At 50.0% G+C, this 57,671-nt stretch carries 44 protein-coding genes (1 of these 44 running past the window's edge); 27 read left to right on the top strand and 17 right to left on the bottom strand.

The genetic code is table 11. From position 1 onward, the window contains the following. The 17 genes from ACYVFD_RS18980 to ACYVFD_RS18900 all read left to right on the top strand — a co-directional run. Positions 1 to 363, top strand: the end of a protein-coding gene (locus ACYVFD_RS18980) for a FecR family protein (RefSeq protein WP_461091995.1). It extends 645 nt beyond the left edge of the window; the window shows 363 of its 1,008 coding nt (coding positions 646–1,008); its start codon lies off the left edge, out of view; its stop codon occupies positions 361 to 363. A 384-nt stretch (positions 364 to 747) separates the two neighbouring features. Then, positions 748 to 4,242 (top strand): SusC/RagA family TonB-linked outer membrane protein, encoded by a 3,495-nt coding sequence (locus ACYVFD_RS18975; RefSeq protein WP_461091994.1) that lies wholly within the window; start codon positions 748 to 750, stop codon positions 4,240 to 4,242. A gap of 27 nt (positions 4,243 to 4,269) precedes the next feature. After that, a complete protein-coding gene (locus ACYVFD_RS18970; RefSeq protein WP_461091993.1) occupies positions 4,270 to 5,868 on the top strand; it encodes a RagB/SusD family nutrient uptake outer membrane protein in 1,599 nt (532 codons plus the stop codon). A gap of 129 nt (positions 5,869 to 5,997) precedes the next feature. Beyond that, the gene (locus tag ACYVFD_RS18965; RefSeq protein WP_461091992.1) at positions 5,998 to 7,503 is read left to right on the top strand and encodes an arylsulfatase; all 1,506 of its coding nucleotides are present in this window, start codon (positions 5,998 to 6,000) and stop codon (positions 7,501 to 7,503) included. A 151-nt stretch (positions 7,504 to 7,654) separates the two neighbouring features. Further along, the gene (locus ACYVFD_RS18960) at positions 7,655 to 9,112 is read left to right on the top strand and encodes a sulfatase family protein (RefSeq protein ID WP_461091991.1); all 1,458 of its coding nucleotides are present in this window, start codon (positions 7,655 to 7,657) and stop codon (positions 9,110 to 9,112) included. A 214-nt stretch (positions 9,113 to 9,326) separates the two neighbouring features. Next, a complete protein-coding gene (locus ACYVFD_RS18955; RefSeq protein ID WP_461091989.1) occupies positions 9,327 to 9,965 on the top strand; it encodes an RNA polymerase sigma factor in 639 nt (212 codons plus the stop codon). Between the two features lie 70 nt (positions 9,966 to 10,035). Further along, positions 10,036 to 11,154, top strand: a complete 1,119-nt coding sequence (locus ACYVFD_RS18950; protein ID WP_461091988.1) for a FecR family protein — start codon at positions 10,036 to 10,038, stop codon at positions 11,152 to 11,154. Positions 11,155 to 11,388: 234 nt separating this feature from the next. After that, complete coding sequence (locus tag ACYVFD_RS18945) at positions 11,389 to 13,785, top strand: SusC/RagA family TonB-linked outer membrane protein (protein WP_461091987.1); 2,397 nt, start codon at positions 11,389 to 11,391, stop codon at positions 13,783 to 13,785. After that, on the top strand, positions 13,703 to 14,821 hold the full coding sequence (locus ACYVFD_RS18940; RefSeq protein WP_461091986.1) for a TonB-dependent receptor domain-containing protein: 1,119 nt from the start codon (positions 13,703 to 13,705) through the stop codon (positions 14,819 to 14,821). The genes ACYVFD_RS18945 and ACYVFD_RS18940 overlap by 83 nt, the downstream gene beginning before the upstream one ends. A 20-nt stretch (positions 14,822 to 14,841) precedes the next feature. Continuing rightward, positions 14,842 to 16,305, top strand: a complete 1,464-nt coding sequence (locus tag ACYVFD_RS18935) for a RagB/SusD family nutrient uptake outer membrane protein (RefSeq protein ID WP_461091985.1) — start codon at positions 14,842 to 14,844, stop codon at positions 16,303 to 16,305. 350 nt (positions 16,306 to 16,655) lie between these two features. After that, positions 16,656 to 18,287 carry an FAD-dependent oxidoreductase gene (locus ACYVFD_RS18930; protein ID WP_461091984.1) on the top strand — a complete coding sequence of 544 codons (1,632 nt, stop codon included), beginning with the start codon at positions 16,656 to 16,658 and terminating at the stop codon, positions 18,285 to 18,287. A gap of 285 nt (positions 18,288 to 18,572) precedes the next feature. Then, on the top strand, positions 18,573 to 19,223 hold the full coding sequence (locus ACYVFD_RS18925; protein WP_461091983.1) for an RNA polymerase sigma-70 factor: 651 nt from the start codon (positions 18,573 to 18,575) through the stop codon (positions 19,221 to 19,223). 43 nt (positions 19,224 to 19,266) lie between these two features. Continuing rightward, positions 19,267 to 20,295 (top strand): FecR family protein, encoded by a 1,029-nt coding sequence (locus ACYVFD_RS18920; RefSeq protein WP_461091982.1) that lies wholly within the window; start codon positions 19,267 to 19,269, stop codon positions 20,293 to 20,295. A 23-nt stretch (positions 20,296 to 20,318) separates the two neighbouring features. Then, on the top strand, positions 20,319 to 23,726 hold the full coding sequence (locus ACYVFD_RS18915) for a SusC/RagA family TonB-linked outer membrane protein (RefSeq protein ID WP_461091981.1): 3,408 nt from the start codon (positions 20,319 to 20,321) through the stop codon (positions 23,724 to 23,726). A gap of 103 nt (positions 23,727 to 23,829) precedes the next feature. Next, the gene (locus ACYVFD_RS18910; protein ID WP_461091980.1) at positions 23,830 to 25,275 is read left to right on the top strand and encodes a RagB/SusD family nutrient uptake outer membrane protein; all 1,446 of its coding nucleotides are present in this window, start codon (positions 23,830 to 23,832) and stop codon (positions 25,273 to 25,275) included. Between the two features lie 104 nt (positions 25,276 to 25,379). Next, positions 25,380 to 26,840 carry an FAD-dependent oxidoreductase gene (locus tag ACYVFD_RS18905; RefSeq protein WP_461091979.1) on the top strand — a complete coding sequence of 487 codons (1,461 nt, stop codon included), beginning with the start codon at positions 25,380 to 25,382 and terminating at the stop codon, positions 26,838 to 26,840. 258 nt (positions 26,841 to 27,098) lie between these two features. Beyond that, on the top strand, positions 27,099 to 28,490 hold the full coding sequence (locus ACYVFD_RS18900) for a sialate O-acetylesterase (RefSeq protein WP_461091978.1): 1,392 nt from the start codon (positions 27,099 to 27,101) through the stop codon (positions 28,488 to 28,490). Positions 28,491 to 28,670: 180 nt separating this feature from the next. Here ACYVFD_RS18900 and ACYVFD_RS18895 read toward each other — a convergent pair whose 3' ends face one another. The 3 genes from ACYVFD_RS18895 to ACYVFD_RS18885 all read right to left on the bottom strand — a co-directional run bounded on the left by ACYVFD_RS18895 (position 28,671) and on the right by ACYVFD_RS18885 (position 33,830). Further along, a complete protein-coding gene (locus ACYVFD_RS18895) occupies positions 28,671 to 30,227 on the bottom strand; it encodes a sodium:solute symporter family protein (protein ID WP_461091977.1) in 1,557 nt (518 codons plus the stop codon). A gap of 207 nt (positions 30,228 to 30,434) precedes the next feature. Beyond that, on the bottom strand, positions 30,435 to 31,910 hold the full coding sequence (locus ACYVFD_RS18890) for an acyl-CoA synthetase (RefSeq protein ID WP_461091976.1): 1,476 nt from the start codon (positions 31,908 to 31,910) through the stop codon (positions 30,435 to 30,437). Between the two features lie 108 nt (positions 31,911 to 32,018). Further along, entirely contained in the window at positions 32,019 to 33,830 is a 1,812-nt protein-coding gene (locus ACYVFD_RS18885; RefSeq protein ID WP_461091974.1) for an SGNH/GDSL hydrolase family protein, read from the bottom strand. A gap of 140 nt (positions 33,831 to 33,970) precedes the next feature. Here ACYVFD_RS18885 and ACYVFD_RS18880 point away from each other — a divergent pair, with 140 nt between their 5' ends. Next, positions 33,971 to 34,645 carry an EboA domain-containing protein gene (locus ACYVFD_RS18880; RefSeq protein ID WP_461091973.1) on the top strand — a complete coding sequence of 225 codons (675 nt, stop codon included), beginning with the start codon at positions 33,971 to 33,973 and terminating at the stop codon, positions 34,643 to 34,645. 38 nt (positions 34,646 to 34,683) lie between these two features. Here the strand turns inward: ACYVFD_RS18880 and ACYVFD_RS18875 are convergent, their stop codons facing one another. Together ACYVFD_RS18875 and ACYVFD_RS18870 are read right to left on the bottom strand one after the other, a co-directional pair. After that, a complete protein-coding gene (locus tag ACYVFD_RS18875; RefSeq protein WP_461091972.1) occupies positions 34,684 to 35,334 on the bottom strand; it encodes a porin family protein in 651 nt (216 codons plus the stop codon). 8 nt (positions 35,335 to 35,342) lie between these two features. Further along, positions 35,343 to 36,005: a DUF4136 domain-containing protein gene (locus ACYVFD_RS18870; RefSeq protein WP_461091971.1), complete on the bottom strand. Its 663-nt coding sequence runs from the start codon at positions 36,003 to 36,005 to the stop codon at positions 35,343 to 35,345. A 234-nt stretch (positions 36,006 to 36,239) separates the two neighbouring features. Between ACYVFD_RS18870 and ACYVFD_RS18865 the strand changes: the two genes are divergently transcribed. After that, positions 36,240 to 37,172 (top strand): TatD family hydrolase, encoded by a 933-nt coding sequence (locus ACYVFD_RS18865; RefSeq protein WP_461091970.1) that lies wholly within the window; start codon positions 36,240 to 36,242, stop codon positions 37,170 to 37,172. Between the two features lie 85 nt (positions 37,173 to 37,257). After that, positions 37,258 to 38,133, top strand: a complete 876-nt coding sequence (gene eboC / locus ACYVFD_RS18860; RefSeq protein ID WP_461091969.1) for a UbiA-like protein EboC — start codon at positions 37,258 to 37,260, stop codon at positions 38,131 to 38,133. Between the two features lie 126 nt (positions 38,134 to 38,259). On the opposite strand, the gene ACYVFD_RS18855 is transcribed toward eboC, so the two are convergent. The 6 genes from ACYVFD_RS18855 to ACYVFD_RS18830 form a co-directional block, all read right to left on the bottom strand. After that, positions 38,260 to 38,691, bottom strand: coding sequence for a BrxA/BrxB family bacilliredoxin (locus ACYVFD_RS18855; RefSeq protein WP_461091968.1), 432 nt, complete (start codon positions 38,689 to 38,691; stop codon positions 38,260 to 38,262). A 128-nt stretch (positions 38,692 to 38,819) separates the two neighbouring features. Then, positions 38,820 to 39,131: a DUF59 domain-containing protein gene (locus ACYVFD_RS18850; protein WP_020599942.1), complete on the bottom strand. Its 312-nt coding sequence runs from the start codon at positions 39,129 to 39,131 to the stop codon at positions 38,820 to 38,822. A gap of 106 nt (positions 39,132 to 39,237) precedes the next feature. Continuing rightward, positions 39,238 to 39,669, bottom strand: a complete 432-nt coding sequence (locus ACYVFD_RS18845; protein ID WP_461091967.1) for a SufE family protein — start codon at positions 39,667 to 39,669, stop codon at positions 39,238 to 39,240. Between the two features lie 3 nt (positions 39,670 to 39,672). Continuing rightward, positions 39,673 to 39,954, bottom strand: a complete 282-nt coding sequence (locus tag ACYVFD_RS18840; protein ID WP_461091966.1) for a type II toxin-antitoxin system RelE/ParE family toxin — start codon at positions 39,952 to 39,954, stop codon at positions 39,673 to 39,675. Then, positions 39,951 to 40,166 (bottom strand): hypothetical protein, encoded by a 216-nt coding sequence (locus tag ACYVFD_RS18835; protein WP_461091965.1) that lies wholly within the window; start codon positions 40,164 to 40,166, stop codon positions 39,951 to 39,953. The genes ACYVFD_RS18840 and ACYVFD_RS18835 overlap by 4 nt, the downstream gene beginning before the upstream one ends. Before the next feature lie 26 nt (positions 40,167 to 40,192). After that, positions 40,193 to 41,431, bottom strand: coding sequence for a SufS family cysteine desulfurase (locus tag ACYVFD_RS18830; protein WP_461091964.1), 1,239 nt, complete (start codon positions 41,429 to 41,431; stop codon positions 40,193 to 40,195). A 152-nt stretch (positions 41,432 to 41,583) separates the two neighbouring features. Between ACYVFD_RS18830 and ACYVFD_RS18825 the strand changes: the two genes are divergently transcribed. Next, entirely contained in the window at positions 41,584 to 43,011 is a 1,428-nt protein-coding gene (locus ACYVFD_RS18825; protein WP_461091963.1) for an ArnT family glycosyltransferase, read from the top strand. 136 nt (positions 43,012 to 43,147) lie between these two features. Here the strand turns inward: ACYVFD_RS18825 and ACYVFD_RS18820 are convergent, their stop codons facing one another. Together ACYVFD_RS18820 and ACYVFD_RS18815 are read right to left on the bottom strand one after the other, a co-directional pair. Then, positions 43,148 to 44,065 carry an esterase-like activity of phytase family protein gene (locus tag ACYVFD_RS18820; RefSeq protein ID WP_461091962.1) on the bottom strand — a complete coding sequence of 306 codons (918 nt, stop codon included), beginning with the start codon at positions 44,063 to 44,065 and terminating at the stop codon, positions 43,148 to 43,150. 9 nt (positions 44,066 to 44,074) lie between these two features. Continuing rightward, positions 44,075 to 45,382: a M20 family metallo-hydrolase gene (locus tag ACYVFD_RS18815; RefSeq protein ID WP_461091961.1), complete on the bottom strand. Its 1,308-nt coding sequence runs from the start codon at positions 45,380 to 45,382 to the stop codon at positions 44,075 to 44,077. A gap of 200 nt (positions 45,383 to 45,582) precedes the next feature. Between ACYVFD_RS18815 and ACYVFD_RS18810 the strand changes: the two genes are divergently transcribed. The 5 genes from ACYVFD_RS18810 to ACYVFD_RS18790 all read left to right on the top strand — a co-directional run bounded on the left by ACYVFD_RS18810 (position 45,583) and on the right by ACYVFD_RS18790 (position 50,829). Beyond that, positions 45,583 to 46,287 (top strand): orotidine 5'-phosphate decarboxylase / HUMPS family protein, encoded by a 705-nt coding sequence (locus tag ACYVFD_RS18810; RefSeq protein ID WP_461091960.1) that lies wholly within the window; start codon positions 45,583 to 45,585, stop codon positions 46,285 to 46,287. Positions 46,288 to 46,390: 103 nt separating this feature from the next. Next, positions 46,391 to 47,416, top strand: coding sequence for a zinc-binding dehydrogenase (locus tag ACYVFD_RS18805; RefSeq protein ID WP_461091959.1), 1,026 nt, complete (start codon positions 46,391 to 46,393; stop codon positions 47,414 to 47,416). A 3-nt stretch (positions 47,417 to 47,419) separates the two neighbouring features. Next, positions 47,420 to 48,196, top strand: coding sequence for an SDR family NAD(P)-dependent oxidoreductase (locus ACYVFD_RS18800; protein WP_461091958.1), 777 nt, complete (start codon positions 47,420 to 47,422; stop codon positions 48,194 to 48,196). A 107-nt stretch (positions 48,197 to 48,303) separates the two neighbouring features. After that, positions 48,304 to 49,191 (top strand): sugar phosphate isomerase/epimerase family protein, encoded by an 888-nt coding sequence (locus ACYVFD_RS18795; protein WP_461091957.1) that lies wholly within the window; start codon positions 48,304 to 48,306, stop codon positions 49,189 to 49,191. Positions 49,192 to 49,380: 189 nt separating this feature from the next. Beyond that, positions 49,381 to 50,829 carry a Gfo/Idh/MocA family protein gene (locus ACYVFD_RS18790; protein ID WP_461091956.1) on the top strand — a complete coding sequence of 483 codons (1,449 nt, stop codon included), beginning with the start codon at positions 49,381 to 49,383 and terminating at the stop codon, positions 50,827 to 50,829. Positions 50,830 to 50,899: 70 nt separating this feature from the next. On the opposite strand, the gene ACYVFD_RS18785 is transcribed toward ACYVFD_RS18790, so the two are convergent. The 3 genes from ACYVFD_RS18785 to ACYVFD_RS18775 form a co-directional block, all read right to left on the bottom strand. Beyond that, entirely contained in the window at positions 50,900 to 52,090 is a 1,191-nt protein-coding gene (locus ACYVFD_RS18785) for a sialidase family protein (protein ID WP_461091954.1), read from the bottom strand. A gap of 264 nt (positions 52,091 to 52,354) precedes the next feature. After that, positions 52,355 to 53,212: an alpha/beta fold hydrolase gene (locus ACYVFD_RS18780; RefSeq protein WP_461091953.1), complete on the bottom strand. Its 858-nt coding sequence runs from the start codon at positions 53,210 to 53,212 to the stop codon at positions 52,355 to 52,357. Between the two features lie 133 nt (positions 53,213 to 53,345). After that, positions 53,346 to 55,781, bottom strand: coding sequence for a C1 family peptidase (locus tag ACYVFD_RS18775; protein WP_461091952.1), 2,436 nt, complete (start codon positions 55,779 to 55,781; stop codon positions 53,346 to 53,348). 360 nt (positions 55,782 to 56,141) lie between these two features. Here ACYVFD_RS18775 and ACYVFD_RS18770 point away from each other — a divergent pair, with 360 nt between their 5' ends. Next, entirely contained in the window at positions 56,142 to 56,324 is a 183-nt protein-coding gene (locus tag ACYVFD_RS18770) for a hypothetical protein (RefSeq protein WP_461091951.1), read from the top strand. Here ACYVFD_RS18770 and ACYVFD_RS18765 read toward each other — a convergent pair whose 3' ends face one another. Further along, positions 56,325 to 57,566, bottom strand: a complete 1,242-nt coding sequence (locus ACYVFD_RS18765) for a C1 family peptidase (protein ID WP_461091950.1) — start codon at positions 57,564 to 57,566, stop codon at positions 56,325 to 56,327. Positions 57,567 to 57,671 lie beyond the last annotated feature (105 nt).

The raw sequence follows: 57,671 nt of genomic DNA, 5'->3' as shown, positions 1-57,671 counted from the left end.
AAAGTACGACTGCATTATCAGGAAGGGCAAACGGCAAAACAGGTCATTATGAAGCCGGGCGATCTGGTTACGCTCGATCCGCAGAATCATATGGCTTTAAAGACCATTCGGCAGCCTCAGCAACAGCTAGCCTGGCAGGAAAAGCGATTTGTGTTCGATGAAACTACCTTGCAGGAAGTGGCCTATTTGCTCGAAGAAAATTATGGACTGAAAGTCTCCATCAAAGACCGGGCGTTGGCTGAGCGAGTTCTGATGGGATCATTCCGGGCCGATAATGTCGATCAGCTATTGCAATCCATTTCGGAGTTGTTAGACATCAACGTGGTTCGGCAGGGTAATCAGGTGCAGATTATGGATCAATAACTCAGGTATAGTTGATGTCATAAGTCACTTGTTGATGGTAAAAAAGGCAACGGGCTGTTGCTCAGAAGATTTACAGTTAGTCGTCATAAGTGGAGGATAACAACTAAAGCGAATAACTGTATTTCTCGATAGACTATTAGGTAAATAGCTGATTGTCAATTTTTTACTTTTTTCTTGGAAAAGGTTTTAGTCTTACTAATCTTTGCCCATCAATTAACTCTAGTATATGATTCTGTCTCGTTCACTGCGCTCGCTCATGCATCTTCCCGGCCCGAATACCAGCGTTTGGGTGGCTCGTTTCTAGGGTTCGGGTAAGCCTGGAACTACTTATTACTCACGCATATCATCCGTTTTGGATAACCCACTTATTAACCCCTCGTTTTTATGATAAATCCGTTACGAAAAACCGTACCCATAGGTTTACTTTCTCTTCTCCTGCTGGTTGGGCTTCGGCCCGGCTGGTCGCAGTCGGTTGTATTCGCCAGCAATGTTCAGCAGAAGCAGGTCGCTACGACCAACATACTTAGCCGTCAGCTCAAGGATGTGCTGAACGATCTAAAAACACAGTATGGCGCTGAAATTATGTTTGAGTTGCGCACAGTCGATGGCATTTCGGTATCGTCCGATAAGTTCAACACGAAAGCGACCCTCGAAAAAAACCTGGAGACATTACTGCGTCCGCTGGGATTGCGCTACAAAAAAGTAAACAGCAACTCTTACCTGATTCTGGCTGAGAAAAAGGCTAAAAAAGTGGTGCTGATGAATAGCCAACCCGTGGAACCAGGCTCCACGCAGGAGTTGAGTATCGCCGGTGAAGCAATCATAAAAACGCCAGCCGGGTTGACGTCGATGGGTATTCGGACGGAGGTGTCGGCAGGTCCGATTACGGGTACGGTTAAAGGCCAGTCGGGTGAGACGTTGCCGGGTATTAACGTGGTTATCAAGAACACCACCAAAGGCACCAGCACCGATGCCGATGGAAAATACACCATCGATGCCCCCGCCACTGCCGTTCTGGTATTTTCAGGAATTGGTTTTGCCACGCAGGAAATTCCGGTGAATAACCGCAGCCGTCTGGATGTTACGCTAGCGACGGATAACAAGCAGCTTGATGAAGTTGTGGTGGTCGGTTACGGTACGCAAAAGCGTGAAAGCCTGACCAACTCAGTCGCGGTTATTGGTGGTGAGGAAGTTGCCCGGCGACCAGTTTCTAATATTCAGCAGGCGCTGCAAGGGCAGTTGCCTGGCGTAACGGTACTCGATCAGGGAGGATCGCCGGGCCGTTCCACAACGGCTATTCGCGTCCGGGGAATCACCACTTTCAACATCAATGGTATTGGCAACACATCGGGGTCCAACAACGGCTCAGGCGGTTACGACATGACCAAAAATGATGCACTGGTGATTGTCGACGGTATTGAGCAGCGACTGCAGGATATTAACCCGGATGATATTGAATCGATTTCGATCCTGAAAGATGCGGCTTCGACGGCTATCTACGGGTCGCGAGCCACGAATGGGGTAGTGCTGGTAACCACCAAACGGGCCAAGGGCAGCAAGGTTCAGGTAGATTACAACGGCTACTACGCCATCCAGAAGTCTATTAATACGCCCCATATGATGGGCATCGAAGACTATATGCGGATGCAGGTAGCTGCGTATACGAATGCGGGTTCGGCCTTGCCCGCCCGCTTTACCGAACAGTCGATTCAGGCATACGTAACGGCTACCGACCGCGAGAAATATCCGTTGCCCAATACCTGGTTTCAGACGGTACTCCATTCGGCCCCCCAGCAAAACCACACGTTATCGGTAGCGGGTGGCGGTGAGGTTTTGCGTACCCGGCTGAGCCTGCGCTACCAGGATCAGGGCGGGATTATTACGAATTATAACAGTAAAATCGGGGAAATCCGGCTGAACACCGATTATACCATTACCCCCCGGCTGCGCGTGAGTGGCGATATTAACTACCGGTACAATTACTCCCAAACGCCTAATATCGACCCGATCAATTTCCTGTTACACGGTTCGCTCTGGGCCGTTCCCAAATATGCCGATGGTACGTATGGTCTGAGTACGCAGGGGAATAACCCGATCATGTATGCCGAAATCAGTGGGCTCAACAAGCGATTTGCAGATTATATGGTCGGCTCGATCAAGGGCGAATGGGATATAGTGGATGGGCTTACCTTCTCGACCCAACTGGCCGGACGGGCCTATTATACTCAGGAAAAGAACTTCGCCAATTCATACGTGAATACGGATAAGACTACCGGCATTGTGAAAACGGTGGCCAATAACACCCTGAATGAGGTCAGGAATACCCTGCGGGAATATACCCTGATCAGTTTATTGAGTTATACCAAGAACATGGGTGATCACAATTTTAAGGGCTTGCTGGGCTATTCGCAGATTGGCAACACCCAAACATTTCTGAACGCCTATCGCGAACGGTTCTACAACAACGACATTCAGTCGATTGGGCAAGGGGCAAACGATGGCACCAAGAGCAACTCAGGAAATGACGCTGTGTATGGCCTTCGGTCGTATTTCGGGCGGATCAATTATGATTATAACGGCAAATACCTGGTTGAAGTGAATGGCCGCTACGATGGGTCGTCCAAGTTTACGGGCGATAAGCAGTATAGTTTCTTCCCATCGTTCTCGGCAGGCTGGCGAATTTCGAAGGAAGCATTTTGGGCAGACCTGCAAAAAAGTGTGAACGATCTGAAACTGCGCGGTTCATGGGGCATAACGGGAAACCAGTCCGTCGATCTATACAGCTATTATGCCTCCCTGAAAGCCAGTGGGTATGATCTTAATGGCGCGGCCGTACAGGGCTATCGGCAAACGAGTCTGGCCAACACCAACCTGGGCTGGGAATCTACTACGCAACTGGACTTAGGTCTGGACGCGTCGTTCCTGCGCGGTCGGGTAAACCTGACGGTCGATTACTACCGGAAGCTGACCAACGACATTCTGCTGAATCTGGATATTCCGGCAACGGTTGGCCTGACGGCTCCTCCGCAGAATGCGGGTTCGGTCGAAAACAAGGGCTGGGAGTTTAGCCTGAACTATCGGGGGGCCAAAAGCTCGTCGGGTTTCCACTACAATCTGGGCGGTAACTTCAGCATCAACGAAAACAAAGTTGTCGATCTGAAAGGGACCGGGCCGTACATTATCGGTTCCGATATTGACCCACGCTACATCATTGCCGTAGGCCTACCCATCAATGCCTTATGGGGGTATAGAACGGCGGGATTGTTTCAGTCACAGGCCGAAATCGATGCCTATAAAGCGACCTATGCGGCTAACACCAAACCGGGCGACGTAAAGTACATCGATGCCAACGGTGACGGGAAGATCGACGCCAACGACATGACCAATATTGGTAACAATTTCCCCAAATTCACTTTCGGCCTTAACTCGAATTTTTCGTATCGAAATTTTGAGCTGAGTCTGTTATTCCAGGGGGCTGCCAAGGTAGACACTCGTTTGGCTGGAGCCCTGGCTGAAATGGGTAATCAGGAAGGGTTTACGCACTCAATCTATACCAACAACTACTGGACGCCCGAGCATACCGACGCCCGTTTTCCCCGGCCGCTGAAGTTCGATCTGCGGAACGTAGCTACCTCAGATCGATTGATTATCGACGGCTCGTACGTTCGCCTGAAGAACATTCAACTGGCGTACTCGCTGCCTACCCCGATTGCCAATAAAGTACGGCTGAACCGGATTCGGGCGTATGTGTCGGCTACCAACATATTTACCATTTCGAAATTGAACGAGTGGAATCTGGACCCCGAAGTTGGCTCTGGCCGGGCAGTGTATTACCCGCAAACATCGCTGTATACGCTTGGCCTTAACCTGAACTTCTAACCCAACCACTTTTCAGACGATACTCTTATGAAACCAATACGTTATTCTCTATATCTGGCCGTTCTGGCACTCGCAGCCGGACTGTCGCTTACCGCCTGCGACCGTGAACTGCTGGACACCGTTCCGAACGACCGTCTGTCCGAAAGCTTATTCTGGAAAACGGAGAACGATGCCCGACTGGCGGCTAATTCGCTCTATACCGACCTCGACAGTACCAATATTTTTAGCTGGGATGCTCTGACCGATATTGGCCACGTCAATCAACCATTCGATTTACACGCCTATATCGAGCAGGGACAATACGATGCCACGAGTTCGCGCGTATATGGTGAGTGGGCCAAAGCCTACAAAGGCATTCGGGCCTGCAATTATCTGCTGGAAAACGTTGATAAAGTTCCGTCGACCAATACGACGCTTATCAACCAGTTCAAAGGAGAAGCGCGGGCACTCCGGGCCTACCAATACCTGAAGCTGGCTAGTTTGTTTGGCGATGTACCACTCGTGACGACCGCTATTTCGCTGGACGAAAGCCGGGCGCTGGCCCGTACGCCCGTCGCGCAGATCTGGGATTTTGTAGACAAAGAACTGAGCGATGCTTCGGGTTTGTTGCCAGCAACCTACGCGGCTGCCGACAAAGGCCGGATTACCAAAGGGGCTGCTCTTGGCCTTCGGGCGCGGGCCAATTTGCTGGCTGGTCGTTATCAACAAGCCGCCGATGCCGCCGATCAGGTTATAAAACTGGGCATCTATGGCTTGAATGACTCGTACGAAAAGCTGTTTACTTACGCGGCTGAGAACAACAAAGAAGTGCTGCTGGACCGGCAATTTATCAAGGATACATACCCGGTTGCCGTGTTCTCTTACATGGCACCGTATAGCCAGAAAAGTGCCAACAGTAACTTTGTGCCTACCAAGGCGCTGGTCGATATGTACGAAACGACAGCCGGTAAGCTCATCACCGATCCAACCAGCGGCTACGATCCGGCAAATCCATACGCCAATCGGGACCCCCGGCTCAAATTTTCGATCTTCCTGACGGGCGATATATTGCCAAGTGGTGTTACGTTCCGACCCGAACCGAACAGCGGCACACCCGACGCTATTGGGAACACCTACATTGCTTCCACGACGGGCTTCAACCTTAAGAAATACATCAATGCGGACGATTACGCCAATCCGGGCAACAACGGTATCAACATCATCCTGCTCCGCTATGCCGAAATTCTGCTGACCTATGCCGAAGCGAAGATCGAGTTGAATCAGATCGACGCTAGTGTGCTCAATGCCATCAACACCGTACGTAACGGACGTTCCGATGTGAAGCAACCGGCGATTACAGGTACACCAGCTCAGGCTGAATTACGGGCCATCGTTCGTCGGGAGCGGACGGTTGAACTGGCGTTCGAAGGGCAGCATCTGTTCGATATCCGTCGCTGGAAAACGGCTGAAACGGTTATTCCCGGCCCTGTTTACGGCATCACGTATAAAGGCACGGATGGCAAACTGACAACGATTCAGGTGACGGGTGTAAATCGGGTATTTGACAAGTCGCGTCATTACCTGTGGCCCATCCCGCAAAAAGAGCGGAACCTGACGCCAACGCTGTCGCAAAATCCAGGTTGGTAAGGAATTAAGTTGGTAGAGTTATTACACAGAGACTCACAGAGAGCAACTGAGGTACACGGAGTTCTTTGTGAATTTCGTATTTCTCTGTGAATCTTTGTGTAATAGCCGATCTCGTGAGAGACAATTTTTATGAAGCAGATACGGTCTTTACTCAACGTTTGTGGTATACTCCTGCTGGCAGGTGTCTTGTTGATGGCGTATCGGCCTCAACAAGCTACTCCTGTCCGCCCACCCAACATCATCTACCTCTACGCCGATGATCTGGGCTATGCCGAACTGGGGTGTTATGGACAGCAGAAAATCCGAACACCGAATCTGGATCAGCTAGCCCGCGAAGGCATGCGATTTACGCAGCATTACACCAGTATGCCCGTCTGTGCGCCCGCCCGCTGTATGCTCCTGACGGGCAAACACGGTGGTCATTCCTACATTCGGGGAAATTACGAAATGGGTGGTTTTGCCGATTCGCTGGAGGGTGGGCAGATGCCGTTGTATCCGGGGGCATTTACCATCGGTCGGATGTTGCAACAGTCGGGATACAAAACGGCCTGCATTGGTAAATGGGGACTAGGAATGGCCAACACGACCGGCAATCCGAATGAACAGGGCTTCGACTATTTCTACGGCTATCTGGATCAGAAACAGGCCCATAATTATTACCCGACGCATCTCTGGGAAAACGGAAAACCTGATCGCCTGAACAACCCCGTCATTGACGTACACCGGAAATTAACCCCCGAAACGGCCACCCCCGAAGCGTTCGCGTATTATCGGGGCAATGAGTACGCCATTGATAAACTGGCTCAGAAAGCGCAAAACTTTATCCGGCAAAATAAGAACGGTCCGTTTTTCCTGTATCTGCCATTCACGGTACCTCACGCGTCGTTGCAGGCACCCGAAGCGGCTGTGAATGAATACGTTGGTAAGTTTGAGGATAAGCCGTATCTGGGTCAGCAGAGTTACGCGTCAACACCCTATCCACGCGCGACCTATGCCGCCATGATTACCTACATGGATACGAAAATAGGACAGATCATGCAGTTGTTGAAAGACCTAAAGCTGGACGACAATACGCTGGTCATGTTTTCGAGTGATAACGGTACAACATTCAACGGTGGGGTAGAGGCTGCTTATTTCAACAGTGTCGGGAATTTGCGGGGACTGAAAATGGACGTGTATGAAGGTGGCATTCGCGAACCCATGCTGGCCCGATGGCCCGGAAAAATAAAGGCGAGCCAGGTGACAGCCCATGTTTCGGTCCAATACGATTTGCTGGCAACGCTGGCCGATCTGGTTGGCTACAAACAGCCGTTCGCTACCGATGGCATTTCGTTTCTACCAACCTTGCTTGGTCAATCGGCTCGTCAGAAACAACATCCATTTTTGTATTGGGAATACCCTGAGAAGGGCGGACAACTAGCGATTCGGATAGGCAACTGGAAAGCTGTAAAGACTAATTTGCGAAAAAACCGGACGGCCCCCTGGGAATTATACGATCTGTCCCGCGATGGTAGTGAAACAACCAATATAGCTGCCCAGCATCCCGATCTGTTGCGTCAGTTTGATGCTATTGTTGCCAGAGAACACAGACCAACGCACGTTAACGAGTGGGAAATTATCAACCCGAAATTGTGAGGTATCAGCCCACTGCTTTAGCTGTGGGAAGAATCGAAAATAATGTATTGTATTAATAACCGTTGAAACGGTTAGAGCTAAATTTGAATAACCCCTAACCTCAAACCCACAGCTAAAGCAGTGGGCTGCATTCTAACTAAAATTACCCTCTATGAATTTACTTCCCCGACGTTTGTCTCACTTCCTACTTAGCACCTTCGCGTTGATTGGCGTAGGTTTATTGATCAGTGCCTGGGTCGAAAAACCAGCCCCGGCTCCGCCTAATGTCGTTCTGTTTTTTATGGACGATATGGGTTATGGCGACTTATCCGTAACCGGGGCGCTGGACTATACCACGCCAAATTTGGATCGCATGGCCGCCGAAGGGTCACGATTCTCCAACTTTCTGGTGGCTCAGGCGGTTTGTAGCGCATCGCGGGCGGCCTTGTTGACGGGTTGCTATCCAAACCGGCTGGGCATTTCCGGCGCCTTAGGGCCCAATTCACCGATTGGTCTGAACCCGAATGAAGAAACCCTGGCCGATCTGCTTAAAGAGCGGGGATATGCTACGGGTATTTTTGGAAAATGGCACCTGGGCGACCGGAAGCAGTTTTTGCCGCTTCAACAGGGCTTCGATGAGTATTATGGCGTACCCTATTCGCACGATATGTGGCCGCTTCATCCCGCACAGGCGCAGGCACACTATCCTCCCCTGAACTGGATCGAAGGCAACGAGCCTAAAGAAGAGATCAAAGACCTGAACGACGCCAGCAAAATCACCTCAACGGTGACCGAAAAGGCGCTTTCCTTCATCCGGCGACATAAAAATGCGCCCTTCTTTCTGTACGTGCCGCATCCGCTGCCGCACGTACCACTGGCGGCTTCGGACAAGTTCAAAGGGAAAACGGCTCGTGGGATTTTTGGCGATGTACTGACCGAGCTGGACTGGTCGGTCGGGCAGATTCTGGGCGAATTGAAAAAGCAGAACCTGGATAAAAACACGCTGGTTATTTTCATCAGCGACAACGGCCCCTGGCTCAACTATGGCGATCATGCGGGTTCGTCGGGTGGCTTCCGCGAAGGGAAAGGAACGTCGTTTGAAGGTGGCCACCGGGTCCCTTGTCTGGTTCGCTGGCCGGGTGTGGTACCGGCAGGCCGGGTATGCAATAAACTCCTAACTACCCTGGATATTCTGCCGACCGTAACCAAGCTCTGCGGTGCCCGATTGCCCAAAAATCGCATTGATGGTGTCGATTGGATTGCCCTGCTCAAAGGTGATGAGTCCGTCACTCCTCGCGATAAGTTTTATTACTATTACCGTAAAAACAGCCTGGAAGCCGTTCGGGAAGGCGATTGGAAACTGGTGTTAGCGCATCCGGGCCGTACCTACGAAGGGTTCTTGCCAGGGCAGAACGGCAAACCGGGCCCTAGTACCGAAACCCACGAATTCCCGGCTGGTTTGTACGATCTTCGTCGTGATCCGGGTGAGCGATACGACGTTCGGGAGCAACATCCCGAGATTGTCGCCAAACTGGAAAAAATCGCCGAAGAAGCTCGCGCCGATCTGGGCGACGACATTCAGAAGCGGGCCGGTACCAACGTCCGTGAACCCGGCCGGATCGCGCAATAACTGCCTCGACATCGTATTATTTATAAATCTTGCCTAACTGCTTTGGAGTACTGAGGCTTATGCTCAGAGTCCGTAAGTGGTTAGGCAATTTTATTTTTCAATAATTTTTGCACAATCCTGAGTATTATTTGAATTATCGCCCCTATTAACCAGCGTATCCACCCGGAATCATCCATCAGACTACTCAATAAATTACGGATAACGAGGAACGATTATGCTGAAGCCCGACCTGAGTCATATCGCACAGCGGACCTGGGAGCGAACCGACGAAACCGTACTCTGGCAACAGTTCCGGGAGGGGCAGGAAGCGGCTTTTCAAGGGTTGGTTCAGCATTTTTATCGAGAACTGCACTTCTATGGCGGCCGCTTTACCCGCGATTCCGATCTGCTCAAAGACTGCCTGCAAGACCTGTTTCTGGACTTGTGGACCTACCGACACAAGATTGTACAGACGCCCTACATCCGCCCCTATCTCTACAAATCGCTCCGGCGTAAGATCCACCGGGAAGTGATGCGCCATTCGGCGGTCGTGAGTGAAGAGACGATGCCGTTTGATGACGTAAGTTCGGAGGAAATAACGGCCGAACAGGCACTGATCCATACCGAATTGTCGGAGTACCAGACCGCTCGGCTCAATACACTATTAGCACAGCTATCGGATCGGCAACGGGAGGCCATTCACCTGAAATTCTATGCAGAGTTGTCGAACGAGGAGATTGCCGATATACTGGCCGTCAATAAGCAGTCGGTCGCAAATTTGTTGCATCGGGGACTGACTCGCCTGCGGGAAAGCTGGCCGTCGCTGCTCTCGATGCTGGTGGGCTGGCTGCTGCACGAATCGTTCACAAAATAAAGACGATGTGCTGAGTATCATCCCGAAAAATGTCCCTATTAACAACCGAAACGGCTGACTCCCACACAATATGAAAGCTTATCAACAGTATACCGTCGAAGACTTTCTGACTGATAGCTGGTTTCTGGCCTGGGTAAAACACAATCAGCCTGAAGCCCGTCAGTTCTGGGAGCAGTGGCAGCAGCAGCATCCCGACCGGCGCGATACCTTGCTTTTGGCTAAAGACATGGCCGAAGCCCTCAAACATCGTCCGCATAATCTTTCGGCTGAGCAGGAGCAACTGGAGGTAGAACAGATCGTGAAACTGACCCGGCATGTACCTATACAGGCTAACCGGACGGTTCAGCGAAGTCTCTGGAACCGATACCAATGGCTGGCTGCCGCTATGGTGTTGCTCATACTGAGCGCTGGCGGGTGGTTTCTGGTCAATCGCGGTGAAACCAACTCGACAACCTTGTCCTCTAATCCATACAAGGTCGATGAGCCTACCACGGATAAGTGGGTAAATCAGGTCAATGGCACCTCGCAACCCGTACAGCTTTCCTTGCCCGATGGGAGCCAGTTGACCCTGATGGCCCATAGTCAGGCTTCTTATCCACACACCTTTGATGCGGATAAACGGGAGGTCTACCTGAAAGGCGATGCTTTGTTTTCGGTCGTTCACGAAGGGAAACGCCCGTTTCTGGTCTATAGCGGAACACTGGTAACACGCGTGCTAGGTACCCGGTTCCGGGTGCAGGCCCGGCCGGGCGAGACCCGTATGATGGTGTCCGTTCTGTCGGGCAAAGTGTCGGTGATGAATCAGAAAGACTGGGCTTCGGCCCGATCGTCTCCAAATGTGCCGAAGGCAGGCGTTGTCCTGACGGCTAATCAGCAGGTGACGTACGATGCCAGCCAGGGGAGTTACCAGAAAGAGTTGGTAGCGAAACCGACCCTGCTTCCCACGACATCCGAAACACCGGAAACGTTTACGTTCGACGATACCCCAGCGACAGCAGTTTTTGAGCGGTTAAAGAAAGCGTATGGCGTTGAGATTATTTACGATGAGTCGGCGCTGCGGCATTGCACCCTAACGGCATCCCTGGCGGGCGTTTCGCTCTACGACCAACTCCAGTTGTTGTGTGCCTCCATCGGTGCGTCGTACGAAGTGGTGGATGCCCGCATCATTATTACCAGCAAAGGCTGTTGAAAAGGAAATGTATAATGGACAATGCATAATGGACAATGGACAATGCATAATGCTCAATGAGTGAGTCTCTGGTGGTAACACATTATACATTATTCATTGCCCATTATGCATTAAAAAAAGCCCGCTATGCTGCAACATAACGGGCGCACTTGACCGATCTGGCGGCTATTTCGGGCCACCGCCGACCGGTATAGCTACTCCTTTGCCCGGAATAACTAGACCTACCCCCAAGTTATGTACAAGTTTACAAATCACGAAACGATTCGGATGCTTATGCGAATCTCGCTACTCCAATTGTTGCTTACGGTATGGCTGGTCAACGGCGTTCTGGCAGCGAATGCCCAGGAACTCCTCGATCAGCGAGTCAGTATCCGGCTGGATAACAACACGTTCCGACAGGCTCTGCAAACGCTGGAAAAAACCGCGCATATCAAGTTCGTCTACAGTCGGCAGATTGTCCAGATCGACCGGAAAGTATCGCTGGCGGCTACGGACGAAAAACTGGCCGACATTCTGGAACGGCTGTTAAAACCCCTGCAACTGCGGTACGTGGTGACGGGCAGTCAGATTGCCATTGTGCCCGGCCCGTCGGCCGATGATGTGGGCGATACGGGTCCATCGCAGGCGCATCTGGAAGCTGCCGACAGAACCATCACGGGCACTGTGAAAACTGAAACGGGAGAAGGTCTACCGGGTGTCAGCGTGGTGATTAAGAATACGACACGCGGAACCACTACGGACGCGGAAGGGCGCTACCGACTTTCTATTCCTGACAATGAATCCGGTGCTGTGCTGGTGTTCTCCTTTGTGGGTTACCAGAATCAGGAAATAACCATTGGCAATCAGACCAACATCAATCTTCAACTGAAACCTGATGATAAATCGCTGAATGAGGTGGTCGTGGTCGGTTATGGTACGGTCAAGAAAAGTGATTTGACGGGTTCGGTGGCCAGAATTGACGAAGGGGTCATCAAAGCAACGCCCATCGTTGCGCTTGACCGAGCCATGCAGGGCCGGATAGCAGGTGTACAGGTGACCTCTAATTCGGCTGCACCGGGTGGCTCGACAACCATCCGAATTAGGGGTACAGGGTCCGTTAATGCGGGAAATGACCCGTTGTACGTGATCGACGGATTTCCTACAGGCGACCTTAACTCAATCAACCCTAATGATATTGAGTCGATTGAAATCCTGAAAGATGCTTCGGCCACCGCTATTTATGGGTCGAGAGGGTCGAATGGCGTGGTACTGGTAACAACCAAGCGGGGTAAGGCTGGTCAGTCGACTATTAATTTTGAAACGTATTATGGCGTTCAATCCGTCCGCCGTAAAATCCCGTTGCTGAATGCGCGGGAGTATGCTTCGTTCATTAACGAAGCCCGAATCAATGGGGGAGCAACCGCTTATTTCGATGGGTCTACGGCGGCCCGCCCGCTACCCGAATCGCTGGGCGAAGGGACTGACTGGCAGGATGAGATTTTTCGGACGGCTCCTATTCAAAATTACCAGTTATCCTTTACGGGAGGTGAGTCCAAAACCCGGTACGCTATCTCCGGGAACTATTACAATCAGCAGGGGATCATACAGAATTCGTACTTCAAACGGTTTTCCTTACGCGCTAACCTGGACCGGGAAGTAAAGCCTTGGCTAACCATTGGCCTGTCGATGCAGGGAGCACATACCCGCTCGAACAGTAGCCGAACCGATAGCTATGACGGCGGGGCCGCCGGTGGCGTTACCAATGCTGCCCTGAACTATGCGCCGGTTTTCCCTATTTATACGTCGCCGGGGATTTATTACCGCGATCAAAGTACGCTGAACGGGAGTCTAGTCGACAACCCCGTGGGACTGGCTAAAGAAGTGACGAACCTATATTATACACTTCGGCTGTTGACTAATTTTTATGCCGATTTCAAAATAGGGCAGCATCTTACCTTTCGTACTACCTGGGGGGCTGATTTACTGGCCGGTAAACGAAATGCCTACGCTACCCGCCTTATTCAACTGGGAGCCACCACCAACGGATCGGCTTCGGTGGAGAGTTCATTGAATATCAATTATCTGAACGAGAATACACTGACCTATGCCCGGACCTTTGCCACAAAACACAATCTGACGGCATTACTGGGCTATACGTCTCAAGCGTACAACTTCGAAAGAGTAACGGCCAACGCCATTAATTTTAACGACGATTTTGCACTGTACAACAATCTGGGAGCCGGAGCTACGTTGCAAAATCCAGCGTCGGCCGCTGCCGACTGGGCACTGGTTTCATATCTGGCCCGGATCAATTACGGCTTCGATAGCCGGTTTTTAGTCACCCTGACTGCTCGTCGGGATGGATCGTCGCGGTTTGGTCCCAATAATAAGTATGGCTTCTTTCCGTCGGGTGCTTTGGCCTGGCGAGTGATTAACGAGAAGTTTTTACAAAGCCAGAAGTCAATAACCGATCTGAAATTGCGCCTGAGCTATGGCGTAGCGGGTAACCAAAGCATCCCAGATTATTCGTACCTGTCGAATATTTCCATTACCCAGGGCATATTGGGCGGTGCTACACCAACTATTCAGTCGGGTGGTGTGCCCGCTACGATCAGTAATTCAGTCGGGTGGTGTGCCCGCTACGATCAGTAATTATGATTTACGATGGGAGAAAAATACGCAGTTCGATGCAGGTCTGGATATCAGTGTGCTCAACAACCGAATCCGATTGACGGCTGACTATTACCAGAAAATAACCTCCGATTTATTGTTCTCGGTCAACGTCCCGCAAACCACGGGTTACAGCTCCATTCTACAGAACATTGGCAAGGTATCCAATGAGGGGTGGGAATTTGCGCTCTCGACCGTGAATGTCGACACGAAGGATTTTAAATGGAACAGCGATTTTAATATCTCCTTCAACCAGAATAAAATACGGACGCTGGACGGTCGGCCAGAGTTTACAGGGGGAACTGGAAGTGGCCACCTGCAAGTGTTTAATACCGCTTTACTGAAAGTGGGTGAGCCGCTGGGGAATTTCTACGGACGCGTCACCGAAGGCCTTTTTCAGACGCAGGAAGAAGTAAACGCATCCGCTCAGAAAACCGCAAAACCCGGCGATTTGAAATACAAAGACCTGAATGGCGATGGTGTGATCAATGATCTGGACCGCACCATCATTGGGAATGGCTATCCTAAATTCTTTGGCGGATTCAACAATACGTTTTCATACAAAGGCGTCGACCTGAGCATCTTTTTGCAGGGCAGTTCAGGCAATAGTATTCTGAATTTCGGGCGCTTCGGTTTGTATAACCTGAATGGTAACAACAACCAGTCGAAAGATGTGCTGAACCGCTGGACGCCCACCAATACGGCCACCGATATTCCCAGAGCTAATTCGGCAGGTGGGCAGCGTATTTTGTCCACCTTTCACGTCGAAGATGGGTCCTATCTGCGTCTGAAAACTGTTACGCTGGGCTACACGCTACCGCAGACCGTGTCGAAAAAACTGGCGCTTCAGCAGGTGAAAATCTACGTAACGGCCCAAAACTGGCTGACGTTCACCAGTTACAAAGGCTACGATCCCGAGGTTAATTTTTCGCCTGAAGCGCCCATTAGTCAGGGTATCGACTATGGAAGTTACCCGACAGCGAAGACCTTTCTGGCTGGCCTAAACGTGAAATTCTAACCGCTAACCTCCGACATTCCGTGAAAAAATATAATATCATTTCCGTATTCCTGATCCTGATCGGCTGTGTCCCTGATCTCGATCTAGCGTCTAAAAGCAATGTTTCGGTTGGAACCTATTACCAGACTCCTTCCGACGCCAAAGCCGCTGTGGTGTCCATGTACAGCATGCTTCGCTCGATGTACCGGGACGAGGTGCTGATGACACCCAACGTGGTGGCCGCCGACGATGGTATCCCGTTTCTGACGGGCAATGCCGACCGGGTGGCTTTGTGGAATTATAACCTGGTGCCGACCAATACGTTTTCGGGGGCTATCTGGCAACAGGCCTACCAGGCTATTCAACGCTCGAACATCATCATCAGCCGGATTCCGCCAATTGCCATGGATGAGACGATCAAACAAGGGTACGTTGGCGAAGCTAAATTCCTGCGGGCCATGCACTACTTTACGCTGGTCCAATGCTTTGGCGGAGTGCCCCTTGTGCTGAAGGAAACAACCGGTCTGGCGGATGCAACGATCGCTCGTGCTTCCAAAGATGAGGTGTACAAACAGATTGAAACAGATTTGAAAGAAGCTGAAGCCGCATTGCCTAAAATCTATACTGGTGCTGATGTAGGCAAAGCAACTCAGGGAGCCGCTAAAGGACTTCTGGCCAAAGTATACCTGACCTGGGCAGGAACCGATGCCGCTTCGCCCTATTGGGCGCTATCGGCTGCTAAGGCAAAAGAGGTTATGGATTTGGGCCTGTATAACCTGTGGGATACTTATTCGGATGCGTTCAGCCTGTCCAGCCGGGGCGGAAAGGAGTCGTTGTTCGAGGTGCTTTATATTACCGATCTGGCCGGAAATAACTTTACAACAGGCTATGCTCCTCGGGGAGCACCCATCGTTCCGGGAAATGGAAGTGGTATTTTCCGGGTTAGCCCCAGTCTGTTCAATAGCTACACGGCAGATGATAAACGGAAGCCGGTCACGTTTCTGACGTCTTTTGTGCATCCGACTACCAAAGTTGCTACCCCTTTATCGGTGACGGACCCTGATCCGGCCAAAGGTGTTTCGTTCTGGAAGCTGGCGGACCTGACGTCTACCGTTGCGGGCAATGGGGGGAAAAGTGCCCCGATCCTTCGGTTTTCGGAGGTGTTGTTGATCTATGCCGAAGCCCTCAATGAAGCAGGCAAAGGGCCTAACGCGCCAGCGTATGAAGCCGTCAATAAAGTGCGCGCCCGCGCCGGACTTGCCCCCCTTTCGGGATTGACCTATCAGGCGTTTAAAGAAGCGGTATGGCTGGAGCGCAGGCTCGAACTCTGTTTTGAAGGGCAGCGCTGGTTCGATCTGGTTCGTACGGGCAGGCTGCTGAGTGCGGTGAAGGCCGAAACCAGCTTTGGCCGGGCTACGACCATACAGCCCTATCATGTGTTGATGCCGATTCCGCAACGTGAAATTGACGCCAATCCTGCCTTAAAACAGAACGAAGGTTATTAAGTACATTGTCATTTCTAGTCAGGCATTGTCAAAAATTGTCATTGATTGTACGTGCTTAATTGTCAATAGGTTAACAATAAATATCCGTCAATGTCTATACCTGACAACTAATGACTACCTACTTAAATGCGGTCTAAACTCCTAAATCCTTAAGCAATCACGCAGAATTAGCTTCAATCATTTTTATCTGGTGTGACCCCGATGGGGTCAGATGTTTATAGAAAGACTATGGTGGCTATAAACCTTCGACCCCATCGGGGTCGCACAAAACATACCTCACTTTAATTCTGCGTGATTACTTAGGGATTTAAGCCTTCTGTTACACATTTTTTAGTTTTACTCCCAACGTAATGATTATCAGAAAACAACTCATATTTCTTTTTTTACTTCTTTCCTGGAAGGGGCTAGCCCAGCAAAAAACCTACGACGTGCTTGTGTACGGCGGTACTCCGGCTGGCGTTATGGCGGCTATTCAGGTTGCCCGGCTGGGGCAAACCGTGGCCTTACTGGAGCCGGGTCGGCATCTGGGCGGCATGATGGTGGAAGGACTCGGGGGAACCGATATCGACAATCATCAGGAGTTTCAGAATAGCCCGGCGGTAGGTGGACTCGCGCTTGAGTTTTACCGACGAATTGCCAAAGCCTACGGACGAGCCGATGAATTTGAGCAAGTTCTCCAGAAGGGTATTAAAAAACCTGACATCTGGCGATTTGAGCCACATGTAGCCGAACGGGTCATTCTCGATTGGGTCGCTTCGTATCCAATTAAGGTTTTCTATGGAAGTCGGTTGCTGGAACGAAATGATGCGGTTCTCAAAAAGGGAACGGCAATTCAGCAGATCAAACTAGAGAATGGGCAAACGTACCGGGCAAAAATGTTTATCGATGCCACCATTGAAGGCGATTTGCTGCATGCTGCCGGAGTCAGTACCGTTATTGGCCGAGAATCGAATGCTCAGTATGGGGAGGCCAAAAATGGCATTCAGGCTGTTACGGAACATGCTCAGTTTTTGGTTAAGGTCGATCCATATCGGGTTGTGGGTGATCCGGCTAGTGGCCTGATTCCGACCATACAGGATGAACCGCTCGGAACGCCCGGTGCCGGTGATCAGCACCTACAGGCGTATTGTTTTCGCATGTGCCTGACCAAGAACCCGACGAACCGAATCCCATTTGCAAAACCAGATGCCTATCAGCTTGACCAGTACGAAATCTACCTGCGTTATCTGAAAGCAGGTGGTAAACTCTACAGGCCAAGAGTCGACATTCCGAACGGCAAAACGGATTTGGGAGCCTGGCACGATCTGTCGCATAATCTGTATGGCCTGAACATGGCCTATCCGGGCGGAAATTATGCAACCCGACAAGCTGTGCTTACCCAGCATAAGCAGTTCACCCAGGGGTTATTTTATTTTCTGGCGAATGATGAGGAAGTGGGAAGGCTGGCCCCTGATTTGCAAAACGAATGGGCCTCATGGGGGCTTAGCAAAGACGAGTTTACCGATAACGATGGCTGGCCCCGTCAATTCTACGTGCGTGATGCCCGGCGAATGGTTTCCGACTATGTGATTACGGAGCACCATGTCCGAAAAGGCAACCCACCGGCCGTTCCTGACCCGGTTGCCGTTGCGTATTGGCCACCCGATATACATAGCGTTCGCCGAATCGTGAAAGATGGGTATGCGTATAACGAGGGATCTGTATTTAGAGACAACACCTGGCAACCGTTTGGTATTTCGTATCGGGCACTGGTGCCGAAAGTATCGGAGTGTACGAATTTGTTAACGGCTTCGTGCCCATCGTCGAGCCACATTGCCTACGGAGCCATACGGATCGAATTTACCTTCATGGCAATGGGTCAAGCTTGTGGTGATGCTGCTGTGCTGGCGAATCAGAAACGAACGACGGTTCAGCAGGTTGATTATGCTGAATTGAAAAAGAAACTTCAGGAACAACAGCAGGTTTTAACGCTTAAATTCTGAAAACAGGATGCATAAACGGATGGAACACGGATCATTATGATTTACACAAACCTTAATAAATCATAACCGAGACGTCGGCCCGGCATCATAATGATCCGTGTTCCATTGATAGGTTGGTTTGGTAAATTCCCGGTGGATGTCTGCCGGGAAATTTATTTTATAGAGGTTACTCGACTATTTGGCTGGTTTTTGTGAAAATCAGAGAAAAATTTTCACAAAAAAGTTATTTTCGACTAAGGGTAAACGCCAGCATTCGTGTCATTCGCGTACTTGACCGGCAACCTTATGACCGAACCAGAAGGATATCAGCGCTTCGATTCAGGTGATGTACCCCGCCCCCTGCGTGCGGGCAGTCACGCAACGGCCGTTGTGGATAACGAGTATTTTATCAGAGCGGCCTTCGCCGAATCGTCGGAAAAAGGGTTTGAAGCCCTATTTCGGCTTTATTACAATCCGCTTTGCAGCCACGCCTTACGGTTTGTATATACCCGTGAGGTGGCCGAAGATATTGTCAGTGAGGTATTTTACCAGCTCTGGAAAACCGATGCCCATAGTTCCGTACAGTTTACGTATCGCACGTATCTCTATGCCGCTGTGCGCCATCGGGCCTATAACTACCTGCGCGACGAACTGACGGGCAACCGTACGCCCGCATCGATTGACGAGATGGAGTATGCTGGAGCAGAGGAGTCGCCCCAGGCGCTGATCGAATATGATGAAACCTTTCAGCGGCTGGAGAAAGTCATCAAGGAGTTGCCATCTCAATGCCAGCGTGTGTTTCTGATGAGCCGGTTCGAAAACCAGAAGAATCTGGAGATTGCTACCGAACTGGGTATTGCCCTGAAAACTGTAGAAGCCCATTTGTCGCGGGCCTTGTCTCAAATCCGGCGGGCCATCCTGACGATGGTTTGCCTACTTTTTGTCGGGTTACACTAAGGGTAAATTAACCACACTGTGTCATTCCCCAAACCCCTTTGTTATGGAAGAACTTGTGAATAAAACGCTCGTTTTCGACTATTTCGCTGGAAAAGTAAGTCCACTCCAGAAAAAATCAATTGAGCACTGGCTAGCACAACCCGGCAATCAGGATATCTACTACCAGTGGTTGCATGAGTGGGAGCTTACCAACCTCCAACTGACCACTAACTGGCAGAATGCTTTTCAGACAACACGTCAACGTATAGGTGCTACCGTTCGGGTAGCTGGCCCGTTTGAAGATGTACCCGTTCGGTGGTGGGACAACCGACGGATGGGCGTTTGGGTAGCGGCTGCTTCTGTGCTCCTGATCCTGGGTATTGGCAACTGGCTGGCTGGCGACGTCATTCGGTACAAAACCATCGAAACCGGCTTTGGCGAAACCAAACACTGCCAGTTGCCCGACGGGTCGGTTGTAGAGTTGAACGCCAATTCCCGCATCCGTTTTCCCCGCTTTGGCTTTGGTTCCGAAAGTCGTATTCCACTCCTATCCGTCGGAACGGCTGGGCGACAGGTGGAACTAATCGGTGAGGCCGATTTCTCGGTGCGGCATCTGCCGAATCACCAGCGCTTTGTCGTTCTGACGCCGAAAGGCTTGGCCGTGAATGTATTGGGTACGCAGTTTACAGTCTTTAGCCGGGAGCGTCGCACGCAGGTCGTATTGCGGTCGGGAAAAGTGGCCCTAACCTTGCCGAAACAATCGAATGAACCCGCCTTGATTATGAAACCCGGTGATCTGGTCACGCTCGATGCGCAGGGCAAACTGGCGTTGAAGCAAACCCTGCATCCTGAAAATGCATCGTCGTGGAAGCAACACCGCTTTACGTTCGAGACCACATCGCTGCGGGAGATTGCCCAGACCCTGCACGATAACTATGGCCTGACTGTCAATATAGAAGGCGAAGAACTGGCCAATCGAACCATTTCGGGGGCGTTTCCGGCGCAGGATGCCAATGAACTGATCAAACTGGTGGCTGATCTGCTCCAGATCAACTACCACCGCGATAACAACGACGTAACCTTTACGAATTAACTCCTAACCTTTTACTTACTCACATGCAACACGCTCTCCGTTCGTCAGTGGCTTTGCTCATTAGCTTATTGCTGAATGGCTACCCCGGAGAAGCACAGGTGATGGCTGCCAATTGGGCTACACAAAAGCCCGTTCAGTCCTCCATGACCGCTTCGCAGACGCTTCAGCTCCGGGACGTACTCAACCAGTTTAAGGCGCGTTATCACGTCGATATTTTATTTGAAGACAAACTCATCAACGATCAGACGGTACTGTCCTCGATGGTCGATCCGGCGGCTTCACTGGAAAAAAATCTGGATACGATCCTGCGCCCGCAAGGACTACGATTTAAGAAAGTGAAAAGTGGTGTGTACATGGTGATTGGCGAAAAAAAGCCGGGAAAGTCGCCAATGGCTGACGCTCGTGCGGAAACGCCGATGCTGAATGCGCAGACCTCCACAACCCCCCAACTCGTTGACAATGCGTCAGCGTCTACACTGCCAATCGAAAAGGCAGTGGCTCCGGTAGTTGTCGAAAGAACCATTTCGGGAATCGTCAAAAGCGAAACGGGTGATGGCCTTCCGGGGGTAAGCGTGGTTGTCAAAAATACGACCCGTGGTACCACTACCGATGCCGACGGAAAATATCGGTTGAATGTACCCGATGGGGCCGCTACGCTGGTGTTCTCCTTTGTAGGCTATCAGAATCAGGAGGTCAGCATCGGCAGCCGAAGTACTATCGATTTACAAATGATACCCGACGATAAGTCGCTGGACGAAGTGGTGGTTGTGGGTTATGGAACCGTGAAGAAAAGTGACCTGACGGGATCGCTGGCTCAGGTGAAGGCCAAAGACCTGAATGCCTATCCAGCTACAAATGTGCTACAGGCGTTGTCGGGTCGGGCGGCTGGGGTGCAGGTGTTGCAAAATACGGGGGCTCCCGGCGGTAGTGTCAGCGTGCGCATTCGCGGCACCAACTCGATTCAGGGCAGTAACGAGCCGTTATATGTAGTGGATGGTTTCCCGCTGTCGGGCAGCAATCCGACGGTATTGAACAATGCCGATATTGAAAACATCGAGATCCTGAAAGATGCCTCGGCGACCGCTATTTATGGCTCTCGGGGAGCAAACGGCGTGGTCCTCATCACGACCAAACGGGGAAAGTCGGGTAAGGCCACGGTCGATTTTGAAGCCAGCTATAGCTCGCAAACCCTGCGCAAAAAGCTGGATATGATGAACGCCAAAGAATACGCGACATTCTACAACGAACAGGCGGCCAACGATGGGTTGAAACCCTATTTCACCCAGGACCAGATCAACGCGTTTGGACAGGGTACCGACTGGCAGAATCTGGTTTATCAGACGGCCCCCATGAAAACGGCGTCGTTGAACATTAGCGGGGGAAACGAAAAAACGCAGTTTTCGCTGTCGGGAAGTGTGTTCAGTCAGGACGGAATCATTCGTGGCAGCGACTACAACCGCTACTCTATACGGACTAATATCAACCATGCGCTTAGTAAAAAACTGTCGGTCAACTTTGCCAGTACGTTAACCAAAATCACGACAAATGCCCAGAATAGCCAGGGTAGCAACCGGGGCGGGTCGCTCATTGCGGGAGCCATATCGGCACCGCCCGTATTAGGTCCTTACAAAGTCGACGGTTCTTACGAAGTGTTTGGGACAACCTACGCATTTGTTAATACCCAGCTACGGAACCCGATCAATATACTGAACGAACAGAGCAGCCTGACCAAAGGTAACCGGGTACTGACCAATGCCGCGTTTATCTACAGTCCCATTCCTGAACTGACCATCAAAATTTCGGGTGGTATCGAAAATTCCGACGATCGGACCGACTCTTACACAACAACGAACTATTTCGGATCAACGGGCAATGCCGGGGTAAGCACCACCCAACTGACCAGTCTGTTGAATGAGAATACCATTAGCTACAGCAAGACCATCCGACAAAAGCACAGCATATCGGCCGTCGCCGGGTTTACTTATCAGGATTTTCTGACGACGACATTGAGCGGCAGTGGGGCCAATTACATCAGCAATTCCAGCCAGACGTCTGACTTGGGAGCCGCCGGAACTCCCGGCATTCCGGCATCGGGCTACTCTAAATCGGTACTGTTGTCGTATCTGGGCCGGGTCAACTATGCATTCGATAGCAAATACCTGGCAACGATTAGCTTTCGGGCCGATGGTTCGTCCAAGTACAGCGACGGCAGCAAGTGGGGTTACTTTCCATCGGGTGCATTGGCGTGGCGGATTTCGAACGAAGAGTTTTTGAAGAACAGCAACCTGGTCTCGGATCTGAAACTGCGGGCCAGTTGGGGCCTCACGGGTAGCCAGGCGATCAATGCCTATGCGACGCTGAATCAACTATATTCGGGGAAAACCATCTTTGGCGATGCGCTTTATACGGCCTACTCGCCCGGTACGAATCTGCCCGGCAATCTGAAATGGGAAACTACCGAGCAAAAGGACATCGGCATCGACCTGGGTATCCTCCAAAACCGCATCCTGATCACGGCAGACTACTACATCAAAAACACCCGCGATCTGCTGAATACCGTACAACTGCCGTCGTCTTTAGGGTTTACGACCACCATTCAGAACGTTGGCGAGGTGCAGAACAAAGGGCTTGAGCTGGGGATCAATGCCAATATATTGACGGGGGCGTTCAAGTGGAATGTGAACACGAACGTGGCGCTGAACCGAAACAAGGTGGTGAAATTGTATGGTGGGCAGGACATTCTGGGTGCTTTTGTCGATATATCGGCCATCACTGATACCCGGAATATTCTTCGGGAAGGCCAGCCGATGGGCATGTTCTGGGGGTATATTGAAGACGGCTACGACGATAAAGGCAAAATAAAATACAAGGATATGGATGGCGACGGGACCATTACCGTTCGCGACAAAACCTTTATCGGAAATCCAAATCCGAAATTCATCTACGGGTTCAACTCCAGCATGTCGTACAAAAACTTCGACCTCACCATCTTTTTGCAGGGCACGCAGGGCAACGACATTTTCAATACCAGTGCGATCAACAACACAGTCGATTATGGCTATGGGCTCAATATGCCGCGTGAAGTATTTCTGAATCACTGGACACCTACCAACACCAACGCCAAGTACCCGCTCATCAGTAGCACTACGCGCGTGAATGTCTCGAATCGATTTGTGGAAAACGGCTCCTACTTACGGCTGAAAAACATTCAGTTAGCGTATAATCTGCCCGTTCAGAAATGGGGAGCAACCTGGATGCGGTCGATGCAGGTGTATGCCAGCGGCCAAAATCTGCTAACGTTTACGAACTACTCCTGGTGGGACCCCGAAGTGAACTCCAGTGGCGGTTCCAACTCCATTGCCCAGGGCTTCGATCAATACAGCTACCCCACCGCCAAGTCCATCACCTTCGGCCTGCGAGCTGGGTTTTAATTGCCAATGATTGAATGATAGAATGATTGAATTGTTGAATGGGATTTTCAAATCGCCCGCAATTCGATCATTCGATCATTCAGCAATTCAATCATTCAGAATTATGAAAAAACTCCTATTCCTCCTCTCCACGCTCTTTCTGGCATCCTGTGAGGATGTGTTGAAGGAAGCGCCTAAATCGCTGGCGGTAGAGACGTTCTACAATACGCTGGCCGAAGTACAGGCAGCCGTCAATGCCATTTACACGCCTTTGCGCGATAGTAATACCAGTGGTATGGGCGTCTATATCGCCGTGCTGGAAGGTCATGCCGATTATGGTCTTGGCCGGGGCAGCTATGCCATTCTGAATAATTTTGCGGGATTGGACAACGTCAACGTCAGTCGGGTATCGGGTGCGTGGTCGGCTTTCTATCTGAGTATCCGCAATGCGAATCTGGTTATTAAAAATGCCCCTAATGGGAAAACCATCAGTCAGGCCGATATCGCCAAATCGGTGGCTGAGGCCAAGTTCCTGCGGGCATTCAGCTACTTCCATCTGGTGCGTAACTGGGGCGGTGTGCCCATCCGAACGGAAACCAACATGGCTGACATTACGGCAAAACGAAACACCGTCGATGAAGTGTATACGCTCATTCTGGCGGATCTGCAGGCAGCCGAAACCGGCCTGCCCGAACAGGTGACGGACATTGGTCGGCCCACAAAATGGGCTGCCAAAACCATGCTGGCCGATGTGTATCTGCAACTTGGCAAATTTGCCGAGGCCCGCGATAAAGCTGATGAAGTCATAAAAGCCAATAAATTCGCATTGGTTCAGGTCGCTACGGTCGATGATTTTCAGAAGCTATTCGGGCCGGATGTCATCACGACCAGCGAGGAGATTTTTTCGCTGAAGTTCTCGCATCAACCCGGTCAGGGCAACCTGTTTCCGACACTGACCAATCACCCTGGAACCAAGCTATTGGGCGGTGGCGGTGGTGTATTTGGTCTGTACAACGATAGTAGCTTACCTGCCTACAGCAACTGGGATAACGCCGACCTTCGGAAAACACTCTGGTATCCGTGGAATATCGGCGTTGGGGCTACTTCCTTGCTCAGTAAGAAATACATCGACCCCAATTCGCTCGAATTTGCCGGAGCCGCCAACGATGTAAGCTGGTATCGCTACGCCGATCTATTGCTGATTTATGCCGAAGCGGCCAGTCAGGCTGCGAATGGCCCCACAGCAGCCGCGATGGAAGCCCTCAATCAGGTGCATCGCCGGGCGTATGGCAAGCCGTCGGGTACCCCATCCTCCGTCGATTTCAAGCTTTCCGATTATAGTACAGCGGCTGCGTTCCTGAATCTATTGGTAAAAGAGCGGGGCTATGAATTTCAGTATGAAGGCAAACGCTGGCTCGAACTCAAACGTACGGGTAAAGCCGCCGAAATCATTCTGGCTGCTAAAGGCAAAACCATCGCTCAGAAACATTACCTGTGGCCCATTCCGGTGTCGGAAGTAAGCTACAATACCGCCATCGATCCGGTAAAAGACCAAAATCCAGGGTATTAACTGTCAATTTAATGAATAATGGATAATGCAAAATGGATAATTATTGACCTGTGAGTTCATTGTCCATTTTACATTATTCATTATCCATTCCAACATCTTTCATCATGGAATCAACGGAAAATCAAAATCGCCTATCGGCCATGTTCAGCCTGAACCGCCGGAAATTTATTCAGTCGACGCTTGCGGGAGCAGGGGCTGCTACCTTGCCTATACTGGCATCGGAGGCTGAAGCCGCATCGAAAACGGCTGATGAGTTTAAGGAGCCCGCCCGCAATGTGCCGATCAAAGGCGAATTCGACGTCGTGGTGTGCGGAGCTGGGCCTGCGGGTGTATCGGCCGCTATTACGGCCGCTCGTGCGGGTGCCAAAACCCAGTTGATCGAAGTGCATGGCTGTTTGGGGGGCGTCTGGACGGCTGGGTTGCTAACCTACATTTTTGACTTCGACAAGCCGGGCCTGACGAAAGAAATCAAGGCGAAACTCGATGAGCGAAACGCCCGTCGCAACAAAATCGCCGATCAGTTTGTGTACCACCCCGACGAAATGAAGGTGTTGCTGGAAGAGATGTGTATCGAAGCGGGCGTAAAGTTTCGGTTGCTCACCCGCGTGTCGTCCGCTTACAAAGACAAAAAACAGCTTACAACCATCGTGACTGATTCCAAGTCGGGTCGGGAAGCGTGGAAAGCGAAAGTGTTCATCGATGCTACAGGCGATGGCGACGTAGGCGCTCAGGCAGGCAACAGTTGGGAAATCGGTCACGGTGGTGATACCTGTCCCTGTCAGCCACTGACACTCAACACGTTGGCCGTTGTTCGTGATCCGGCGGCTCTGAAACAGTTCATTTCGTTCTATACTAACGATGGCGACAAAAAAAACTGGCATGTTCCGGCCGTGGAAGCGTTCAAAAAAGAAATTGCCCGAGCGGGTATTACACCTTCGTATGGTATGCCCACGCTCTTCCTGATTCGGGATAATCTGGTTATGATTATGGTCAACCATGAATACAATATCAAGGCCTTCGACGCTGATGAGATTACCGAAGCCACGGTGCAGGCCAGAGCCGAAGTATACAACATTGTGCGGGGGCTGAACAAACTCGGTGGCCCCTGGGAAGGCATGCAGATTGTGGCAACTCCCGAGCAGATTGGTATTCGCGACGGTCGCCGGATTCATGGTCGCTATACGGTTACCAAAGAGGATCTGGTGATTGGCGCTCGTCATGACGATGCGGTGGTTCGGCCAACCTTTGGCGTCGACATTCACGCGGCCGACCGGAAAACCAATGAGGTTGAAACCATTGGCCGGGGAGGCATTAAAATGATTCCGTACGATATTCCACTACGGGCGCTGATTGCCAAAGATGTGGATGGGCTCATGATGGCCGGGCGTTGCATCAGTGGCGACTTTGTGGCTCATGCCAGCTATCGCGTAACGGGCAATGCCGTTGCCATGGGCGAAGCGGCTGGAGCTGTGGCTTCCATTGCGGCTAAAACGAATAAACTACCGAATGAAGTAGCCTGGAGTGATGCCGCGCAACTGTTGGCCAAACTGGGTATGCGGGCTTAAGTTTACTAGCAGGCTATTCGTGGCTAATCCCACTAGCAATCATAGATAGACCAATTGAAGATTTTGTCATCCCGACCGGTCCGCCGGTGCATCAGGAGGGATCTCATGTTTCCTATCGTGATGTCAGCTACTCTTAGCTGACACGTGAGGTTTCTCAAAACCAAACGGATCGAATTAGGTTTTGAGAAACCTCGCATGTCGGTTAAAGTAACCAACACCACGGATAGACAGCATATAATTCGTTAAAGCATAAAGCTGTTGAAAACCATAGTCTTCTTCCTACTGGCTCTGGCTGCCAGGGCTGAAGTTAGCCTACCGTCTATTCTGGAATCGAATATGGTATTGCAGCAACAGACGGATGTCGCTATCTGGGGCTGGGGCAGTCCGCCGGAGAATATCACCGTCACGGCCAGTTGGGACAACCGGCCAGTAAGCGTAACCTGTACTGAAGATGCCACCTGGAAAGTCCGATTGCGAACACCAGCCGCTGGTGGTCCGTATACGATTATCATTGCGGGGAGTTCTACCATCCAACTTACTAATATCCTGATTGGCGAAGTCTGGCTTTGTTCCGGTCAGTCGAACATGGGGCTGAGTGCGGCAGGGGGTGTTAAAGATGCGCAGGCTGAGTTGCCGCAAGCGTTTAACCCGGCCATTCGGCTGTTTAAAATGGCGAAACGTTCGGCTCCTGTGCCTCAGGACGATGTAAAAGGGCGGTGGCAAATTTGCGATTCGGTAAGTCTGAAAGCCTTCAGTGCAGTTGGGTATTTCTTCGGCAGGAAATTACAAACAACGCTGAATGTCCCGATTGGCCTGATCGATATGTCGTGGGGGGCCACGAAGATCGAATCCTGGATGCCCGAAGCGCTGGCTACGCTTTATCCCGAAACGCGCCACTCGATCCAGAGGATGCCCAAAAACCAATGGGCACCTGCCAAAGCCGGTTGGTTATACAATGGCATGGTTGCCCCTATTACGTCTTTTGCACTGGCTGGGGTGATCTGGTATCAGGGCGAGTCGAACCGGCATTATGCGCCAGCGTATTACCGGCTCATGCACCTGCTGGTCGAGGGTTGGCGTGGACTCTGGCAGGCCGAATTACCGTTTTATTACGTACAACTGGCTCCGTATCGGTACGGGGGTACATTTGAAACGCCACTGCTTCGGGAGGCCCAGACCAACGCTATGGATATACCCAAAACGGGTATGGTTGTTACGACAGATCTGGTTGATAATCTGGGCGATGTGCATCCAGTCTATAAGGAAGAGGTTGGTAATCGGCTGGCAAATTGGGCGTTAGCCGAAACATATAAACAGCCGGTAAAGGCCTACAAAAGTCCGCAATATCGGTCAATGCAGATACGGGGTTCGACAATCCGGCTTTCGTTCGATCATGCGCCTGACGGGTTAATGGCTACAGGGAAAGAGCTAACGGAATTTGACATTGCCAGTGCCGATCAGGTGTTTGTCAAAGCGAGTGCCCGGATTGTTGGTAATGAGGTTGAGGTTTGGGTCGAGAGCGTTAAAAATCCCGTGGCTGTCCGATTTGCCTTTCGGGATGCGCCCGAACCTAATCTGTTCAGCAAAGAGGGGTTACCCGTCATCCCGTTTCGGACCGATAATTGGGATTTAGGTTTGATCAAATTTTGATCGATCAGAAGTTTTCAGAAATAGGTAGGTTTTGTAAATCCCCGGTGGCTATCTGCCGGGAGATTTATAGTTTTGAGATGGCAGAAAAAGGTTAAGGCTGTTACAGACATTGCTTATTTCTTTTAGCCCACAGATTGATCTGTGGGCTAAAAGATGAAGAAGGTATTCGGTGGAATCGTTTTAACGATTTGCAGACGGAACATAATCGAGCGTAGCTTCCTCATCAAACACTGTTGCCAGATGGTCTGGTGTAGGTTTGCGCTGCACTGTTAACTGACTTACCAGCACATAGGCCACAAATGAAGCCAGAAACGCCGGAAATACTTCATGAATGTCGCCCAGACTTTCGTAACGGGTTCGGACGCCAAACCGCCAGACGATATTGACCACGATACCCGCCAGCATGGAAGCAATGGCACCCAAATCGGTTCCCCAACGGAAATACAACCCGCCAAAAATGGTTGGGAAAAAGCTGGCTACGTAGACCGAGCCCGCAAAGGCCGACAGTTCAACGACATCGGCAGGCGGGAAGATGGTGAAGTAGTACACAATGATGCAATACAGCAGCATCACTACCTTGGTACGGGGAATGATCTTCTCCACCGGCATTGGTTGCCAGACATTCCAGATGTCTTTCACGAGAGTTGTCCCCACCACCAGCGTGACCGACGCCAGTGCCGCCATCCCAGCCGCAAATAATCCCATCAGGCAAATACCACTGATCAATGGGTTGTTGAATTTCTTGAGCATAAAACCCACCACTTCGTCGGTATTGTTGATGAGTTGAGCCGCTTCGTCGCTACTTACCATGCCGTGTACCAATGCGCCCAGACCCATGACGCATACGAGCGAAACACCCATAAAAATGGGCGTCCAGGTCATGGCGAACTTCATTCCGGCCTTGTCTTTCACGGTATAAAACCGAATCAATAGCTTAGGCTCGGAGATTTGCTTCATGCCAATCGACAGGCCAATACCCACGATGTACGTAAATGAAGTGAGCTGCCCAAACGTCACCAGCCCATTGCCAATCGGTGTGCCTTTCTTGGATACATGATCGACGACCGCAATTTTAGCCATTAGTGCATCATACCCACCGACGTAGATGAACGGCAACGACAGCATAATGAGCGCCACAATAAACATCAGAATACCCTGAACGGCGTCGGTCCACATGATGCCATACATCCCTCCCGCAATGGTGTAAAAACAGGTAAAGAAGAGCATAAACGCAGCTCCATAGGCGTAGGGAATATCCAGCAGCGACTGAAGCAGGTGGGCACAGCCTTTCGCAATACCCGTCATGTACCAGACGGTTGCAAATAGAATGATCACGGCCGACAGCACCCGGATACTTCGGGAAAGCTGACTCTGGTAGCGTAATTGAAAATAGTCTGGTACCGTGAACGACTTGAGCCGGATACTCTGATTCCGCATGCGAGGGCCTAAAATCTGCCACGAAATAATGCAGAACACCGCCCAAAAAACACCCACCCAGGTCCAGGAAAGGCCGTACCGAAACGATTCGCCCGCCTGACCAATGTAGGTATTGGTGCTGACAAAGGTTGAAAAAAAGGCCAGTGATACCACCCAGCCCGGTATCTGGCGATTGGCTACGTAGTATTCGCCCACGGTTTTGCTGGCCTGTCGCTGTAAGTACCAGCCAAACGTAATCAGTGAAATCAGGTAAACTACCATGCAAAGCAGCACCGTAGCATGTTCGGAGAAGTAGGTCATAGACTAATGGATAATGAAAAATGGGTAATGGATAATGGTATGGATTCCACTGAAATTCAGTAGGAGTTATTCATTTTACATTATTCATTGTCCATTTTTCGTTTCTTCATCTCTGATGTCGATGTTCATGAACTGCACAGCAATGGCGTTCAGAATCATGATTATGATAATGAACCAATAAGGGAAAGCGGTTAGGAAATCCATCGGTTAGAAAATTTGTTTTAAGTCGTTCTTGGTCACTTTGCCCATGGCATTACGCGGAAGTTCGGCAACAATCCGGTAGTGGCGGGGTACTTTGTAGGCAGGCATCCGTGTGCGCATCCATTGATTCAGATCGGTGAGGTCAACGGGTTCTTTTACAACCAGAACAGCGCCCACGATTTCGCCCCATTCTTCATCGGGCAATCCGATAACACCGCAGTCGCCGATGGCCGGATGAGTTCGCAATACCTCTTCAATTTCAAGCGCTGATAACTTGTAGCCGCCCGATTTGATAATGTCGACCGAGCTACGGCCCAGAATCTTATAGCTGCCTTCATCAAGCTCAGCTACATCACCCGTACGGAACCAGCCGTCAGCCGTAAACGCATCTTGAGTTGCCTGTGGACGTTGCCAGTATTCGCGGAACACCGTTGCTCCTTTTACCTGAATTTCGCCGGGCTGGCCATCGGCTACCGGATTATTTTCTTCATCTACCAGTCGAACGCCAACGCCCGGTAGTGGCTGGCCAATATGTCCCGGTACGCGTTTGCCCCGGTATGGATTACTAATTGCCATGCCTATTTCGGTCATTCCGTAGCGTTCGAGCAGAACATGCCCACTGACCCGTTCCCATTTTTCCATAACCGTCACCGGCAATGCTGCCGATCCCGACACCATCAGCCGGAACGAGCGCATGGTTTCCGTTAAAGCTTTTTGTTCTTCGGCAGGTAAGGTTTCCCAGTGAGCAATCAGTTTAAAGTAAATGGTCGGCACGGCCATAAACAGGTTGATAGCACCCTGCTGAAAGGCGTTAAATACGGCCGTTGCCGAAAATTCCGGCAGAAACTCACAGCAGGCTCCCGCCCAGAGCGCACAGCCAATCACATTGACGATGCCATGCACATGATGCAACGGTAGTACGCAAAGAATATGATCGGTCGGTTGCCATTCCCAGGCCTCGATAAGGGTAGACATCTGTGCTTCCAGATTGGCATGGGTAGTGACTACACCTTTAGGCAGGTTGGTCGTGCCACTGGTGTACAGAATCATCGCCCCCCGCTTCGGATCAATATCGGGCAGTTCAACAGACGAATAAGCTTCAGGCTGATCCAGTTCGATGAACCGCAGATTCCGGGCTTCGATGAGTGGGCGGAGAATAGCAACGTATCGGGCTGAGGCCACAACGATGCTGGCACCGGTATCATCCAGTACGTACTGTAAAGAAGCGGGTGGATAGGTGATACAAAGCGGAACCGCGATTCCTCCGGCACGCCAGATGCTCCATTGTACCCGCACATAGTCGTAGCCGGGTTCTACCATAAACGCCACACGCGTTTCAGCCAGGTCCGATTGACCGTTAAGCAGTTGCTGCCCAAACTGTGCTGAATCGTCCAGTAACTGCGTGTAGGTATATGTTTGGCCGTTTGCTAGTATGGCCGTATTGGTCAAATGACGGTGAGCCTGTTGAATAAGATTAATCATAGAGTCCAAAGTTATCCTAATAAAATCAAAAACAGTCTACTGGCTGTCACGCTGGACAAAATCTGGAAATTTGCGGATAACTAAATCGGTTTTAGTACGTGACGTTCCTTACTTCTTCCCTTTAGTGGTTGTTTCTGCCTTTTTCAGATAAGGCTGAAGTTTGGCAACAAACTGCCGATAGCCTTCAGCGTTTGGATGTAATCCGTCGGAGAATAACGTTTCGTCAATCGTGTTATCCGATTTTAAAAACACGGTTCCGGGCTGGATAAACCGAACGTTTAGTTTATTGGCAACCTGGGTAAGTTGCTGATTAAGCCCGGCAATCCGGGGCTCTAGCTGCCGACGGGGCAAGATGCCAATCAGGACTATTTCTGCCTTCGGCTGACGGGTTTGCATCGCTCGGATCAGGAAGCTAAGGCCTTCACTAATTTCGGTATCGGAGTTGAATTGGAGGTTGTTGGTGCCAATCATCACAACTAGTTGTGCCGGTGTGTACCCGTCGAGTTCACCGTGATAAACCCGCCACAACACGTTTTCGATGCGATCCCATCCATAGCCCATGTTCTGAACGCCCAGAGGAGCCATTACGCCACTCCAGCTATCTGCTCCGGCCGATGAGACATCGGCTGGTTCGCCACCCCAAAAATGCGTGATTGAATTGCCAAAAAATACGATGTTCGGTGGGGTACTTTTAAGACGGTCCAGGATACTGCGGTGACGAGTTTCCCAATCGTATTTAGCTGCATCGCGATACTGCGTGCGGGGCTTTGTGGTCGATGATTGCCCAATGGGTTCATTCAAAATTGGTCGGATAATCCGTTCGTAGGCATCAGCGTACTGTTGCATGCCCAGGTCGGTCGGATGCGTACCGTCTACCATGGCGTCGGTATCCAGATTGATGGCTGATTTCGAGAGCAGATACAGTTGGTCAATGCCTTCATTGGTCAGTTGGTTATAAGCCTGCTGCATCAATTCATTCACTTCCGTATAGAGTTGTTTCCGGGTTGGGTTGATGCCGCCTTCCGTATAGCCCGCATGTTCGACCAGCAGAATGGGGATTGAGGGTTTCCGTTGCCGAAGAGTTTTTACGGACTGGATAATTCGGGCTTTGATGGTGTCTGGTTTGATGCCTACGGTAGCAATCAGGTTGGGAAGGCAGTCGAGTACGTACAGTTTTGCGTCAATCTCCGGTAAAAACTGAACCACTTCCTTTTCCAGTCGGCCATTACCCGAAAAACCCAGATTAATAACAGGCCGGTCTAGTTTTCGGCCCAGAATTGATGTCCACGCCATACCGGGCCGGGAGGCACAGGCGCCCTGGGCAATGGAGGTGCCATAGATGACAATGGGTTTATCTGCCCGAACCGGAAGTGGGTTGAGCGTAACACCTTTCGGAACACCGATTTCGAGCCATTTGACGGAATTATACAAGGGTAGATAGAGTCGGTACTCCCGACCTTTTTTGTGATGCGGATCATTCGGTTCGAGCCCGGTAAATCGGTACTGGATTGTATCGCCAAAGGTATATTTCCCGGCACACCACAAATAGTCGCCATCGCTGTTTACGGCATACAGATCGACCCCGCTAACACCCGTAGCAGGCATGTGCGGCAGGGCCGTTTGCTTACGACCAACTGTATAGCGAATCACCACCTGATCGGTGCTGGCCCGAAACCGAATCATCAGTCCAGCCCCATCGTGCGAGAGGTTCCAGACTTCTTTTCGTACACGCTGTTCGGCCGGTGCCGGCAGTCGGTCATACGGGTTTTGTAAAGCCGTACCCGACCAGCCCTGGCCTTCGATCACTGGTATATTGCTCTGAATCGGATTCCACCAGGTGTATTCCACTGGTGCCTGGGCAAGAGCCACAAGCTTGTTAAAACTGAGAATAATCAGGTAAGCTAATAGCGTTTTTTTCATGATCGAAAGCGGATGGTCGGCATTCAGGGAAACAAAAGAGCAGGGTAAACTTTATTCTATCATTAGAAAGGTGATTATAGTCATGTACTAATGTGCCTTTACTGCTATAAGCGTACGAATTACACAAGTATTTTTGCATCATGAATAGTCTCCAGATGAGCCAGACGCTGTTTTATCTGATCGAACAGCAGCCAAATTCCGAAAAAGCCGTTTCCTATCTGCGGCAACAGGTCGATGCATTCCATGCGAACCCGCAGGTTTCTACGTTCTACCGCGTGTTTACGGCCATGCCACGTTTTGTCGGAAAGCAACCCGTCGAGCTTCCGGCCGATCTGGCATTTTCATTGGAACGTATTCGACCGGGTTTTACCGTAACAGGCTGGACGCTAGACCGGCTGGCGCGAGTCTGGTGGTTGCTGCAACTACCAGCCGATGACCAAACGACCTATGTCAAAACCATTACTGAACTTTTCAAAGCGGGCGAATTGAATGAATTAGTGGCGCTCTATTCGGCGCTGCCTGTGTTGGCTCACCCCGAGGCCTGGCAGTTTCAGGCAACAGAAGGCGTTCGGAATAACATTGGTGATGTGCAGGAGGCTATCATGCTACAAAATCCGTATCCTGCCGATTATCTGGATGAACTGGCCTGGAACCAATTAGTGATGAAGGCCTTCTTCACAGGTAAAGATATTACCCAGATCATTGGCTTACAGGAACGTAAAAATGCCCGGCTTACCCAGATTCTGACGGACTATGCCGCCGAACGTCGGGCTGCCGGGCGTAGTTTGCCAGCTAATATTGAGTTGTTGCTGTAACGCGGACTTCTAGTCCGCATGCCGCGCCACCGCGTTACTTAATACCACCGATAAATAATCCCTGCCGATAACATCAGCGAAGGGGCAGAGCTTTTCAGCAGATCGTAGTTGAAAAACACGTTCTGGTATTGGGCCTGAATTTCGGCTCCAAGTCCCTGTTCGCGTTTGCCGTAAAATTTGAGACCGATGGCCGGTGCAATGGCTCCTTTGAATCCATTTTTCTGGTCGGCCAGCGGTCCGAAATAATTGGTGTAATCGATAAACGCACCACCACCTGCCACTTGAATGTACGGACGAATAGCCGCTGCATTATCGGCAAAGTAATAGGATAGCGAAACCATCGCCGGAATCACGGAGAGGGTTCGGGTCTGAACGGCCGAAATCGACTGCGAATCATATTCATACACCTGCCGGGGCAACCGTTGGTGCGTGTACTGATAGCCCGTTTTTAAACCGACCGAAAACCGCTGTGGAAAGAGCCATTCACCATCCAGTGCGACGTTTGTTGGCGACATTCGGTCGATATACCCCTGCTGGCCCCCCATCGGAAAGGCGACACCATAGCGGGCCGAAATGTTGAAGGTTACATACCGATCGTAAATCGATGAACCCGTGTACTCATTCTGGTATTGTGCCCAGGCCGCCGTACTGAGGCCAAGCAGGGCAATTGCTGCTAGGATACGTTTCATGGCGTTTATTAGCGACTAGCCTGTAAGTAAGTGGATTGATTGAAAATAGCGGTGGTGGCAGCATCGACGGATTGCGTATCTGTAACGTCGGTTCCCCGGATGGTGGCGTCGTAAATGACATTCACCTGCTGTTGCCCACTGCTGTTGGTCGTGCTGTTTTTCAGATCGACAATCTGAATTTCCCAGTATTGATCAGACACCTGATAGGTGTAGTAACTCGGGTAATACGGAGAATATCCGCCAAATCCGCCGTAGCCATAGCCCCAATAACTCGAATAATAACCGTATGGATCAGTGGCAACACCCGTGTACTGCTTATTGACCCGGATGATCGCTACACCCAGATCGGCTGAATCGCCTTTCGCCACGCGCTGAAAGCCTCTGGCCGTGAGCGCATTCGCAATATTATTGACGAACTGGGTTGACACACTGTTTTGGGCAGGCATATACCCATTGTTTGTTTCCACAATCACCGAATCGGGCAGGCTAAAGGTTTTATATTGGCCGAAGTTGACGGAATTATCGTAGTTAGTAATGTAAACCGGGCTATCGGCTGCGCTCAGATCATCGATCGCATTATCGCGGCAGGCACTCAGACTTCCGCCTACTACCAGCAGTAGGAGCGCCCAAAGGCTTCCTTTCCTTAATTGACGTTGATGGTACTTCTTCATAACTGCATTTGTTGTATACGTATAAAACGCGTAGCGGAATCGGAAGTTTGTGAAACGTGAATTAAAATATGGGTAAAAATCATCTGGGAAGGCCCCTCATTTTTTGAGAACTTTGCGTGAGATAAACTGAATAATGGACAATGGATAATGAATAATGCACAGTGAATAGTGGCTTATCAGCACGATAGCTATTCATTGTGCATTATTCATTATCCATTATTAATTGACATGAATATGGATTTTATGGATTCCATTAAGGGCATGGCGTTTTTTGATATGCATGTCCACATGACCTCCCGAACGACCGACGATTATCAGGCTATGGCCGATGCGGGTATCGTAGCCGTTATTGAGCCGGCTTTCTGGCTGGGGCAGCCACGTACTGGTGTTGATTCGTTTCGGGATTATTTTGCCAGTCTGGTTGGTTGGGAGCGGTTTCGAGCCTCACAGTTCGGTATCCGCCATTACTGCACCATTGGCTTGAACTCCAAAGAAGCCAATCAGGAAGCTCTGGCCGAACAGGTTATGGAAATTCTGCCACTTTTCATCTATAAGGAAGGGGTAGTCGGCGTTGGCGAGATTGGCTTTGATGATCAGACAGCGGCTGAGGATAAATATTACCGAGCGCAGTTGGAACTAGCCAAAGAAGCGAATCTGCCTGTGCAGATTCACACCCCGCACCGCGACAAAAAGCAAGGCACCAGTCGCAGTATGGATATTGCCATTGAGCACGGTATCGACCCCGGTATGGTGATTGTCGATCATAACAATGAGGAAACGGTGCGTGAGGTATTGGACCGTGGGTTCTGGGCTGGCTTTACCATTTATCCATTTACCAAAATGGGGAACGAACGGATGGTCGAAGTTGTAAAACAGTATGGACCGGAGCGTATCATGATCAACTCCGCTGCCGACTGGGGCATCAGCGATCCGCTGGCTGTTCCGAAAACGGCGGCTTTGATGAAACAGCGCGGAATATCGGACGAAGCGATCCGGCTGGTCACGTTTGCCAATGCAGTAACGGCCTTTGCACAAAGCGGTCAACTAAGTCTGGAAGAGCTTTCGCAGCCGCTGGGCATTGACCAAAGCCAACGCTACAACGGTAGTTCCGTGCTACGTGGTGGTCAGGCCCCAAAGGTCGATAAAGAATCAACGATAATTAACTAATGGCGAAAGAGCGAAAGAGTAAAAGAGCGACAACTATCGGATAAATTTTCGCTCTTTCGCCCTTTCACTCTTTCGCTCTTTTACTATGATCAAGGCGCTTCTTTCCCTTACCCGTCCGGCAAATCTGGTAACCTCAGTGGCCGATGTGCTGGCGGGTATGGCTATTGCAGGGTATTTCCTGATTCCTGATTTCGATCTGGCTCCGCTTGCCTGGCTCTGCCTATCTACTATCGGCCTATATGGCGGGGGCGTTGTTTTCAACGATGTGTTCGATGCCGAGCTGGATGCCATTGAACGGCCAGAACGACCGATTCCGAGTGGTGTGGTTAGTAAACAGGCAGCTATTGGCTTGGGCAGCGGCTTACTGGCTGTGGGTATCCTGGCATCGTTTTGGGTCAATCAAACGGCTGGTTATTTGGCAGTTGCCATTTCGGCGGCTGCACTCATCTACGACCGTTTTGGAAAACATCACAACTGGCTGGGGCCTGTCAATATGGGACTTTGCCGAGGACTTAATTTACTGCTGGGAATCAGTATTCTGCCCGATCAGGTAATGCCCTGGACCTGGGTAGGTTTGGTACCTATTGTCTACATAGCGGCCATTACGATGATCAGCCGGGGCGAAGTACATGGGGGCAGCCCTATTACGCTGCGCGTGGCAGGGTTACTATATGCGCTGGTGATTGGGTGCGTAGCGGCACTGGCGCAATGGCGACAACAGTTAGGGACCGCTTTCCCCTTTCTGGTACTGTTCGGCTATTCTATTTTTCCTCCACTATGGCGAGCCGTGAAAGAGCCGATTGGCCGTAACATCGGTATGGCCGTAAAAGCGGGCGTATTATCGCTTATTGTGATGAATGCGGCCTGGGTAGCTGCCTTTGCCTCGTTTCCACTGGCTTTAATTGTATTCTTATTACTGCCCCTGTCACGGTTTTTAGCGAAAGCATTTGCCGTAACGTAAAATTTGTAGCGTGGACTGGTAGTCCGCGTAGCCGTAGGCTAACTCTGTAGTTACTAGTTTTATAGCCTCTGCAACTTAGCCTACGGCTACGCGGACAGGATGTCCACGCTACATACATTACGCTACTTATGCATTGGCAGGAGAGCAGAACTCTTCGAGGGCCATTTCGAGGTGTTGGGCAATCATTTGTGCCGAACGACCTTCAATGTGGTGCCGCTCAATGAAGTGAACCAATTCACCATCTTTGAAAATGGCAATCGACGGTGACGAAGGCGGATAGGGCAGCAGATACTCACGCATACGGTTCGTAGCATCGACGTCGCCACCAGCAAAAACCGTATAGAGGTGATCAGGTTTTAGCGCGCTGACGGCTAAAGCTGCTTTTACACCCGGACGAGCCGCACCAGCCGCGCAGCCACACACCGAATTTACCATCACTAAAGCCGTTCCCTGCTGATCGGCCATTGCGGCATCAACTTCGGCTGGAGTGGTCAATTCTTCAAACCCAACGCTGGTCAGGTCTTCCCGCATTGGGACAAGCAAATGAGGAGGATACATAATTGTTAGTAGTTAGTCTTTAATAGTTAGTCATTAGGTAGTCATTGCTTTGCGTCATCAAATAGTCGTAGTAGAAACAATTAATGACTATCAACGACGCCTGAGACTAATGGCCAATGACTTATAGTTTACATAAATCCAAGTTCCAATTTAGCTACTTCCGACATAAGTTCGGTCGAGTAGGGAGGGTCGAAGGTTAGTTCAACGCTTACGTCGTTTACACCTTCGATAGCCCGTACTTTCTCTTCAATTTCGGCTGGAATCGAACCCGCTGATGGGCAGGAGGGCGATGTTAACGTCATCAGGATATACACGTTGTTGACCGGGAATATCTTGATTTCGTAAATGAGACCTAACTCATACACATCGACCGGGATTTCCGGGTCATAGACACCCTTCAGGGCCAGCACAACTTGTTCTTTTAACTCTTCGTCTGTCATTGATCAAGGTCATTAATGGTCATTAAATGGTCATTTGCTTCGCGTCATTAGGTGGTCATTAATTGTTTCTACTACTAATGACCACCTAATGACGCGAAGCAAATGACTATGAATGACTTTTTTCAGTATATGCTCGCCCGTAGGCTTTCATTCGTTCGATCATCGAGGCTAAGCCACCCGCCCGCAACGAGGTAATCAGGTTGCCCATGCCCACTCGCGGAATGAAATACAGGTCCGCATTGGCAATGTCTTCCGGTTTTTCGCCCGACAATACTCGAATCAGCAACCCGACGAGTCCTTTCGAAATTTGGGCGGTAGGCTCACTGTCTCCATAAAAATAAAGCCGATCACCTTTTAGTTCAGCGTCCACCCATACTTTCGACTGACAACCCATAATTCGGTTTTCGTCGGTCTTTTTCGATTCGGGCATGGGCGGGAGTTTTTTGCCTAAATCGATGATGTATTGTGTCTTGTCGAGCTGATCTTCGAACAAATCGAACTCGTCAATGATTTCGTCCTGTTTTTCGTTAATGGTCATTAGTTAAATTTTGCCAAGAGGTCGACCCATTGGGCGGACTGCCAGTATGACAGGGGTTTCACTTTGTGTACTGTATACTAATCGATAACTTCCTACAAAAACTTCGCGAATAAAAGAGATATAATAATCTGGAACCATACGTCCCATACCCGGAAATTGCTCAATAAGATTTAACTTTTTTTCTAATTGATCTAACCAATCATCGGCTGCTACTATCGATAAATTAAGCAAATTGGCATAAGCATCGCGAACCTCTTCTCGGGCAGACTCTTTCCAGTCAATCATAAACGCTTACCTAATTCTGCTAATTTTTGCTGTTTTAGGTCTTTGAGTTCCTGCATAACTTGTTCATGAGGAACGTGATTCGTTTCCCGTAATCGGCTTTCAATGAGTTTGATGAATAATATCCGCTCGATGAGTTCATCTGATGATACCTTATCTGGCAACTCATTTAAGCTGGCAAGTACTTGACCTTTGTCTAAAAGAATCTCTTCCATCTCCGTCATATTAATAAGTTACCAATTTACAACATCATTTTCTGCACCCGGCGTAGGCCCTGTACGAGTCGGTCTACTTCGTCTCTGGTGTTATAAACCGCAAAGGAGGCCCGCGTAGTTCCGGCAATGCCGAAGCGTTGCATCAGAGGCATGGTGCAGTGGTGACCTGTTCGGACGGCAATGCCCTGCTGATCCAGAATGACACCAATATCCTGATGGTGAATACCCTCCATCACAAAGGAAATAACCCCGATTTTGTGTCTGGCCTGGCCAATAATGCGTAATCCGTCCAGTTCGATTAGCTGCTCAGTTGCATAGTGAAGCAAGTCTGCTTCATGGGCGGCAATGGCTTCTTTGCCTAAACCGGCCATATACTCAAGCGCGGTTTTTACAGCGACCACATCGGCAATGTTGGGCGTGCCGGCTTCAAACTTATACGGCAGATCGGCATAGGTTGTTTTGGCGAAAGTCACTTCCTTAATCATCTCCCCACCACCCCGGTACGGTGGCATGGCGTCCAGAATTGCCTTTTTGCCATACAGAACGCCCATACCCGTTGGGCCATACAGTTTGTGAGCTGACAACACGTAAAAGTCAGCATCCAATGCCTGTACATCAAGCTCCAGGTGCGAGCTGGCCTGAGCCCCATCGATCAGGACAACGGCGCCAACGGCGTGGGCTTTGTCGATAATGGTTTTGACAGGGTTGATGGTACCGAGCGCATTAGATACGTGTACACAGGATACGAATTTGGTCTTCTCCGACAGGAGCTTTTCGTATTCATCCAACAATAGTTCGCCGTTATCGTCAATTGGAATCACTTTCAGTACGCAGCCTTTTTCTTCGCACAACATCTGCCAGGGAACGATGTTGGAATGGTGTTCCATAGTCGAGATGATGATCTCATCACCTTCCTTCAGGAAATGTCGGCCATAGCTCTGAGCGACCAGATTGATGCCGTCCGTAGTGCCGTAGGTAAAGATAATTTCCTGCCAGTGTTTGGCGTTCAGAAATTCCTGAATGGCCCGACGTGAGGCTTCAAAAGCAGCCGTAGCCTGTTCGGCCAGGTGGTGAATGCCCCGGTGAATATTCGCATTATAGCCTTCGTAATAGCGAGTAAGCGCATGAATAACCGGCAAAGGCTTCTGATTGGTAGCGGCATTGTCGAAATAGACCAGTGGCCGACCGTTGACCTGCTGATCCAGTATCGGGAAGTCCTGACGAATTTTCTGAATGTCGAGTGGGGTATCTATGGCTGATTGCATGAGCACGCAAAAGAATGTCTATTGAAAAGGAAACGCAAAACCCCTCGGATTAGGTTCGGTGAGAAAGTCTTCAATCAGAATTCACCATCTATTTTTATTGGTCACTGAATGCGTGTAGATTGAGTCCGTTTGTGTGAAATCGATTCGACTGTATGCCGTTCGTGCTGTTTACGACCCGTATTTATCTTGTATTCTTTCTGCTACTGCTTGGTGGCCTGTTTGTCACGTTTATTCACCGCGCCGAATATTATGATGAAGCCTGGTTTGCCGAACAGTCCTATTGGCTCATCCAAACGGGCCGGGTCAAATCGGAGCTATTTCGTGGATACAATGGCTGGGAGAAGGGTATTTATGTATTCCATAAACTGTTCATATATGCCGGTGCGCTGGTTATGTCCGTTACGGGCGTTTCGGTAGCTGCCAACAAACTGGTCAGTATTCTCTTTGGCTTGCTGGGTGGGTATTTGGTCTGGGTATACGGTCGTTCGGCATCGAAGGAGCAGCAATGGCTGTCGGTGGTGCTGTATTTGGGTTGTGGTACACTGATCCGATTTATCTCAGTCAATCGACCCGAAACCATGTGCATGGCTATCGGTTTTGCGTCGTATCTAGCGCTTGATCCACCGAAAGGATGGCAGCCTAAACCGATTTGGGCAGGCATATTAGCTGGCTTGGCGGCCCTGACCCATTTGAACGGAATTATATATTTGATGGCTGGTGCCCTATGGCTTTGGCAAAAAATGGGCTGGCGGTCTATGCTTGCGTTTAGTGTAGTGGGTGCGCTGACCTTAAGCCTTTATGGATTAGATGCTCTGTTGGCCGGACAAGTAGGAACCTTGATTGAGCAGTTCCGGAATGACCCAGCGACCCAGGAAAACCTTGGTCTGATGGCAAAACTGGCGGTCATGGCCGATTACCACCAAATCTTTTTCCATAGTCAGAACGAGGCTGCCCTGAGTGTATGGGTGCTGCTCTGCGCTCTCCTGTTCCGCAAGCAAATTGGTCGAACAGAACCGCTTTTGTTGTACACGCTGCTGTTGATCGGTTCGTTCTGGCTGCTAACTAAAAGTAGTACGGATATTTATTTTCTTCTGTTTCTACCCTGGCTGTCGCTCCTGGTTGCACGCTGGCTGGTAACCTATCTGCCCGATCAACCAGTCTGGCAAAAACGACTTATGCAAGGCCTAATGCTTGTCTATTTGGTCGTGAGTACTATTCAATTTCGAGAGGTTATCATCGAAAATAGAACCGTGCCCGATACCGAGCGGCATAATGCGTTGCTGGCAGAACATATGCCCCACAAGCACACAACGGTGATAGCCCCGCTTGAGTTTTTCTTCGGGCAGATGGAGACCTACCAAATCTGGGGTCTGACGTACTATCTTTTTCTGGCACAGAAACGCCACGGCATGCCGCTAAATGAATTTTTTCAACGGGCTGAGCAGGAGCAGGTTGAGTACATCATCAGCGACCACCGACTGAATGCGAGTTACGAGATTCCGATAAACGCTCCGGCAACCATTGGTGCCTACCAACGAGTTTTTCAGGACGAATGGAATACCATTTATGCTCGTCGCTGATAATTATGATTCTGCAGTGGTGTCAGATGCTCTCATCTGGCATAGTGAGGTTTCTCAAAACCTAATGATACACTCGGTTTTGAGAAACCTCACTATGCCAGTTTTGAGAAACTGGCATCACCTACCAGTATCAGTTCTATCGTCGTTTCAGCACAATCACCTGATTGCGTAAGGTTTGATTCCGTCGAAAATTATCATCGGCGATGATGACAAGGGTTTGGTGTTGGGCGTCGGCCCAGGCCATGGCTTCGAGGTTGCAGACGCTGCCCGGAAACTGGCGGTTGAAATCGAAAGCGAGTTCTTTAGTGAGCGTGTGTGTCTGCTCGTTAAGCGTGGCCAGATACAGATTGGCCGTTACCCGTTTTTGCACAGAATCATAACATCGTTCCAGTACCAGCAGTCGCAGATCATCAACAGACACTATTTCAGAAATTCCGCCCACGCGTTCCTCTCCCTGGGCAAAGCTACACCGGTTGATTGGGTACGAAAAGCGCTCAACTGACGGATCGGCAGTGGTAGGATTCGCGTATCGTAAAAACGTAATCGTATCCTGAGTCATGCGGGTTTGCCCTTCCCAACCTGCTTCGGGAGCGACCCACAAGGCACCCGTTGAGGTTAGCGCAATTCCTTCCAGTCCTTTGTTTGGGCTGGGTAAAGGTATTTTCAGCAGTAGTTGCCGCGTGCTATCCCGAACCGATTTTCCATAGAGTAGTGAGGTGACAAACTCATGTTCGTCGGTCCAGAAATAGGTGTTGCTGGGGCTGTCGTAGCGGATACTTTCGAACCAGTAGGGGGTAGGCTCAGATACCGATAAGCGGGATGGATCTCCCAGATCGCGAATGCTGCGGATATTCGTAAACACAAAATGCTTTCCCCGGTCACTAACCAGATGCCACTCACCCGTTGCCGGATTTATATCCAGACCAGAAATGCCTCGCAGACTGTCAATTGTATGCGGAATCGTGGTAGAATCACCTTCGAAGGTAAACTGTACGCTTTGGCCTGGGGCCGATATGATGGTTAGAAAGCAGGCAAGTATAAGCAGAATTCTCATTCAGAATGTTTAGTTGGTTTTGTCGATGGCCAGTATGGTTTGCAGTAACACATTGACCCCATTTGTCATGTCGACCGCTTTGGTAAATTCTTTGGGTGAGTGGCTGATCCCATTAACGCTCGGAACGAAAATCATCCCGACGGGTGCGATTAACGCAATCTCCTGTGAATCATGACCAGCCCCACTCGGCAGATATTTGTAGGTAAGACCCAGTGCTTTGGCCGAAGTAACAATCTTATCCTGAATCGCTTTTTCGGTCAACGCTGGTTTGGCCGGATTGGGCTGGTGTGTAAAGGTGATTTTCGTACCCGTTGCCGCAGAAATGTCGGATGCTTTCTTCTCAATGTCTTTAAACAATTTCCAGATTTTATCGTAGTCCAGATCGCGGAGTTCCAACCCCAGAATTACCTTGCCCGGAATCACATTGTAAGCGCCGGGTAGGGCCGCTATTTTCCCAACAGTGCCCACTTGTCGACCTTCGTAGCTGGTAACTACTTCGTTGACGGCTATGATAAACTTGGAGGCTGCTAGTAGGGCATCTTTCCGCATGTTCATGGGCGTCGTACCCGCGTGATTAGCGAAACCTTCTACCGTAACTTCCCAGTGTTCAATGCCCACAATTCCCTCGACCACACCAATCTGAAGATTTTCCTTCTCTAAAATGCCACCCTGCTCAATATGCAGTTCCAGAAAGGCACTTAGATCACCTTTTTTGCGGACCACCTGTTGTAGATTTTCGGGGTTGCCGCCTATGGCTTTGATGCCGTTTGCTACGGTAAGGCCGCTCTGTGTGACGGCTTGCAAACCTTTAGCGGTCAAATGCCCTGCCATCGCCATACTGCCTATAGTACCGCCTTCTTCGTTGGCAAAAATGATGACTTCCAGCGGATGCTCCGTTACCAGATGCTGTTCATTCAGAATCTCAATGACTTCCAGCGCACCAATGGAGCCCAGGCAGCCGTCGTAATTGCCGCCGTCGGGAACCATATCGATGTGTGAACCAAAGGCTAAGGGTTTTAGAGCGGCATTTTTGCCTTTACGTTTGCCAATGATATTACCGGCTGCATCGATCGTAGGCTCAAGACCGGCTTTTTTCATCAGGCCAATGAACCAGTTTCGACCTTCCACATCGCCTTTGGTGTAGGCTACCCGATACCCTCTACCCAGTGAGTCTCTGCCAAATTTGGCTAGCTCAGCAATCCGACTTTCAATGCGCTGAGGGTTTATTTTGAGAGTAATTGAACCTGCCTGCCCGAATGCAACGGAAGACGTAAAGAGTAGTAGGGCAATTTGTACGCGTAAATGTGCTGTATTCATGGTTGTATCAGTTGGGTAATCGTGATCCTGATTAGGGATAGACGTCGTGATCGGACTCGGGCCGTTATGAATAAAGTTGATGCGTTAAATAGCCCGAATGATTTTGGATAAAGTAGTATAGACGAGCCGATTGTGGATTAAGATACCCGTTCGCTCAATACGAAACAATCAATTTTTGCGGATTTATTTGATACGTCTCCATGAAACCTATTGTTCAAATTTCCCTTGATCTGACCAATGTTGATGAAGCACTCGAAACAGCCGCTTTAGCACTACGCGCGGGTGTTGACTGGCTCGAAGCCGGAACGCCCTTAATTCTGGCTGAAGGGTTGCATGGTGTACGCAAACTACGCGAAGCATTTCCGGGCATTCCGATCGTTGCCGACCTGAAAACGATGGACGGAGGCTATCTGGAAGCCGAAATGATGGCTAAAGCGGGCGCTACCCATGTGGTAGTTATGGCACGGGCTCATGCCGAAACCATCAAGTGCGTTGTCCAGGCAGGGCAGGATTTTGGCGTAAAAGTGATGGGCGACACTATGGTGTGTCCCGACATGGTAGCTGGCGCCCGTTGGCTCGAAGATCTGGGCTGCGATTACATTATTCACCACATTGGCTACGACGAACGACGGGGTATTGCCGCCCAGGGATTGCGCATGCCTAGTCCATTAGATCAGCTTCGGGAGGTTGTGCAGGCTGTCCGGGTACCGGTTCAGGCTGTAGGGGGGCTTAGTCTCGAACAAGCCATTCGTTGCCCGGAATACGGTGCTCCACTGGTAGTGCTGGGTGCTCCCCTGACCATCGATGCGGATGCGTTTAAAACGGCCGACGGAAATCTCGAAGATTCACTGCGGCTAATCTGCGAAAAGATTCATGCCTATGGCGATGTGGCCGTTGGACAATGAATAATGAAAGGGAAATGGGTGATAAGTGTCTAATCGTCAATCCATTATACATTTTACATTATGCACTGTTCATTTTATATGATCCATTCAATAGAATTGTTATATGAAATCTGCTGCGGTTGTTAATTATGCTCCGGAGAAAGGCTCCGTTGAGATTCGTGAAATAGAGCGTCCCACCATTGGCGAAGATGACGTGTTGCTTGAAGTGGCTAATGTAGGCGTCTGCGGCAGCGATCTGCACCAGTGGACTGCCGATCATAGCTGGCCGGTAAACTACCCTGTCGTGCTAGGTCATGAATTTGGCGGGTACATTGTTGAGCTAGGTAGCCGCGTGTCGGGCTGGCGCGAAGGGGATCGGGTTGTCAGCGAAACGGCAGCTGTCATTGATCCAACCAATCCGATGAGCCGTCGTGGTCTTTATAATCTTGATCCGACTCGTAAAGGATTTGGCTACGGGGTCAATGGAGCCATGACGCGCTACGTGCGTGTTCCGGCTCGTTGTCTGCACCATGTGCCCGATCAACTGGCGTTTGAGCAGGCTTGTTTAACGGAGCCTTGCTGTGTGGCGTTTAACGCCGTTGTCGAAAATACACGCCTGAAACCTGGAGATCGGGTCGTCGTCCTTGGACCCGGAACTATTGGTATTTTGTGTGCGGCTGTTGCCAAACTTTGCGGGGCCGATGTGGCTGTTGTGGGTCTGGAAGCCGACCGGCATCGACTGGCCATTGCCGAGCAGTATGGCTGTACGGGTATTATCGGCGATGCTTCCGAATGGGCTAAACAAGCCGATGGCCTTGGAGCTGATTGCATAATTGATGCGGCTGGAGCCAGTGCTACCCTGAAAATTGCTATGCAACTGGTACGGCCAAACGGGCATATTACTAAGGTTGGCTGGGGGCCACAGCCGCTGGGCTTTTCGCTCGATCCGCTGGTTCAGAAAAATGTTACCCTTCAGGGGAGCTTCAGCCATAACTGGCCGATTTGGGAGCGCGTGATCACCTTATTAGCCAGTGGCCAACTGGATGTAAAACCCATTATCGGCGGAGTTTGGAACATTACCGACTGGCACGAAGCCTTTGAAAAAATGCACCGGGGCGAGGTCGTTAAAAGTGTGCTCAAACCCATGTAGGCAATGCGATTACAGGATAAAGTGGTGATTGTGACCGGCAGTTGCACGGGTATTGGTAAAGCCATTGCCCGACGCTGTGTGGACGAGGGAGCCAGGGTGGTTGTGCATGGCCTTGAGCGTGAGTTGGGCGAGGCTCTGGTTGCCGAGTTGGGGGCAGATCGTGCCGTATTGCATATCGAAGAAATTACCGCTGAAAATGCTCCGCAGCACCTGGTCGATCTGGCACTGGCAACCTTTGGGCGTCTGGATGCGATTGTCAACAATGCCGCGATGGTGCCGTCATCGACCATCGAAACTACCGACCTGAACTTATTCCGCCAGGTGCTGGATGTAAATACACTGGCTCCTTTTGCGTTAATTAAAGCCGCTTTAACGCATTTGCACGAACGACGGGGCTGCGTGTTGAATATTGGTTCGGTAAATGCCTGGAGTGGCGAACCCTGCCTGATGGCCTACAGTATTTCGAAAGGCGCTTTGTTGACCATGACCCGTAATCTGGGCGATTCGCTTCATCGGGAATATGGGGTTCGCGTCAATCAGATTAATCCTGGCTGGATATTGACGGAGCGCGAAATTGAACGAAAACGCGAGCAGGGAATGCCCGACGACTGGTATACATCGCTACCGGCAGAGCTTTCGCCAGCAGGTCGGTTGTTGATGCCTGGTGAGCTGGCAGCGGCAGCCGTGTATTGGCTGGCCGATGAAAGTGGTCCAATCAGTGGACAGGTTGTCGACCTAGAGCAATTCCCGTTTATTGGACGAAACTTACCTAAAAACTAATGAGTGAATGAGAGAATGACAGAATACCATCCGGCAGATAAGCTTTGCGTTAGCTATTCACAGTTCATTCTCTTACTCTATCATTCACTCAATCACTCATTAAACATATGCCTCAATTAGCCGCTTTTCCGAAGGCCTTTATGCAGCAGCTCTGCAAAGACGGAACCATGACGGTTTCTGAATGGATCGAGTTAGCTTCTCAATTAGAAATCGACGGGTTGGAATGGTATGCTGGATTTCTGGAAATGGCCGACGAAGCCAACTGGCCGCTGTTTCGCCAGCAGGTAGAAGCTAAAGGTAAAGTCATTCCGATGATGTGCTGCTCACCCGATTTTACGCATCCTGATCCGACTTTTCGGGTGGAGGAAGTCAAAAAGCAAAAACGCTGGATCGAGATGACGTATATACTGGGTGGTTCATACTGCCGGGTATTGTCGGGCCAGCGTCGGCCAGGGCTTTCCATTGAAGAAGGCGTAGCCTTAGCCGCCGAATGTATTGAAGCCTGTTTGCCCTATGCGCAGGAGCGGGGAATTACGCTGATTCTCGAAAATCACTACAAAGACGACTTCTGGACCTACCCCGAATTTGCCCAGAAAATGGATGTGTTCTGCATGCTTGTCGACCGAATTCACCATCCAAACTTTGGCGTCAACTACGATCCCAGCAATACCTATCTGGCTGGTGAAGACCCGCTGGAATTGTTGTATCGGGTATCGGACCGGGTGGTGACCATGCACGCCAGCGACCGCTATCTGCTCGAAGGAACCATCGAAGACCTGCGTCGCGAAGAAGGGGGGGCTGCCGGATACGCCAAACGGCTGAGTCATGGCGAAATTGGCAAAGGGCTTAACGATTACGATGCCATTTTTACGGAACTGAAACGCGTAGGCTTTGACGGCTGGATAAGTATCGAAGATGGGGTCGATGGCATGGCACAACTAGAACGCAGTGTGGCTTTCCTGCGCCGAAAAATAGCTGAATACTGGCCCGCATAACGAGTAAAGAAGTTTTTCCGACAGGATTTACAAGATTGACATGGTTTGTTGGCTAAACAATCGTGTTTATCCTGTAATCCTGTCAGAAAATAAGAGGTACGATTACCCTATAAATCAGTATGTATACAGAGTCGATGACAAACTGGTCCCGCTCACTATTCCTAAACACTTTAACTTTAATACCAGATTATGGAAGAAACGAATACGGCATTCCCGGCAAATAGTCGTCGTGATTTCTTGAAAACATCATCGTTGGCGGCTACATCCTTTTTTATTGTCCCCCGCCATGTACTCGGTAAAGGTTTCGTGGCCCCAAGCGATAAGCTCAATATTGCCGGAATAGGGGCAGGCGGAAAAGGTAAAAGCGATCTGGCTTCGTTTTCAGCGAGTCCCAACGTCAATATAGTCGCTCTGTGTGATGTCGATGATCGGCAGTCAGTTGATTCGCGGAAGCGTTTTCCTAAAGCTACTTACTACAAAGACTTCCGCGAGATGCTCTCGAAAGAGCATAAGCATATTGATGCCTGCTCGATTTCAACGCCCGACAACACCCACGCGGTGGCAACGCTGGCTGCTATGCAGTTGGGTAAGCATGTATACACGCAAAAACCACTTACCCACGACATTTATGAAGCTCGAATTCTGGGTCAGGCCGCCAAAAAATATAAGGTGATAACCCAGATGGGTAATCAGGGCGGATCGGGTAATGGCGTTCGTCGGATGAAGGAGATTTACGATTCAGGTAGTATTGGCGAGGTGCATAAAGTACTCTGCTGGACCAACCGCCCGGTGTGGCCGCAGGCTATTCCGACCGATAAAACCTATGATGTTCCGAAAGAACTGGATTTTGATCTGTGGCTTGGACCAGCCAAAAAAGTGCCCTATAACGAAGCCTATCTACCCTGGAACTGGCGCGGCTGGTGGCCTTACGGAACGGGTGCCCTGGGCGATATGGCCTGCCATATTATGGACCCTGTGTTTCGGATTCTGCCCATCGACTACCCAACTTCGGTCGAATGCAGTGTAGCCGGGACCTGGACGTTTACCCTTCGTCCGCAAGACGATAACCCAGGCTGGACACCATTCTCAACCTCTATTCACCTCGATTATCCCCGTAAAGACAGCAAAGGAAACATTAAAGTGAGTTGGTACGACGGTGGTATTTTGCCTGAACTCCCCGAAGAACTGCTGCCGGGCGAAAGCTTCGGTAATTCGGACGGGGGCGTGTTGTTTATCGGGTCGAAAGGAAAACTGATGGCCGACTGTTACGGAGCAAACCCACGGCTAGTGCCTCTAAAAGACAATCAACAGCTCAATGTTCCCGAAACCATTCCAAGGGTACCCAATGAAGATCACTACCTGCAATGGGTAGATGCCTGCATAGCCGGATATGGAAAAGGCGTAACGAGCTCGCCGTTTGAGTATGCGGCCCCGTTTACAGAAAGCATTTTGATCGGCAACCTGGCCCTTCGTAGCTGGATGCTTCGCGACAACCCATCAGCTAAACGATCGGCAGAGCGGTACAACGGGCGTAAGAAGTTGTACTACGATGCGCCCAATATGAAAATTACGAATTACGATCTGGCCAACCAGTTTGTGAAGCGTGACTATCGCGATGGCTGGAGCTTGACATTGTAGAATTAGCTAACCAATAAAGCGCCTGAGTTTTCGTTATCTCAGGCGCTTTATCGGTTACTGGCTTGTTCTGTTAATTGCCAATCTGCTTAGGATCAACGACAACGTACTTGATAGACTTGCCATCAGCACGGCCATCGTGATGCGAATACGTCATGTGGAGCAGCCCATCGGCGGTTTGAATTAAACAGGGGTACGAATACCCTCCCTGCCCTGGCTTGTGATCTTCAATACGAGTTTTCCATTTCCAGGTTTTGCCCTCGTCGTCGGATAGGTACAGGCTGAGCCGATAGCGGCCATCATCAATATCGTTGCCCAGAAAAGCCCACCGACCATCTTTTAGAGCGAGTAGCTCTACACTGGCCGTATTCGGAATGTCGGTTTTAGTGGTAGCGGTCCAGCTTTCGCCATCATCCTTCGACTCGCTGTAATGAACGCGGGTAGGTTCGTCGCCACTGTCGCGCATGAGCGCTACCAGTGTGCCATCTTTTCGGCGGGCCAGTGCAGGCTGAATAGGCCCTCGACCCACTACAGGCAGACTAGGTTTCCAGTTAGTTCCGTCATCGTCAGAAATAGCCATGAGCGAAAAGTTGAAGCCATCGGAGTAAAGGGGGAGTACAATCCGGCCATTGTCCAATAGGAGGGGTTTGATACGTGTCATCCAGCCAATGGAGCGTTTGCCGATGTTATGACTGGCTTCGAAAATCATGTTGTCGTATTTAGGCGCATAGCCACCCCAGCCTGCGGTATTTCTGGTCAGATCTTTAAATTTTTTCTCAACTTCCTGGGCAAACGTATCGCCAGGTTTAAGCAGAATATTGTCCTGCCAGTTCCAGACGGGTGGCCCACTTTTAGTATAGTCGGTAGAGGTTTTATACCGAAGGATGGAATATTCCCACTGATTGGCTTCTACGGCAATCCAGACCAGAAATAGTTTCCCCTGACTATTCAAAAATACAACTGGGTTACAGTCGGGCAGATTCGGGGTGTCGGCCATCAAAAATGGCTCGCTCCACTTGGTTTCCCCTTTTCGTAAACGGGCCCCCATAATCTTTACATCGTCGGCCGATCGTTCGCCACTGCCGTAAAACCATACAGACAGAAAATCGCCATTGGGTAAACTAACAAGGCTACTGCCATGTACATGCTTGTTCTGGGCAGGAAAGATGAGGGTTTGCCGGACAATGGCTGGGCTAGTCTGCTGGGCTATGGCGTGTTTTTGAACGACTAAGAAAATAAAAATTAGAATGACTAGTTGTTTCATGTAGGATTCGATGGGTAATGAATGGCCGGGGGGACTGTCTATATGAAAACCGCGTGGAATGCCTTCCCGACTTAACACAGCGGGTCAGTTAGTGTACTCTTTTCGGAAAGTATCGGACTATTTGTAATTGAAAAAACAGGGGTAATTAATTTGAGAATACTTAGATAACTATATGATAGTTAGTTATTTATATTGATTATAGCGTGTGTTTGGTCATTTTAGAGCCTAGGGGAAAGAGCATTTCGTACGGGCAATGGCTGATGGTTAGTCAAGCTTGGCCATGCCTTTTATGGGGCGATAAGGCGTTTTGAAGAAATCACCTACGGTCTGATTGAACAGTCCCTTATAATGAATCAGGGTCGAATGCCCCGAATTGGGCAAAATCCAGAGATACGCCTGCGGTATGGCCTGGGCAATCGTCATCGTATGGGCGGGCAGGATTACATCATTATCGCCACCAATCACCAGGGTAGGGCACTTCACCTGCTTCAGATCGGTCGTTGAAATATGCGGATGCAGCACCATCAGGTTGAGTAGCTTCTTTTGTGCCTTAACCTCGGGGGTTTGGGCTACACGGGCCAGACTGTCGTTGGACGATACAATCCACTGAAAAAGATCAGGTTCAATAGCGGTCCTGTCGGGCCATAGGTTTGCACCCGTAATTGCCAGTTTCTTCACTTTTTCGGGGTGCCGCATGGCGAGCAAAAGCCCATCGATGCCCCCGTCGCTCCAGCCGATTACATAGCATGAATCCAGATGGAGACTAGTGAGTAAGGCATTGAAATCGTCGGCCATCATTTCGTAGGTGAGCGAGTCGCTGGGGTCAACGGATTTTCCCTGCGCCCGGCTATCAACCGCGATCACTTTATAGTTTTTGGCGAAGTACGGAATCTGATTTTTGAAATTGTTGATCGACCCGCCGTTGCCGTGAATGAGCAGCAATGGCTTACCAGTTCCGTAAATTTCATAATACATCCTGAAGCCCCGTATGCTGACGTATTTGCCAACTTTAGGATTGTTGCCATACTCTGTGTTGCCAGTTGAGGCAAGCGGTAAGGTCGATTGGGCAAAAGCCGGTATCATTACCCAAAAAAGGTACAGAGCGAGGAGACGTTGTTTCATGAGAGTAGAGCAGTCAAGCACGTTTTACGGAATACTGGCAAGTTAAAAAATCTGGCGAGGATTTACCCGATTCTGTATTTGCTCAGCTGACTACCCTACTGACGTCTATATCCTTCCTATTAATCAGAGATGATCAGGGGAGGTGATTTATCGTTACTAACAAGGGCACTACTTTATCCTGTGTTACATCCTCATTCTCTAAATAAAAACCCATTTTTTTCGGCTTGTAACGAATGAACCGGTCAGGAGCCAACTTGGTATCAAAGGCGCTTGTAATCCGGTCAGGAAATGCAAATTCCATTGTTTTCATTTCTTCAATGTATGAATCAATATCGATTGGCGATGCCGAAAAAAGGAATAGCCAGTATTCCTGGCCGGAGCTTTTAGAAAGAGTCAGTACTTTGTTGTCGCTAGGGTAAATCAATTGATTGTCAGGGGAAATGACGATCTTGTAGCCCTTGGGAGGGAGTAATCTCGTAACCGCACTGTCTGACTCGCTGGCCGTAATCAGATAAAGGTAGGTTTGCTTTTTTACATCCACTTTAAATTTAAACGAAGCGCCTGCCCGTTGTGGCTGTATAAGGGTGTAAATAGGTAATTTGTTGGCGTGGGTCATTGTAAATGGCAGGTTGTTATTCATAATACTCCCCTGCGAAATGGTCAGATCAGTATCCAGAAGGTTAGCATCGTCAGTAGTAGGTGGCAGGTACGCTTGGTACCCATATTTAGTGTAACAGCCAAAATTCTCATATGACATCCAGAAATAGCCACTGTCACCCCAGGCAATTCCCCAACTGTTAATCAGTTTGAAAGCTCCCTTTCCTTTACCGAACATATTGTCGTCATAGCCTACTACGCAGAGTGCATGGCCAAAGTCAAGCGCTTTCGACTGGTCGGGTTGCCAGGCATTCGATCGGGCGTCGGATTGTCTGCTGCCTACAAACAGCGCCTGCATGGATGTACCAAGGCGGTTGAACCAGGTGCCGATAGACGACTGGTTCTGTGTCAATTTAGTACCTGGTTGTTCGCTGTCTGTGGCCAGGGTCTGGACAGATGTGCTGAGTCGGTCGGCCCAGGTTTTGACAAACGACAAGGTCTGGATGGAGCCGGTTGTTTGTATGCCCACTACTACGGGCGAAGCCTCGGCCAGCGTTTGTTTCACCGCCAGTACTTTATCTTCTTTTACATCCATGATGCTGAACAGCTTCACATAATCCAGTATTTTCGATGAATTTCGGGTTTGAACGGGGTTGATAGGCTGACAAAGACTGGGGTTTGCGAAATCCGAAAAGGCAGGCAGGCCATGGTGCTGAATATAGTCCAGCGCGTCACCAGCATCTATACCAAACGTACAATCCAGATCGTCGGCAGATTTAATCTGATTGTAGAGGTAGAAGGGTGAGAAACTCTGTTTAAGAATTTGGCTTTTGTCGGTAATACCTTGTCTTTGGGCTTCGAGAATCGACCGCATATAATACCCGATTGAGACGGCCACGCAAATGCCTTTGTCGCCTTGACTGATCACGGGAGGGGCGTATCTGGACAAATCAACCTGATCGGGTAATAAATGGCCAGAAACAACCGATACTTTTTGAGGGAGCTGACTATAGCTGGCTTCATCAACGTTAAGACCGGGTCCCAGCCAATTGAGCTTTGTTGAATTCGCTGGTTTTATTTGTCGGCGATTGGCCACAAACCGTTCGGGTTTAGATGTTGAGCAGGACTGAATTTCCAGAATAGGTGGTTGTCGGTTGAGGCTGTTCTGAGCCGTTTCGATCTTCGTCTGGGTTTTGTTGAGCAGGGCCGGAAACGACACCGTCGATAGCAAGGCCGGGTCATTGACAGAAAGTAAGTCGAGCAGCGCTTTACGTAGTGAATAGGTAAAAACTGAACCACTAAAAGAGGATACGAAGTAAGCGGACTGATTAGGTATAGCGGATGGGGTTGCAGTACCCATTGCGACGATACCACATGTACTGCGAAGAAACAATTGATTCATGATCTGCCTGGTCAGATCGACAGCCATAGTGGCTGATTGGGCCGGGCCGGTTCTGTTGATGACTTCGGTATCTTTCGGCCTTACACCGGGTTGGTTGACCGTTGAGAAGCGCTGGCTTTCTAATGCCTCTCTGGCATTGCAATCGGCGATGATCAAGCCAAGATAGGCGTGTTTTGCTCTTAGCCAGTCGGCAACCTGATTGACCGGAGTAGCTGATTCCCCGGTTGAATTTAGTTGCCAGTCAGGAAAATAGTTTTTTGATTTAATCCCGTATCCAGCATAGTATAAAACGATAATGTCGTTAGTAGTTGCCCGAATGTCTGCAATGGTTTGCCGAAGGCCTTGGCTCGTAAAATCAGCGTCTGCTAATCGAGTAATTTGCATCGGGCACTTTAGCCGATCCTGAACAATCCGCATGGTCCTTGTCATCAGGGTATCATTTTCCATATTGAGCCGACCAATATCGAGGTCACGTTGGTCCAGGGCGAAAATGACATGAAGTGTTGGGGCCGACTGGGAAAAACCAGAAACACAGCCCAAAAAAAGAGCAAGTCCAATAAGAGCTTTCATAGGTTTTTGAGTGAAGGTATAGGTATATACAAGTATAAACTATTTGATAATCAGCTCAAAACGTATGATGCGTATGTACTTTGTGTAGTACAAATCGGGTTTATGAGCCCCTTGGTCAGACTTAGTTTAGTGTGCTATGTTGTTGATAAATGAGAGTGCCGACCTGACATGCCTGTTGCACGTCTGTTGACTGGTTAAATAGGGGCGCTGGATAGGCAGGTGGAGAGCTGTTCAATGAAGTGGCTGTAGCGCACTTTAACTAGATTCGACCATTTCTATTAATAAATAAAAGCCGGTACTCATTGAAAATGAGTTTTTTACATACATTTAGGTCAAGTAAACCACCAAAACTCCTCTCATATGCGAAAAATCGGTGTACCCATCGTATGGTTGTTGACAGCCTCTACTATTGTACTGGCTCAACCACCTAAAAATGACACTGGCGGCAGCAAATCATCGTCAACTATAGTGCTACTAGTTGTTGGCCTGGTTGTTTTGGCAGCCATTATCTACTTCGTCAATAGTCGTTCGAAGAAATCGTAATCAGGGAACGTGGCTCATGGTTACCAACAACGGGACCACTCGCCCATGCGCTTTAGGATCATTCTGTACAAAAAAGCCCATTTTCTTCCGTTTGTAGCGAATCAGTTCGGTGGGGACAAGGTCTTTCCTGAAGACATTCGCAACGCGGTCAGGAAATGGGCTTTTTAATGAGATGGGTTTCTGAACGTATTGCTCGGCGGAAGAGTCGTCTTGTATAACTGTGAATCTTGATAATCTTCTGTTCAGTAACTGAATATAATGATCAATATCGAGTGGGGTCGCCGAGAGCAGAAATAGCCAGTATTCCTGTCCGGAAATGCCGGACAGCTTCAGGTTCAGATCCGCACTAGGATAAATTAGTCGATTGCCAGGAGCAACAACCATCTTATAACCGGGCAACGGAAGCAGCTTCGTAACGGCACTGTCGGACTCACTGGCCGTAATCAGGTACAGGTACGTTTGCTTTTTTACGTCAATTTTGAATTTGAAGGAGGTTCCTGTTCGTTGAGGCTCAGTAAGGGCGTAGGTCATTAGACCGTTGTTAGTAGAGATCGTCGTGAAGGGCACTCCCTTATCGGTAAAAACGTCCGTCATGATTTTCAGATCGGTATCGAGCAGGTTGCCGGAAGTAGCCGTAGCGGGCGGAAGAAATGCCTGATAACCATACTTAGCGAACTTGCCGAAGGTGTCATACGACATCCAGAAATAACCCTTATCGCCCCAGGAGCTTCCCCAACTGTTTATTAGTTTGAAGGCTCCTTTACCCAGCATTTTATCATCGTAGCCAACTACACACATGGCATGACCAAATTCCAACGAATTGGCCTGATAAGGCTCCCAGGCCATCATCGGTTCAGAACTGACCTCCTTGTCGAGCAATTCCGATACAAAGGATTTCAGTCGGGGCACCAGGGTTTTTTCAAAGGACAGATTGGCCATCGAACCGGTTGTTTCGATCCCAACCACAATAGGTGCTCCTTCGGCCAGGGCTTGTTTGGCCGCCAATACTTTAGCATCTTTTGGGTCTGTGATATTGAATAATTTTGCGTAGTCCTCAATTCGGGATGAAGAGTCTATTCGAGTTGATGCATGTCTATGGCGTTCGCAGGAGTTAGGGTCAGGGAATGCCGAGAAAGGCGGCAGACCGTATTGTTTGATGTAATCGAGTGCTGACCCTGCATCGATGCCAAAGGTGCATTTGCGGTCATTTTCCCATTTAAGTGGTACTGTCTTTAATTCCAAAAAAGCCGGTATGATTTTTTCAAGATTCGACCCATTCGCCTATATTCGCCTTCTCAAGCACGTCCACTTGTGGCCGATGCAGCGTAGCCCCCTGAGTTGGGGCTA

The organism is Spirosoma gilvum, from assembly GCF_054776815.1.
The sequence above is the reverse complement of the archived record's forward strand: the minus strand, read 5'-3'. Positions and strand labels throughout refer to the sequence as shown.

Coding starts and splice junctions, on each gene's coding strand:
- ACYVFD_RS18975 (WP_461091994.1), top strand. CDS start 748: ATGATAAATCCGTTACGAAAAACCGTACCCATAGGTTTACTTTCTCTT.
- ACYVFD_RS18805 (WP_461091959.1), top strand. CDS start 46,391: ATGAAATCTGCTGCGGTTGTTAATTATGCTCCGGAGAAAGGCTCCGTT.
- eboC (WP_461091969.1), top strand. CDS start 37,258: ATGATCAAGGCGCTTCTTTCCCTTACCCGTCCGGCAAATCTGGTAACC.
- ACYVFD_RS18870 (WP_461091971.1), bottom strand. CDS start 36,005: ATGAAGAAGTACCATCAACGTCAATTAAGGAAAGGAAGCCTTTGGGCG.
- ACYVFD_RS18820 (WP_461091962.1), bottom strand. CDS start 44,065: ATGAGAATTCTGCTTATACTTGCCTGCTTTCTAACCATCATATCGGCC.
- ACYVFD_RS18830 (WP_461091964.1), bottom strand. CDS start 41,431: ATGCAATCAGCCATAGATACCCCACTCGACATTCAGAAAATTCGTCAG.
- ACYVFD_RS18970 (WP_461091993.1), top strand. CDS start 4,270: ATGAAACCAATACGTTATTCTCTATATCTGGCCGTTCTGGCACTCGCA.
- ACYVFD_RS18810 (WP_461091960.1), top strand. CDS start 45,583: ATGAAACCTATTGTTCAAATTTCCCTTGATCTGACCAATGTTGATGAA.
- ACYVFD_RS18840 (WP_461091966.1), bottom strand. CDS start 39,954: ATGATTGACTGGAAAGAGTCTGCCCGAGAAGAGGTTCGCGATGCTTAT.
- ACYVFD_RS18815 (WP_461091961.1), bottom strand. CDS start 45,382: ATGAATACAGCACATTTACGCGTACAAATTGCCCTACTACTCTTTACG.
- ACYVFD_RS18835 (WP_461091965.1), bottom strand. CDS start 40,166: ATGGAAGAGATTCTTTTAGACAAAGGTCAAGTACTTGCCAGCTTAAAT.
- ACYVFD_RS18955 (WP_461091989.1), top strand. CDS start 9,327: ATGCTGAAGCCCGACCTGAGTCATATCGCACAGCGGACCTGGGAGCGA.
- ACYVFD_RS18915 (WP_461091981.1), top strand. CDS start 20,319: ATGCAACACGCTCTCCGTTCGTCAGTGGCTTTGCTCATTAGCTTATTG.
- ACYVFD_RS18910 (WP_461091980.1), top strand. CDS start 23,830: ATGAAAAAACTCCTATTCCTCCTCTCCACGCTCTTTCTGGCATCCTGT.
- ACYVFD_RS18845 (WP_461091967.1), bottom strand. CDS start 39,669: ATGACCATTAACGAAAAACAGGACGAAATCATTGACGAGTTCGATTTG.
- ACYVFD_RS18875 (WP_461091972.1), bottom strand. CDS start 35,334: ATGAAACGTATCCTAGCAGCAATTGCCCTGCTTGGCCTCAGTACGGCG.
- ACYVFD_RS18865 (WP_461091970.1), top strand. CDS start 36,240: ATGGATTTTATGGATTCCATTAAGGGCATGGCGTTTTTTGATATGCAT.
- ACYVFD_RS18780 (WP_461091953.1), bottom strand. CDS start 53,212: ATGAAACAACGTCTCCTCGCTCTGTACCTTTTTTGGGTAATGATACCG.
- ACYVFD_RS18825 (WP_461091963.1), top strand. CDS start 41,584: ATGCCGTTCGTGCTGTTTACGACCCGTATTTATCTTGTATTCTTTCTG.
- ACYVFD_RS18775 (WP_461091952.1), bottom strand. CDS start 55,781: ATGAAAGCTCTTATTGGACTTGCTCTTTTTTTGGGCTGTGTTTCTGGT.
- ACYVFD_RS18895 (WP_461091977.1), bottom strand. CDS start 30,227: ATGACCTACTTCTCCGAACATGCTACGGTGCTGCTTTGCATGGTAGTT.
- ACYVFD_RS18880 (WP_461091973.1), top strand. CDS start 33,971: ATGAATAGTCTCCAGATGAGCCAGACGCTGTTTTATCTGATCGAACAG.
- ACYVFD_RS18960 (WP_461091991.1), top strand. CDS start 7,655: ATGAATTTACTTCCCCGACGTTTGTCTCACTTCCTACTTAGCACCTTC.
- ACYVFD_RS18905 (WP_461091979.1), top strand. CDS start 25,380: ATGGAATCAACGGAAAATCAAAATCGCCTATCGGCCATGTTCAGCCTG.
- ACYVFD_RS18965 (WP_461091992.1), top strand. CDS start 5,998: ATGAAGCAGATACGGTCTTTACTCAACGTTTGTGGTATACTCCTGCTG.
- ACYVFD_RS18855 (WP_461091968.1), bottom strand. CDS start 38,691: ATGTATCCTCCTCATTTGCTTGTCCCAATGCGGGAAGACCTGACCAGC.
- ACYVFD_RS18945 (WP_461091987.1), top strand. CDS start 11,389: ATGTACAAGTTTACAAATCACGAAACGATTCGGATGCTTATGCGAATC.
- ACYVFD_RS18785 (WP_461091954.1), bottom strand. CDS start 52,090: ATGAAACAACTAGTCATTCTAATTTTTATTTTCTTAGTCGTTCAAAAA.
- ACYVFD_RS18925 (WP_461091983.1), top strand. CDS start 18,573: ATGACCGAACCAGAAGGATATCAGCGCTTCGATTCAGGTGATGTACCC.
- ACYVFD_RS18950 (WP_461091988.1), top strand. CDS start 10,036: ATGAAAGCTTATCAACAGTATACCGTCGAAGACTTTCTGACTGATAGC.
- ACYVFD_RS18885 (WP_461091974.1), bottom strand. CDS start 33,830: ATGAAAAAAACGCTATTAGCTTACCTGATTATTCTCAGTTTTAACAAG.
- ACYVFD_RS18800 (WP_461091958.1), top strand. CDS start 47,420: ATGCGATTACAGGATAAAGTGGTGATTGTGACCGGCAGTTGCACGGGT.
- ACYVFD_RS18770 (WP_461091951.1), top strand. CDS start 56,142: ATGCGAAAAATCGGTGTACCCATCGTATGGTTGTTGACAGCCTCTACT.
- ACYVFD_RS18795 (WP_461091957.1), top strand. CDS start 48,304: ATGCCTCAATTAGCCGCTTTTCCGAAGGCCTTTATGCAGCAGCTCTGC.
- ACYVFD_RS18930 (WP_461091984.1), top strand. CDS start 16,656: ATGATTATCAGAAAACAACTCATATTTCTTTTTTTACTTCTTTCCTGG.
- ACYVFD_RS18890 (WP_461091976.1), bottom strand. CDS start 31,910: ATGATTAATCTTATTCAACAGGCTCACCGTCATTTGACCAATACGGCC.
- ACYVFD_RS18850 (WP_020599942.1), bottom strand. CDS start 39,131: ATGACAGACGAAGAGTTAAAAGAACAAGTTGTGCTGGCCCTGAAGGGT.
- ACYVFD_RS18920 (WP_461091982.1), top strand. CDS start 19,267: ATGGAAGAACTTGTGAATAAAACGCTCGTTTTCGACTATTTCGCTGGA.
- ACYVFD_RS18790 (WP_461091956.1), top strand. CDS start 49,381: ATGGAAGAAACGAATACGGCATTCCCGGCAAATAGTCGTCGTGATTTC.